Genomic DNA, 57063 nt, shown 5'->3' on the forward strand with positions numbered 1-57063 from the left:
TCAGCTGGTAGGCCTGATAGGCGCTGGAATCTACTGGCTCCGAGGCGCCATCCGGCAGTGCCAGACGAAGGCCCGCAGCCGGGACGGCGATAATGCCGAGCGCGACGACGGCCGTGACGAGGGTGAGGACGGGGTGCCGGGTGACGAAACCGCCCCAGCCCTTGCCGCTCTTAGCCGTCTCCGCAGCGGCGCCGTCCGTCGCGACGTGTTTTCCATGCTTGGCCGTGGTCTTGGCCCAGGCACGTTTGGAGATCAGCCTGGGACCAATCAGGCCCAGCAGTGCCGGCGTGAGGGTCAAGGCGACGATGACCGCAACGGCGACGGTGGCCGCGGCTGCGACACCCATCACGCCCAGGAACGGCAGCCCGGAGACGGTCAAAGCGGAGAGCGCAATGACAACCGTCAGCCCGGCAAACAGCACAGCGTTGCCGGAGGTGCCGGTGGCCCTGGCCACCGACTCCTCAAGAGCCATTCCGGCCAGCAGTTGCTGCCGGTGCCGGTTAACAATGAAGAGCGAATAATCAATTCCCACGGCCAAGCCGAGCATCAGTGCCAGGATCGGCGAGATTGAGGACATCTCGACCACGCCGCTGAGGGCGAATCCGCCGCCCACTCCGACGGCGACCCCGATTACGGCCATGATGAGCGGCAGACCGGCGGCGACCATGGTGCCCAGCATGAGGATCAGCACAGCAGCGGCCACGGCGATGCCAATGACTTCGGCGGTGCCGAAGATTTCTGAGACGTCCTGAGTGATTTCCTTGCTCGGATACACCTGCACACCGGACTCCGCGGCCTGCTGCACCGCAGCCTGGAGTTGGGTGCGGACCTCGGGGGTGAGGCCGTCGATAGCGCCGGTGAACTGGATCCGGGCGATTGCGGCCTGGCCGTTTGCGGAGACAAATCGGATGGCCTGGGCAGCAGCGGCCTGCTGCTTGCTCAGCTCGAGGGCGCTGCGCTGCTGCGCGATTTCGGCCACGCCGTCGTCGTACGTTTTTTTGTTCTGGTCGTAGCTGGCCTGCCCCGCTGCCAGCTGCTGCCGGCCCGCGTCGATCCTGGCCTGCGCGGCAGCCAGCTGGGACTGCTGGGCGGCGGTGCTGGCGCCGCCCGATGATGCCGTGGCTGCCTTCTGCTGGTCCAGCTGCTGCTGGCTCGCGTCCAGATTCTTCGCCGCCGACGCCAGCTGGGCCGCAGCAGCGTCAAGCTGCGGTTTGCCGGCATCGAGCTTGGCTTGGGCATCGGTGAGCTTCGTTTCACCGTCGGCAATCTGGCCACTGGTGCTGTCGAGGGTGGCCTGCGTGCTGAAGGGATCCGTGACGCTGCGGACGTCCGGGACCGTCGCAGCCTTCTTCAGCGCGGCGCTGATGGCGTCCTTCTGAACCTGCGTGAAGGGAGTTCCATCGGAAGTGGCGAAGACAACGCTGCCGCTGCCGCCGGAGGACTGGGGCAGATCAGCCTTGAGCTTGTCGGCCACCTGTTGAGTTTCGGTGCCGGGAATCTTGAAGCTGTTGGACGTCTGACCGTGGAAAAGCAACGCTGAACCGCCCACCAGTACCACGATCAGGGCCCAGGCGGCTATCACCCACCAGTGGCGTCGGGCAGAAAATTTGCCGAGGCGGTAGAGCAGCAAAGCCATGATTTTTCCGTTTCTTAATGGGGGGTGAATTTTTCAGCTGCGGTTGATGTTGGCTGCACTGAAACAGGACTTAGCTGTGGAAGCCGTCCCGCAGGTGGCCGATAGCGCTGACGAGAAGCTCACGAAGCCGTGCGAGCGAAGCGGGGCTGATGTCCTCGCCGTGGCGGCGGAACCAAACCTCGACAGCCGCGCGCCCGCAGGCAATCACCGACTGGACGAGGGCGTGCAGGTACAGTTCGCCATTGACATCCATGCCGCTGCTGCCCTCGCCTTCACGTACGGCCAGGCGGCTTCCAATCGTGGCGATGATCTGGCTGCTGCAGTTATCCCATGCCTCAAGCTGGAAGCGTGAGAGCTGGGCATCGCCTTGGGTGAGGGCAAAAGTTTCCGCCAGGGTGGCCAGATCCGACGGGGCAACGGCGGTCAGCGCGTGCTGCGCGGATTCAAGTAACGGCTCGTCCTGCGGGCGCAGAAGGAGTTGCTCAATCACCGTGTCCAGATATTTCTGCGTGAAACTGGCGATGGCCGCTTCCGGGCTGGAGAAGTAATTGAAGAACGTCCGCCGCGAAACGCCTGCCGCGTTGGCAACGTCGTCGGCGGTGAAACCGTTCATTCCGTTGGCCCGCAGCAGCTCCAGCGCCGCCGCCGCGATGGCTTCCCGCGTCGCGGCCTTGTTCAGCTCGCGCCGCGACACAGTGATGGAGTCGCCGGCAGTTGTTGTCATAGTCCTACGATAAGGCTCATGTTGCACTCGGTGCAACTTGTGCAGTCAGTGCAGTTGCTGGGAGCGCAAAAAGTGCGGCCGGTGTCAGCCGGCGTCAAAGGCGCAACGCAGGCCGTCCCGCCGGTCGGGGACCGGCGGGACGGGTATTGCGGGACGGGCATTGCGGGACGGGCATTGCGGGACAAACGGCGGCACGGGCTTCGCCGTCGTCGGCCCTTCTATATCTATACGCGGGTGAGTTCCCCTTCGCGGACACTCGTCGCGTCGGCTGCGTCCGCCGCACCGGCAACGTCCGCGGCATCCTCCGCAGGGGTGTCATCGGCAAACGGATCGCCGTTGCGCGGAGCATTGTAGAGGGCCAGATCCAGGATGCCCTGACGCTTGGCCACAATGGTCGGCACCAGCGCCTGGCCCGCAACGTTGACCGCGGTGCGGCCCATGTCCATGATCGGATCGATCGCCAAGAGCAAACCGACGCCGGCCAGTGGCAGGCCAAGGGTGGACAGCGTCAGCGTGAGCATAACGACGGCGCCGGTGGTTCCGGCCGTTGCGGCCGAACCCAGAACGGAGACCAAAACGATCAGCAGGTACTGGGTCACATCAAGATTGATTCCGAAGAACTGAGCTACGAAGATGGCGGCAACTGCCGGGTAGATGGCCGCACAACCGTCCATCTTGGTGGTGGCACCGAGCGGGACGGCGAAGGATGCGTAGCCGCGGGGTACGCCCAGGTTGCGCTCCGTGACGCGCTGGGTGAGTGGCAGCGTGCCGATCGAAGACCGGGAGACAAAGCCGAGCTGAACAGCGGGCCAGACGCCGGAGAAGTAGGCCCTGACGGACAAACCGTGGCTCCGGATCAGAATCGGGTAGACCACGAACAGCACCAGCATCAGCCCGGCATAGATTGCCACGGTGAATTTTCCCAGCGAGCCGATGGTGTCCCAGCCGTAGCTGGAGACGGCGTGGCCGATCAGGCCGACGGTGCCAATCGGGGCGACACGAATGACCCACCAGAGCAACTTCTGGATGACGGCGAGGGCGGAAGCGTTGAGTTTCAGGAACGGGTCCGCAGCCTTGCCGACCTTCAAAGCGGCTACTCCTACGACGATGGCGATCACTAGGATCTGCAGAACGTTGAAGCTCACCGCAGTGGTGACCGCGCCCCCCTGTGCCACGGTTGAGTTTGCACCCAGGCCGAGGAAATTCTTGGGGAAGAGCCCGGTCAGGAAGGCCCACCAGTCACCGGTCTTGCCGGTGTAGCTGGCCGGGGCGGTCTTGTCCGTGCCGGCACCGGGCTGGAACAGTAGGCCCAGGCCGATGCCGATGCTCACCGCAATCAGAGCGGTGATGGCGAACCAGAGCAGCGTGTTCCAGGCTAATCTGGCCGCGTTGGCGACCTGGCTAAGATTCGCAATAGAGCTGACGACGGCGGTGAAAATGAGCGGAACGACGGCAGCCTGCAGCAGCGAGACGTAGCTGCTGCCGATGGTGGTCAGCGTCGTGTCCAGTCCATTGGGGGCGGCCTTGGGACCGGTGCCGATGGATTTGGCGATCAAACCCAGGACCAGGCCGACGATGAGCGCGGCAACGATCTGGACGCCAAAGGACGTAGCCCATTTGGGCAATTTACGGCCGGGCTTGCGGATGGTGGGGTTCTGGGCGGTTGAAGTCACTCCCATACGCTATGGCCAAGTTACTACCACATTCCAGTCCAGGTTGCGAATTGTGACGTTTCGGATTTATTCCCGAAGCTGTCCATACTGCCGGACAAATTTCAGCCCAGGAGTGCGGCCTTGAGTGTGTCCAGCCCAACGGAGCCGAGGTTAAGGGCGCGGGTGTGGAAGGCCTTCAGGTCGAAGTCCGCTCCGTCCAGCAGCCGGCGTTCGTCGCGGATCTGCTCCCACAGCCGCTGGCCGATTTTGTAGGACGGCGCCTGACCGGGCCAGCCGAGATACCGATTGAACTCGAAGTCCAGCTGTCCGGTGCTGATATCCAGGTTCTTGTGCAGGAAGTCATAGCCGGATTCGGGCGTCCATCTTCCCGTGCCCCAACGGGCGGGAATCTCCAGCTCCAGGTGGACACCGATATCGAACACGACCCTGGCTGCCCGCATCCGCTGGCCATCCAGCATCCCCATCTTGTCGCCCGGGTCAGAGAGGTAACCCAGCTGCTCCATCAACCGTTCGGCGTAAAGCGCCCAGCCTTCGCCGTGTCCGGAGACCCAGCAGGCGTTGCGCCGCCACTTGTTCAACAGCCCGCTCTGATACGTTGCGGTCGCCACCTGCAGATGGTGTCCGGGCACGCCCTCGTGATAGACCGTTGTGGTCTCCGCCCATGTGGTGAATGAATCCTCACCGGCGGGCACGGACCACCACATCCGTCCCGGACGGGAGAAGTCCTCGCTGGGGCCGGTGTAGTAAATGCCGCCTTCCTGCGTTGGGGCGATCCGGCATTCGAGGGTGCGCATAATGTCCGGGATCTCGAAGTGCACGCCGGCAAGTTCCGTGACAGCCTTGTCCGCTAGCTCCTGCATCCAACTCTGCAGTGCAGCAGTGCCCTGCAGCGTGCGGGCGGGGTCCTCGTTGAGCAGTTTCTTGGCCTCGGCGATGCCTGCACCGGGCTTGATTTGCTCTGCTACCTGCTCCTGCTCGGCAATGATACGGTCCAGTTCTTCCACGCCCCAGGCGTACGTTTCGTCCAGGTCGACGGCGGAACCAAGGAAGGCGCGGGAGGCCAGCGCGTAGCGGGCGCGGCCGACGGCGTCCTTCTCCGGTGCCGCCGGCAGCAGCTCCTCGCGCAGGAAACGGCTCAGCACGCCATACGCTCCGCGGGCTGCCTGTGCTGCTTCCTGCAGTCCTGCCATCGTCGACGGCGGCAGTGCGGTGCCGCCGTGGTTCTGTGTGTCCTGATTGTCCTGTGCTTCCTGATTATTCAGGCGGGCAGCGGCGGCCATGGCAGCGAAAAAACCGTCCTCGGCCGCATGCCGGTCGGCCTGCCCGATCACATTTTTCACCTGTCGACGGGCCGCAATAAGACCGCGCTCCCAGCCGGCCCGCAGGGATTGGATGTAGCCGTCGATTGCGGCGGGAACGTTCATCATGCGGCCCGCGATGTGTTCCCAGTGCTCCACCGTGGCGGTCGGCATCAGATCGAAAATAGCCCGGATATTTTGCGCCGGACAGGCGATGTTGTTCAGGTCCGCAAGATTCCAACCGGTGGCGTGCAGCTGTAGGTCCAGGCCCAGCCGCTCGCGCATTGCGTGCAGCGTGGTGGCATCCACGGCGTCCTCCGGCTCCAGCGCACTTAGCTGTTCCAGCGCCTGCTCAGCAGCGGCGGCGAAAGCGTCGTGGCCGGCAGGGGAGTAGTCGCGGTATTCCCTCTCATGGCCCGGAAGCCCCAGCTCGGTGGCGAAGCCGGGATCCAATTCCAGTAGCCGCTGCGTGTAGGCGTCCGCCACGGCATCGATGGCCGTGGACTTCCGGGAGGGTTTCAACGCGTTGATAGTCATCCAACCGAGCCTACCGGGGAAGGAACGCCCGTGGTAGACCGGACTTATGAATATGATGCGAGGACTTCTCAGTGGTGCCGCGGCCGGAGCTGCAGGCACTACGGCGCTGAATGCCGTCACCTATCTGGATATGGTCCTGCGAGCCCGGCCCACTAGCGAAACGCCTGAAAAGACGGTGGAAAAGCTCACCGAAGTAGCCCACCTTCAGATCCCGGGCGATGACGGCGAGAGAAAGAACCGGGTGGCAGGCCTCGGCCCCATTACGGGTCTGACTGTCGGAGTCGGAGTTGGTATGGTGTTGGGCGGTGCCCGAGCCGCAGGTCTGTGTCCCGGTACCGCCATGAGCACATTACTGGGTGCCGGTGGCGCGATGGCAGGTTCCGACGTCCCGATGGCCGCGCTGGGGATCACTGATCCACGGTCCTGGTCCGTGGTCGGCTGGATGAGCGACATAGTCCCGCATCTCGCCTACGGAGTGGTGACCGCGGCACTGCTCCATCAGCTGCTGCCCAAATCCACCCGCGCCCGCTCCATCCCCGGCTAGGTCTGTGCGATCCGGATACTGCAAAGGGTTACCCGAACCCGAATGCGGATCTGTCGAAATGTCAGTCCCTGCGAAAACTTGGTTGCAGCGCATGCACTGCAACCACTGCATGCAGTGCAGGCAAGTCTGGAATCGGATGTAGCTCTCCGTAGGGGACCGTGGCCCGCGCACTTCCCAGCATATTTTTGGCCCTGCGGCGCCGGGGTTCCGGTAACTTAGCCGCGGCTGCGGCGCCAGGCTCCGGGTCCGGGCTTCGGGGCGAGGTTGAGGGCGGTGCGGCGCGCCCAATGCCGCTGTGGAGGCCGTGCCGGAGCATCGTCGTTGGCCGTTTGGAGAGCGAGCACAACGGCGGTCAGGGCTGCGAGCTCCTCGGCCGTCGGGCTTCCCTTAACGACGCGCAGAAAATCGGCCGGGGTGCTGGTGGTACTCACAGTGGGATGTTTCCGTGTTTTTTCGCCGGCAGGCTGGCGCGTTTGTCGCGCAGGGCACGGAGGCCGCGGATCAGGGCGATGCGGGTGTCCGACGGGGCAATCACCGCATCCACATAACCTAATTGCGCGGCTTGATAAGGATTGAGCAGCTCCTCCTCATACTGGCGGACCACATCCTGGCGCTTTTGCTCCACGTCGCCGCCCTCGGCGGCCACCGCGGCCAGTTCGCGGCGATACAGAATATTGACCGCACCCTGGGCACCCATCACGCCGATCTGCGCAGTTGGCCACGCGAGGTTCAGGTCTGCGCCGAGCTTTTTGGAGCCCATCACAATGTAGGCTCCGCCGTAAGCCTTGCGGGTGATGACCGTCAGCTTGGGCACGGTGGCCTCGGCATAGGCGTACAGCAGTTTGGCCCCGCGGCGGATAATGCCCTGGAACTCCTGATCTTTGCCCGGCAGGAAGCCCGGCACATCCACGAGGGTGATGATCGGGATATTGAACGCGTCGCAATGCCGGACAAAGCGCGCGCCCTTCTCCGAGGCATTGATATCCAGGGTGCCGGCGAACTGCATCGGCTGGTTGGCCACGATGCCAACAGTATGTCCCTCTATGCGGCCGTAACCGATGATGATGTTCGGTGCGTACAGGGCCTGCATCTCCAGGAAGTGGCCGTCGTCGACAATCTGCTCGATTACCGCACGCATGTCGTAGGGCTGATTCGCTGAATCCGGAACCAGCGCATCGAGGGTCAGGTCGCCGTCGTCGACCTCCAGTTCCTGCTCGTGCTCCGTTACCGGCCCCTCGGCCAAATTGTTGGAGGGCAGGAAATCCAGCAATTCACGGACAAATTCAACGGCATCGGGCTCATCCGTTGCCAGGTAAGTGGAGGTGCCGGTGGTGGTGTTGTGCTGGCGGGCGCCTCCGAGGGTCTCCATGTCCACGTCCTCGCCGGTCACGGTCCTGATCACGTCGGGACCGGTGATGAACATGTGGCTGGTTTTATCCACCATGACCACGTAATCCGTCAGTGCGGGCGAGTACGCGGCACCTCCCGCGGATGGACCCATGATCAGGGAAATCTGCGGGACCACGCCCGAGGCATGCACGTTGTTGCGGAAAATGTCCGCAAACATGGCCAAGGAGGCTACGCCCTCCTGGATGCGTGCGCCGCCGCCGTCCAGGATACCGACAACGGGGCAGCCATTGCGCAGCGCGAACTCCTGCACCTTGACGATTTTTTCGCCGTTAACCTGGCTGAGCGAACCGCCATAAACGGTGAAGTCCTGGCTGTAGACCGCGACCGGACGACCGTCTACCGTGCCGTAACCCGATACCAGACCATCGCCCAGGGGTTTCTTTTTCTCCATGCCGAAGGCCGTGGACCGGTGCGTTGCCAGGGCGTCGAACTCGGTGAAGGAGCCCGGATCGAGAAGCATGTCGATGCGCTCGCGGGCGGTGTGCTTGCCGCGGGCGTGCTGCTTTTCGACGGCGGCAGGACCGGAAGGCTGCTCGGCCGCGGTCAACCGGTCACGGAAATCCGCGATCTTACCGGCGGTTGTGGTCAGATCGTGGCTCATATGCGCTCCGGCTCGGTTGGCTGGTGGAATGGCGTTAAGTAGGAAACGCACAAAACAGGGGACGTCCTCACCAGTCTAATGAGGGGACGGGCAGGTATCTGTGTAGCAAACCTACAATTTCGCCGCAGTGCTCTAGCGGTGCAGGGCTAATGATCCGGAGCCAGCCCTCTCATAGCGTGCCGCACTATTGACCGGAACTGCGTTTCGAGTGGGAAGACAGTGCGCGACCTCGGGTCTAGGCTGGGCGCATGAGGACGGTATCTGGGTCAGAGGCAGGGGTGAGGCGGTCATTGACGGGACGAACGCTGCTGATTTCCGGCGGCAGCCGCGGCATCGGCCTGGCCATCGCTTTGCGCGCGGCCCAGGACGGAGCCAACGTTGTGCTGCTGGCCAAGACAGGGGAGCCGCGCCCGTCCCTGGAAGGGACAGTCTTTACCGCTGCCGAACAGATCCGTGCCGCCGGTGGCCATGCGCTTGCCATGGTGGGCGATGTGCGCAGTGACGATGACGTAGCCAACGCCGTTGCTGCCGCCGATACAACGTTTGGCGGCATCGACGTCGTCGTCAATAATGCTTCAGCCATCGACCTGTCCACAACTGACCAACTGTCGATGAAGCGCTATGACCTAATGGCGGATATCAACGTGCGCGGGGCATTTATGCTCGCAAAGTTTTCTCTTCCGTCGCTGCGCAGATCAGCCAATCCGCACATTCTGACGCTCTCTCCGCCGCTGAATCTGGCTCCGCGTTGGGCCGGGGCGCATTTGGGCTACACGATGGCTAAATACGCCATGAGCCTGATCACACTCGGGCTGGCGGAGGAGCTGAAGGAGGACGGGATTGCGGTGAATTCGCTGTGGCCGTGCACGCTCATTAATACAGCTGCGGTTCGAAACATGCCCGACGGCGAACGGTTGGCGGAAGGGGCGCGGCGACCGGATATTGTGGCCGACGCCGCGCATGCTGTTTTGACTCGATCCAGCCGCGAAACCACGGGGAATTTCTTCACCGATGAGCAGGTGCTCGCGGAGGAGGGGATCACGGACTTCACCGCCTACAATTCCGGTGCTCCGGGCAGCCCACCGGTGCCGGATATCTTTCTCTGAACCGTCATCTCCCGCTCAGACGGTGAGGCCGCCGGTGGAGGGGGAGATCATCACGGTTTCGTCGATGCTGGCGAGCCGATCGAGCAGGTCGCGAACGCAGTGGTGTTCGCGGCGTTCCGGGCTTCTGGGCGCATGAGGTGAGCGGCTTGCAGGGCCAGGACGCAGGTGAAGGTGTGGATGCGGATATTGTGTTCGGTCCAGTGGTTCATCGGTGAAAACGACACGACGTGGGTCCTTGAGCTGGCGGAATCCGAATTCGGCATCGGATTGGGATCGGTAGGGCGCTACTACCTCGGCGATGGGCCAGTCCTCGTGGATGGTGCGTGCGGCCGCGGTGCGGCGGGTCTTCCCGCGGGTCAGCCAGAAGCTGCTGTCACGGTGACCGCCGCCCGACTGCTGTGTCGGAAATCAGCAGCCCCCGGCTTTTCTAACCGGCGCGGGGACAGGCTTTTTTGATACTGGGAGCTAGCCAATGGGACTGGAATCAAGCAGGGCCTAACCAGTGTTCGAGCGGTCGGAACAGTGGATGTCTCCGCTACGCCTGAAGGTGGCGCATAGCCTCTGGTCGGTACCGGGTCATACGGAGAAGCGATTAATCGAGAGAATTCTCGGCCATTCTCCGAGACTATCTGCGTCCCAAGAATCGCCAGCATGGTCTTTACCAAAGGACGTTAACTTGTATAAGGAGAGAAGGAGTACAAGATGGCGAAGACACCGATGAATGTGTGGATCGACAGGGACCTGGATAGTCGTCTCGATGCCCCCGCGAAGAGAACCGGGCGCACAAAGAGCTTCTACGCGGTTGAGGCGATAAAGGAATTCCTCCAAGCGCAGGAGGACTATTTCCTGGCGAAGGACTCCCGCGCGGAGTTCTGCAACTCTGGCGAAGCCGCAATCGACATGGAAGACGTTGATTGGGACAGCCTCGATCGATGACATACCGGATCCGTTTCACGCCCAAGGCAAGCAAACAGGTCGGCCGCCTCGACAAACCGATTGCCCGCCGCATATGCCGATCCACTGCGAACGCATCACCTGGATGACGCAGGCGATTCGGCGTCTCTTAACCGATGCCATGGAAGAGAACATCTGCCGTCGACAACTGCGGCACCGGGAAATCACAGAACGCCGCCGCCAACCGCTGAACTTCACCGCAGATCCTTGGCCGGGCCGGCATCCCCGCGTCGAAAGCGGGCAGCTGAAAATTAAGCCATCACAAATGCTGACTGGACCGGCGGTTGTGCCGATAGGAACAGTGGCGTGATCCTGCAAGGGTGAGGCCACGTGCGGATGCCATGCACATGACATCCGTTCCTTCATAGCCGTTTGGACGCCTTCACCAAGGCTGCGAACCGCACGGCTTCCCCAAAACGATTTGGTTTGGTCTCATGAGAAAACTTGCACTCAGGGCTTCCCTTATGCCCACCACCGTCGCGCTCGCCATTGCCCTGGTCTCCTTTTCCGCCGGAGCCGGAACCGCTGTAGAGCTGCCTCCCGTTTCCGAGACTGCGCCGGTGCTACCTGTCACGCCCCAGCCGTCACCGGGTCTGGCACCACCTGCCGGAGCGATCCCGCCGCCGGAAAATGTTGCTGTGCCGCCCTTGCCTGCGTCAGCGACATCATCATCGAAAGCCTCGTACGCACGCAAGGTCTTCGATCTGATGAACGTACAACGACGGGCGGCCGGCGTGCCATCGCTGCGCTGGAATCAGAGCGTCGCCAACGTGTCACAGGCCTGGGCCGATCACCTTGGCCAAGCCACCAAGAGCGCCTCCTTCGATTGGGGGCGCATCCACAGAACGGACGGCGGAGGTTCCCTGATTCCGTCCGGGGCCACTTGGTATGGCGAGATCATCGCCTTCAACTTCACGGAGGCTAACATCGTAAATTGGTGGATGGGCTCACCGCCCCACAAGGCGGCCATGCTGGACTGGAGAGAGACTGATACCGGTGTTGGGGTGGTGGTGCCCACCAGCGGGCCGTACCAAGGCTGGCACTTGGTTGTCGCCAACCTCGCAGGCTATCCGGCCTCCGCAGCGCCCGTGGCCAAGCCTGCCCCACCAGTGTCACCGTTCAGTGACTTGGTGGCTGGTCAGCCGTTCCTCAAAGAGATGAACTGGATGGCCAGCAGGAAAATTTCAACCGGTTACTCTGCGGCGAACGGGACCAAAAGCTACCATCCGCTGGAACAGGTGAATCGTGATGCGATGGCTGCCTTCATGTACCGGTTGGCGGGTTCTCCCTCCTATACGCCGCCAAAGACCTCCCCCTTCACGGATGTCAAACGGGGGCAGCAGTTCTACAAGGAAATCTGCTGGCTGGCCAGCAAAAAGATCACTACCGGCTATCCCGGTGCACGTGGAACGAAAGCATATCGTCCGCTCCAACCCATCGGCCGTGATGCGATGGCCGCTTTCATGTACCGGTTGTCAGGGTCCCCTTCGTACATGCCGCCGAGGACCTCACCGTTCGCCGATGTTAAGAGTACTCAGCAGTATTACAAGGAGATTTCCTGGCTGGCTGCGAAAGGTATTTCGACCGGCTGGGACGAAGCACACGGGAGGAAGAATTACCGCTCCCTGCAGCAGATCAACCGGGATGCGATGGCGGCTTTCATGTACCGCTGGGCCAATTAGCCGGGGAAGCGGGGAAACCGGGCCGCATATATTGATCGAATATGACGAGTTACTCCTAATGGCAGGATTCCCCCTTGCCCCGTTTTACCGAAAAATCGTATTCACTCAGTCCTGACGGGAAGACGCGCTCCCGCCGGGCCTGGCCGAAAGGCCCCCGGATCCCTAACAAAGTGGGGCCCGTCCTGCCTTCTGTTTCTCGACGTCTGCCCAGCAGTACAGCGCCATACAGCGGGTGTAGGCCGAGGCATAGAGTGGAGAGATGGATGACATCGGGTGGACCTTGTCAGAAACGGTGCTGAAAATCCCGGGGGCCAGCCCGAAGGCATCGGCGGGAACAGGAGGGAAAGCCCGCCGGGGAGCGGGAGCGGGAGCCGTAATGGCCAGCATTGCGCTCGCTGTCAGCGCCTGTACCGGGTCGTTTTCCGGTCCTGAGCCCTCCGCAGACCCAACATCCGGCTCAGTATCTCCCGGCGCCGCGACGTCCAGCACATTGGCGGAGCCGAATGCGACCGGCGCCGAGCCGGAATTTTCGCCCTACGGACAACCTGTAATCTCCGGGAAGGGCATGGGCAAGGGAAGCTTTGAACTACCGGTGCCGCTGAAGGCGGGTCAGAGGGTTGCTGTCACGGCTTCCTGTATTGGCAGCGGAATGGTACATATCAGCAGCGACGCCGGGACGGTGGACAGCGCTGCCAGCTGCACCAACCCCGGCGGCTTTTTGGCCGAAATCGGGGTGAAGGATCCCGGAGCCGATCAGAAGATATCCATGGACGCTGGCCCCGGTAACCAGTTCTGGCTCAAGGTTTTTGTTATGGACGCTCCAAGCATGGCGCCAGTGGAGGCGGGGGCAGCAGCCAGCCCGGAGACGGTGGAGTGGGCTAAGTCGGCTATCAAACCGGAAGGCATCGAGATCGCCCGGTTCGTGGACACGGGATCGGGTACGATCGCCAAGGTAATTCAAGTGCAACCGGGAATCTACAAGTGGACCGTCGCGTGCCGTGGCGGGGGCCATCTGCAGCTGACGTTCCCCGGCGACGATGACAAACCAGCGCAGGGGATGGCCTGTACGGACGGCGGAGTGGCCAGCAAAGTCGTCGACGTTCAAGCCGCTTCAACGGTAAAGATGACTGCGGAGCTGAGCCAGCGTGGCGACCTGATGTCGGTCCTGACACGTCAGCCATAGGAGAAAAGAAGACGTGTGCTCAGGAAATCTCATCAGAACGACGGACTAATAGCGTCGGGCCAAGTCCTGCGTCTGAGTCCTTTGGTGGTAAACGCAAATATCCAGGTCTTCGATGGCGGCCCTGTTCCGACACCTTTGGAGAATGTCAACTCAGGGGCCCACACCACCGAAGTCAGTGCTGCTGTGCCAAAATCGAGGATTGGCGCACGGTCTTCGCAGCCGAGTTTCAGGGTAGGCCTGCGACGGATGGACCCATGCTCACCTCCTATGCAGCGCTGTGGGCCGGTACCGCCATAACGGCGGACAGGTATGGCGCGGTGACGCTTTCTTTGCTGGCGAGCAGTTCCGGCGGAGTGGTTGTGGCAATGACCCGGCCACCCTTGTCGCCACCGCCCGGACCGAGCTCGATTACCCAATCGGATGCTGCGACAACGTCCATATTGTGTTCAACGGTAATGACAGTATTGCCCGCGGCCGTGAGTCTGCCAAACACGGCGATGAGGTCACGGACATTTGCCGGGTGCAGGCCACCAGTCGGTTCATCGAGGACAAATATGGTGCCGGTCTTCCCCGGCCGCTGAAGTTCAGTGGCAAGTTTGACGCGCTGTGCTTCGCCGCCGGAAAGTTCGGTGGCGGGCTGTCCCAGGCGCAGATAGGCCAGCCCGACGTCGGCCAGAGCGTTCAGCGAGCGGGCCACGGCTGGCGAGTCGGAAAAAAATCCTTGGGCTTGGGCTACGGTCATGTCCAGCACTTCGGCGATGTTCGCGCCGTGGTAAAGGACTTCCAGGGTCTGCGGGTTGTAGCGTGAGCCGTGGCAGGTTGGACAGGGCGAGTAATCGTCGGGCATGAAGATCAGTTCCACGCTGATGAATCCTTCGCCGCGGCAGGTGGGGCAGCGTCCGGCGTCAACATTAAAAGAGAATCGGCTGGCGGTGAAGCCCCTGGCTGCCGCGTCCGGTGTCTGGGCGAAGAGATTCCGGACGCCGTCGAAAAGTCCGGTGTAGGTGGCGGGGTTGGAGCGCGGCGAACGGCCGATTGGCTTCTGATCGATGGAAATGACACGGGTCTCCCCGTTGCCGGACCCAGCAGAGCTAAGTTCAACAGAGTTAATCAGCTCGTTGAGCAGGGATGTCTTGCCGGAGCCGGAGACGCCGGTAATGGCCGTCATCACCCCCAGTGGTATGCGGACTGTAATGTCCTGCAGATTATTGCGGGTCAAGGGTCCGAACGTCCGCCACGACGACGGCGTCCGAACCGTGTGAGCGGGGGTGCCGCCGGACGGAAACATGAATGCCGCGGTCGCCGATCCTTCTACCTGCTCGAGGCCGGCAGGTGGTCCGCTGTAAAGGACCGTGCCGCCGGCGCTTCCGGCGTCGGGGCCGACATCGACGATCCAGTCCGCCCGCCGTGCTATCCGAAGGTCATGCTCGACGGCGAACAATGAGTTTCCGGCGCCGATGAGTTCGCGCAGCGAGGCATAGAGGGCAGCGGCATCTGCCGGGTGCAGGCCCGAAGAGGGTTCGTCGAGCACGTAGAGGACTCCGAAGAGTCCCGAACGCAGCGCGCCGGCGAGCCGGATCCGCTGCAGTTCCCCCGGAGAGAGGTCCACGCTTGAGCGGCTCATCGACAAGTATCCCAAGCCGAGCCGGATGATGGCCTCCACGCGGCTGCCGAGGTCCTTTACCAGCGACCGGGCAGCGGACGAAGCAGGCGCACCATGCCTGTCCGAGCCGAGGGCCTGGGCCGTTAAGCCAACGTTCAGCACCTCGCTCAGGCTGGACAGCGGCATCGCCGCCAGCTCTGATATGTCGAAGCCGCCAAAGGTCACCGCCAAAGCCTGCGGATGCAGCCGTTTACCGTGGCAGGTGGGGCAGGGACCGGTGATCATATACGGCTCCAGCCGGGCGCGCTGGGATGCGGCTTCGGTCTTGGCATAGGTGCGGAGCAAATACTTTTCCGCGGACTGCCAGGTCCCGTTGTAGGGCCGCTTATTGCCGCCTTCCCGGGCATGGACCACGACCGTTGGCTCGTCGTCGCCGAACAGGATCTGCCGGCGGTCCTTGGCCGGAAGCTTGCGCCACGGAACGTGGATGTCGTAACCAAGCTCGTCCGCGATTCTGCGGTAGTTCACGCCCTGCCAGCCTCTATTCGCCCAGGCCGCAATGGCGCCGTCGTCAATTGACAGTGACGGGTCCGGGACCAACAGCTGCTCCGTGGTGCTCCGGACCACGCCGCTGCCATGGCAGGTGGGGCACGCGCCGGCAACGGTGTTGGGTGAGAAGGCGGCCGCCGGCAGGTGCTCGGCGCCGTCGGGATATGTCCCGGCGCGGCTGAACAGCAGTCGGAGTACGTCCGACGTCGAGCTGATCGTGCCAAGGGAAGACCGCGAACTTGCGGCTCCGCGGGCTTGTTTGAGCGCAACGGCCGGTGGCAACCCGTCCAGTAGCTCCACCTCCGGCACACCGGCCTGATCGATCAGGCGGCGCGCGTACGGGGCCACTGACTCGAAATAGCGCCGCTGCGCCTCGGCGAAAATGGTGCCGAAGGCCAGCGAAGATTTGCCCGAGCCGGAGACGCCGGTGAAGACGACGAATGAGTCGCGGGGGATGTCCACGTTTACGCTGCGCAAATTGTGTTCGCTGGCGCCACGTACCCGGACCCAGCCGGAGGAACCGGCGGGGAGGGCCGCTGGGGTATCTATTTGATCAATGGGTGCCATGCCTTCCACCGTAACAACCGGCCCCGACAGGCAGCCAGCTGGACCGCGTTTGCGCCTGCGGAATTATTGTTTCCTCTGTGCTCCCGCAGGGCGATGTCAGCGGCGCCCGATAAGATCGCAGGTATGACTTCGGTGCCTGTTCCCCTGAACCTGCAGCGGCTGCGCCGTGCGTTGATGCCCCCTGCAGGGAGTTATGGCCGGGTGGATCTGAAAACTTCAACCGGTTCCACGAATTCGGATCTGCTGGCGGTCGCAGCCGTGGAGAGCGGGTCCGCGGAAGGAAAGTGGTGGCCTGACCTAAGCGCTCTGACGGCCGAGGAGCAGTTTGCCGGGAGGGGGCGGTTGGATCGAACGTGGGTTTCCCAAGCCGGCAGTTCAATTATTGTCAGCGTGCTGCTCCGGCCGGAAAACGCCGGAAAGCCGTTGCCGATGACGTCCTATCCATGGCTGTCATTGCTGGCGGCGATTGCGCTGATCGAAGCGGTGGGGGATGAGACCGGGGTCAAAGCGGAACTGAAGTGGCCCAACGACGTTCTGATCAACGGGCGCAAGCTGGCCGGAATTCTGGCCCAGCTCGCGCCGCCATCGGCATCGGCACGCCTTCCGGAAGCTACGGGGGTTCCGGGGGTTCCGGGGGCCGCCGCAGGCCCGGTTGTCACCGCAGGCCCGGTTGTCATTGTGGGAACGGGCGTCAACGTATCTCAAAAACCGGCTGAACTTCCGGTGGAGACTGCTACTTCACTTGCCATCGAGCGTTCGCCCATGCTGGATCGGAATGTTTTACTGCCGGCCTACCTGGCTCGTTTTGCCGCCCTTTACCTCGCCTTTTGCGCTGCGGACGGAGACGCCCGCCGTCCGTTGGCGGACGGAGATAGTCTCATCAAGCGGGCGACGGCGCAGATGGTCACCTTGGGAACGCAGGTCCGTGCTGACTTCCCCGGGAATAGGAGTGTTTTCGGGCTGGCCGCAGGGCTGGATGCCACGGGTTCGCTGCTGCTGACCGATGCTTTGGGAGCCACGCACACGGTATCGGCCGGCGATGTGGTGCATTTGCGGCCCCACAACGCCGGCAGCGCTCGTGATTCCGGCGGCACTGGGGACGCTGTGGGGACTGGAAATTCCACAAAGTTGCCCGGTTCAGGTGTTTCCAGCCGTTATGCGTAGCTGGCTGGCGCCGGGGGAACAGGTGATTGTGCAGAGCAGGCCGCAGGCCCGTGCGCTGAGCGGGGCCGCTGTGGCCTTCATCCTTATCCCCGCAGCCGTCGGGTTCGCCCTGGCGTGGCTGAGCCATGGCGGGTTGGCGCGGCTGACAAGCCACCCGGGGCCCTGGCAACAGCCGCTGGCGATTGCCGTCGTCGTCCTCGGCATCGCCGCTCTTGTCTTGTATCCGCTGCGCCGGTTTCTGCGGTGGGTCCGAACGCTGTATACGTTGACCAGCCGTCGAATAGTGGTCCGACGCGGCTGGTTGCAGCGGGAGCGGCAGGACATTGCGCTTGCTTCGATCCGTAATCTGGGCACACGGCAATCGGCGCTGCAACGGATATTGCGCTCCGGGAATATAACCTTGGACATGGGGTACGACGGTGCAGCCGCTATCCCGGATATCCCCGAGGTGGCCCGATTCCGGGATTTGGTGCTGGACGCTATTAATGACTTACCGCACACGGCGCTGGCGGGACCAGAGGATGACTGGAACTATGCGCAGGATACTTGATCGAGACGGACGGGAGGAACTGGACCATGGAGGACGCAAGCGCAATGCCGGACGTTGATGAACCACGGGCGCCGGCAAATCCTGCAGCCCTCGGGACTTCGGCGGCGGCCGACGCTCGTGATGCCGCCGCGGACGCGGATGGGCTTGTTGAGACCGACGATCTTGTTCAGACTCCGGATGCAGCCGAGGCCGCGGATCCCGGCCCGGAACGCAGTGCGCTGCAGGCGCTGGAGGCGCGACTGCTCGGCGGGGAGCGCAAATTCCGTCGTCGGGATGTGGCCCACGGCGCGGGCGTGTCACTGCTTTCTGCGCGAAAACTCTGGCGTGCCATGGGCTTTCCAAATATAGGGGACGACGACGTCGCATTCAGTGAGCGCGATCGGGACGCCCTGACCACCGTCATTGATGTGGTGCGCGCAGGGCTCCTGACCGAAGAGGCGGCTATTTCGGTCACCCGGGCCATTGGCCAGATGACGGACCGAATGGTGGTGTGGCAGATCGAGGCACTGGTGGAGGATATTGCCGAGGAGCGTGGGGTCAGCGATGCCCAAGCGCGGCGGGTGCTGGTGTCCGAATTGCCGGATCTGATAGACCCGATGGAAAAAATGCTCCTCTATTCCTGGCGCCGTCAGCTTAATGCGGGCGTGCAGCGCCTTGCCGTCCGGGCCCAAGCCGGTCTGGATTCGAGTGCCGAAGGCCGGCATGGGGCCGAGGACGACGCGCCGCTGCCGCTGGCGCGTGCCGTCGGTTTCGCCGATCTGGTCAGTTACACCAGCCTGTCGCGGCGAATGAATGAAAAGACACTCGCCAAACTGGTTCAGCGCTTCGAAAACAAATGTGCGGAAATCATTTCCGTGGGCGGCGGGCGATTGGTCAAGACCATCGGTGACGAAGTCCTTTTCAACTGTGAAACGCCGGTGGCCGGAGCGGAAATTTCCTTGGCCCTGGCGGAAGCAATGGCAGCGGACGATTTTCTGCCGGAAGCCCGCGTGTCCATGGTGTGGGGCCGTGTTCTCTCCCGTCTGGGCGATATCTACGGACCGACGGTGAATCTGGCTGCCCGGCTGACGGCTCTGGCGGAGCCCGGCACCGTGCTGATCGATTCCACTACCGCTGCTGCGCTGAACTCGGATGAGCGCTTTGTGCTGATACCTCAGGAAGTTCAAGAGGTCCGTGGTTTCGGAGCCATTCACCCGGTTATCCTGGCCCGAGGTCAGGGAATGGGACTCGTCGTCGACTAATGCGACCCTGACCCGGTATTTCACAGTGCCGGGAGTCCGAGCTGATCCGGCTGCGACCGGCGGCCATTGGGATTAGCGGCAATGTTCTACCCGTCCAAGGTATTAAGGCCACAGCCGGCAGCGGCGGCGCCAGCTGGAGCTGGGCCAATCCGGACGCCCGCGACAGCGATGCCTACCTTTGGGCCTCGGTGGGTAAGGTGCATGCCAGCCAGTTCGAGGCGATCAGGACGGCAACGGATAATTCGACGGGGCGCGGTTTTTAGCGCGCGGTGTGCCCGAAATTTCGTAGAGTGTTAACAGTGCGCTCTGCTGCAGAGATCCGGAGCACCCACCGAACGGCCGTATGCCCGTGAAAGAACAGGACGAAAACTTACCTCATGGCCCCTCAGCGCAAATTCGTCAATGCCTTCGTGGTCCATCAACGGAGCAGTAGAATCCCGGACAGTGCGCCCTTGGCTGGGCCTCCGGCAGACAGCGCCATTACCGTGCCCGCCTTCGTCCGGACGCCTCTCACGCGGCGGCATCCAGTACTGCCTGCACACAGCTCAACGGTGAATTTCGGTTTCCGGCATTTTGTCGGTGGAGGCGCATGAGCGGTCGCGACGGGGTTGGAGCCATCCGCCTCACCGTTGGCCACTGCACGGACATTGGGCTGCGGCGGCAGGTAAACGAAGATTCCTTCCTGGCCCGTAACCGGCTCTTCGCCGTCGCCGACGGAATGGGCGGACACGAGGCTGGCGACGTTGCGAGCCGCCTTTGCATCGAGGCACTGGCCGACCATCCGGGGCTGACTTCAAATGCGGAAAAGATTACGGCGTTGGATCTGCAAACGGCCTTGGAGCTGGCAGATACCAGCATCCGAGCGGAAACGGGAGGCCGGGCCGGTACCACCGTATCCGGCGTCGTGCTGGTAGAGGAGTCCGGGCAACCGTACTGGTTGTTCTTCAACGTGGGGGATTCCCGCTCCTACCGGCTGAGTGCAAATGGGCTGGAGCAGGTGAGTGTTGACCACTCCGAGGTGCAGGAACTGGTGGACCTGGGAGAGATCACTGCCGAGCAGGCGCTGGTTCACCCGCGGCGCCATATCGTGACACGAGCGCTGGGAGCTGGAACGCAGAACACGGCCGACTTCTGGCTTACCCCGGTGGAAGTACCTGAGCGGATCCTCATCTGTTCCGACGGACTCACCGGTGAAGTGAGGGATGAGCAGATCCAGTCAATCCTGCAGGCGAGTCCCGATCCCCAACAGGGCTGCGAAGAGTTGGTTCAGGCCGCGCTACGCTCCGGTGGCCGGGACAATATTACCGTCATCGTCCTGGACGCAGCGCGACGGACAGCAGCGGACCGGCTTCCGGACGCGGAGCAGCCGAACGATCAGGACGGGTTGGGCTAGACGTTGCCGCGGTCCGCCGCGGCCAATCCTGAAGGCCATTGGCCTTGGGTCAGGCGAGGATAGAGAATCCACCTGATTGTTCAGCCCCGTTCGTTCTTGGCTTGTCCGTTCAGCCCTGTTTGTTCTTGGCTTGTTCGTTCTTAGCCAGTGCGATCCGGTAGGGGATGCGTCCTCCTGCCAACACCATAGCCGCTTGGCGTGGTGAGAGTCGGTGGCGCAGGATGATGCTGCGGCCACCGAGTGTGGCTTCCACCTCCGGGCCGTGTTCCAGAGCTTCGCGAAGGCCCGAAAAGCCTACGGTATCCCCTTGGCTGATGGCTTCATAGTCCTCCGGGCTCGTGAATTCCAGGGCGAGCACGCCGAAATTCGCTAAATTCTGCCAGTGAATCCGGGCAAAGGACTTTGCGATCACCACCCGCAGCCCCAGATAGCGCGGGGCAATGACGGCATGTTCACGGGAGGAACCCTGGCCGTAGTTTTCCCCGGCGATTACCAGATGGCTCGGCCCGGCGTCTCTGGCCCGGTCGGGGTAGCTGTCATCGAGCTGGGAAAAGGCAAATTCGGCTATTTTGGGTATGTTGCTGCGGAATGGCAAAACGCGGGCACCAGCCGGCAGGATCTCATCCGTAGAGACGTTATCTCCCATTTTTAGTACCACCGGCATCTCCAGGTCATCTGGCAGTGGATCAAAACTGGGGAGGGATGAAATGTTCGAGCCCTTCACCAGTTTCACCTTGGCCGCTTCCGCAGGCGGCAACGGTGGCAGCAGCATGGCCGTGTTTATGCTTCCGGTCTTGGGCAGCATCGGCCGTACATAGTCAAAGCCAAGCTCCCGGGGGTCGGTAATGACCCCGGTGAGGGCGGCTGCGGCTGCCGTTTCGGGCGAACAGAGCCAGACGGCGTCCTCTTTGGTACCGGACCGGCCCGGGAAATTCCGGGGGACCGTGCGCAGGCTATTGCGGCCGGTTGCCGGAGCCTGGCCCATTCCGATACAGCCCATGCACCCGGACTGGTGGATCCGGGCACCGGAGGAGATCAGCTCAAAGAGCCAGCCGCCCCGGGTCAAATCCTCCAGAATTTCCCGTGAGGTGGGGTTAATGTCCACCGAGACCTGCGGACTGCTCTGGCGCCCGCGCAGTGTCTCGGCGACCACCGCGAAGTCCCGCAGACCGGGGTTGGCGGAGGAGCCTACCACCACCTGGTAAACCTCTTCGCCGGCCACCTCCCGCACAGGAACCACATTTCCCGGCGACGACGGCTTGGCTATCAGCGGTTCCAGGCGGGACAAATCAATGCTGTCCTCGACATCATACGTCGCGCCCTTATCGGCAAGGATCTCACGGAAATCCTCGACACGGCCCACCGATTTCAGATACTCCAGCACCGCACCGTCACTGGGAAAGATGCTGGTGGTGGCGCCCAGTTCAGCGCCCATGTTGGCAATGACGTGGCGGTCCATAGCCGTCAGTGATGCCAGTCCCGGTCCGTGGTATTCCACGATGCGCCCGACACCACCGTTCACATCGTGGCGGCGCAGCATTTCCAAAATGATGTCCTTGGCCGAGACCCAGTCCGGCAGCTCACCGGTCAGTTCAATGCCCCAGATCTGCGGCATCTGGATATAGAGCGGATCCCCGGCCATTGCCATCGCCACCTCCAGACCGCCCACACCAATGGCCAGCATGCCGATGGCTCCGGCTGCGCAGGTGTGCGAGTCCGAACCAACCATCGTGGCGCCCGGGCGGCCAAACCGTGCCTGATGCACCGGATGCGAGACGCCGTTGCCGGGCTTGGAGAACCACAGACCAAACCGCTGTGCGGCGGACTGAAGGAACAGGTGGTCCTCGGGGTTCTTTTCATCGGTCTGCAGGAGGTTGTGATCCACATACTGCACAGAGAGCTCGGTCTTGACCTGATCCAGTTCCAGAGCCTCCAGCTCCAGCATCACCATGGTGCCGGTGGCGTCCTGGGTCAGGGTCTGGTCGATGCGAAGGGCGATTTCCGTACCGACGGTCATTTTCCCGTCCAGAAGGTGCTCGCTAATAAGCTTTTGCGCAACATTTTGTGCGCCGTCTTTGCTTGCTGTCGGTGTCACGGCCTGCTCCGTTTCCTCGGTATGTGTACCTGTGCCCGTCCTTGAGACCATGCTAGGCCTGATTCCCGGTCCCTGCCCAGCACCGCATCCAACCCGGTTTCCTGTCAGACTTGGACCATGCCTGACGTCACACTGACCCTTCCACGCGGCACTGCCATACTCCGGCGCGCCACCGCCGCAGATCTTCCGGTGGTTATCGAACTGCTCGCGGATGATCCCATCAGCAGGGCCCGCGACGATGCCGGTGATTCCGGCGAGTTGCCCGCGTTGGAGAATGCCTTTGCCGCCATTGATTCTGACCCCGCCCAACAGCTTCTCGTCGTCGCCGGACCATCCGCAGACATCGTCGCCACGATGCAGCTGACCGTTATTCCGGGGCTGGCCCGCGCCGGCGCCTCCCGCCTGCAGATTGAGGGCGTTCGCGTACGGACCGATATGCGGGGCCAAGGGATCGGCGGGGCGATGATCCGTTGGGCCGTCGACGCAGCTCCTGCCCTCGGAGCCGGGCTGGTCCAGCTGACGTCGGATGCCGTGCGGGTCGATGCCCACCGCTTTTACGAACGGCTCGGATTCACCGCTTCGCACATTGGCTTTAAGCACTCCGTGGCAACAGATTTCTGAGATTCGTCCAGTGCACTGGAGGCCGTCGCCAGAGGCCGCAGTAGGCGGTCTCTTCGGAGCCTGAATGTCAGTCCCGCGATTTAGCGTTATGACTTTCAGAGGCGTACATGGACCTGCTGTCCCGTTGCGCGAACCGGCGCAGACCTCGACGAAACTATTCCACGAGGTGTCGCTGCGATGAGGCAAGATGGAACTGTGAGCCAAGCGGGCCCGGTCAAGGCAGGCCCGGTCAGCTGCATCCCCAGCACAGAGGTCGGGTAGAGCGCTGCACGGGATCACGAAATGAGATGAGGGAATGAATCATGACACAACAACTGCAGGGCCGGTCAGCCCTCGTGACGGGGGCCGCCAGCGGTATAGGGGAGGCAATCGCCAGAGCATTTGCCGCAGAAGGAGCACGCGTGATTGTTGCGGACCTCAACGGCAACGCCGCGGCAGAGGTAGCGTCGGATATCGGCGGCGAGGCGTGGATCATTGACCTCACCGACCGGGCGGCGGTTATGCAACGACGGCTCGACGTCGACATCGTGGTGAACAATGCCGGCTTCCAGCACGTGCGTGAAATTCAGGACTTCGATCCGGACACGTTTCACAGGATGCTCGGGCTCATGGTTGAGGCGCCGTTCCTGCTGGTCCGCTCGGCGCTGCCGGCCATGTACGAACGAGGTTTCGGCCGGATCATCAATGTTTCAAGCGTTCACGGACTCCGGGCATCCGCGTTCAAAAGCGCCTATGTGACCGCTAAGCACGCCCTGGAAGGGCTTTCCAAGACGATCGCCTTGGAAGGCGCTGAGCATGGCGTCACCAGCAACTGCATCAACCCCGGATATGTGAACACGCCGCTGGTGCAGAAGCAGCTTGCGGACCAAGCGCAAGTCCACAACATCCCGGTGTCTGAGGTAGTTCAGACGGTCTTACTGGAACACAATCCGATCAAACGGATGGTCGAGCCCGCCGATGTCGCTTCGCTCGCTCTCTGGCTGGCCGGACCCCATGCTTCGATGGTGACCGGTGCCTCCTACTCCATGGACGGCGGATGGACGGCGCGGTGATAAACCCTTAACCGCCTTTTCGGCTGCGCCGGCTTTTGTTATCCGTCCGCCCCTTCCAGGTGCGCAACCAGTTGCATGTACTCTTCCAAAGGATGCAGTTGGCCGGGCAGGGGTTCCTGAGCGTACGTCACTGCGACGGACTGAGATGGTGCTGTTTCCAGCAACCGGGCGCGTGGACCGGCCAGCGTAAGGGCGCGGTCCCCACCTGCGGCGAAGGATTCGAGCTCGGCCGAGCTGAGCGGATCGGTAGTTTCGGCGAGCAGCTCGAGACTTTCATGTACGCCGGTGGCTGTCCGCTCAACGGTGAGGGTGGCGATCGTGGGGACGTTCGTTCCGGGGCGGGCATTGCCGACGACGACGAGGGCGGCCGGCGCGGGGGCGCCGGCATAACAATATCCGGTGACCGCTGCGACGTCCCAAGGTTCGCTGACGGGCTCGTGTACGCCCCAGCCCGCGGGGGAGCTGCCGGTCAGTTCGCGGAAAACCTGCTCCGCGAGGTCGCCGATCCTGGCGGTCACGCTGGCCGGATGGAGGGTACTGGCGCGAACGTGGATCATACCGCCAGCCGCTGGCAACCGGACCGGGAAAGCAGTTCGCTCAGCGGCAGGGTCAGCGCCGCATTACTAGGCGTAAGCACAATGACCTTCTTTCCGGCCTGCTGTGCTGCGGCCCAGGCGCGGACAATCCAGCCGGACCGGTACACCACTGGTTTGTCTGCAAATACGACGGCGGTGGAGGCCGTGCTGAAGTCAAAGATGCCGTTGAGGTCAAAGGCAGAGTCGGTCACGGTCGGTTACTTCCGGCTAGTGCTTGAACGGGCGGCAGGACGGCACCGGCGCAATTGCCGGCGATCGCATGAGCCAGCTCTTCGACCAGCATGTCCGGTTGGGAACCCGCACTTTTCTCCGAGGTGGGGGCGTCGCTGGATCTCAGCACATGCAGCTCCAGCCACCAGAGGCTGCTGACCATGTCATCAGCTCCGGTAGCAGTGGCGGTACCGCCAGCCAGAACCGCCGGAAGTATGGTGTCCGGTACGGTGGAGATCGTCGCGCCGGGCAGCAGCCGGCCAATCTCGCTCGGGACCCGGACGAGGCGTGGGAGTTCGACGGCCAGCTGAACGTCGCCGTCGTCGTACTGCAGAAGCTCCAGGACCATCCCGCCGGCCGCCTCACGCACGTAGTGCTCCGGCATGGTGGCCAGCAGGCAACGCAGAATCAGGTCCCGGTCCGGCTGGTCGGCGCAAAGGACGGTCGAGTCCTGGCTCATATTTTTTCCTTGGCTGTGCGGGCGTTGGCGGCGACGGAGTCGGTGGTGAGGGACGCGACGTACCGGGCGCGGGTGTTGGCGTCGTGAGGTGGCGGTAGGTGAGCTGCAGGATATTTTTGAGCTGAATGCCACGTGCCGGCGGAATAGGCATTCTTTCCGGATTACCGCCGTCGCGCATGAAAGCGATCAGCGGCTCTTCCGTTTGTTTTATACCGGTCACAACGCGGACATCGCAGAGTCGTTGGGATTGAACAAGAGCGACGCCGGTGTGTACTGGACGGTCGTCCCGGAAGCCGAGACTAACGACGTCGAGCTCATCCAGAACCGGCTGAAAACACTTCAACCCGGAAAATAGGGCTTTCGACAGCCCCATCCCAGGCGGCGCAGGGGCGTGCCGATGATCCGTCGCCGCCGTTACCTCTTGGGGGAAGTTGCAGGGCCCGGGCGTGTATACGGCCCCGGGGGACGGCCCGTGTCGGTGCCGTAGGGCAAGATAGAACCGTGAGTAAAGCCAAGGATATTGACGCGGCCATTTCCGGCTCTGCCGGTCGGGTAATTCCACCCGAGTCGCTGCGCGAGGAGTATGAGGCACTGGCAGATAAGGTGCGGGCGTACCGCTTTGCCTATTACAACGACGACGCCCCGCTGGTTTCGGACGCGGAGTTCGACGCGCTGTATCGACGGCTCGAGGAAATCGAAGCGCTGCATCCCGAGCTGGTCACTAATGACTCGCCCACCCAGGAGGTGGGCGGCGACGTTTCCGCCGCCTTCGCCGCCGTCGAACATCTGGCCAGGATGTACAGTCTGGAAGACGTCTTTTCGGTTGAGGAGCTGCAGGCGTGGTTGCGGCGCGCGGAAGGTTCCGTCGTCAAACTGGGCGCACAGGCGCCGCTGAAGTGGCTGACCGAGCTGAAGATTGACGGGCTGGCGGTGAACCTCTTATACCGGGACGGGAGGCTGATTCGCGCCGCGACCCGCGGGGACGGCACGACGGGTGAGGACATTACACATAATGTGGCGACGATCAAGGACATTCCGCAGCAGCTCAAGGGCGCGAACCTGCCGGCGGAGGTGGAGATCCGCGGGGAGATATTTATTGCGTCCAAAAATTTCACCGCGCTGAACGAGACGATGGTGGCCGCAGGAAAAGCACCGTTTATGAACCCGCGGAATGCGGCTGCGGGCTCGCTGCGGCAGAAGGATCCCGCGGAAACGGCCAAGCGTCCGCTGAGTATGTACGTGCATGGGATTGGCGCGCGTTCGGGCCTGGACGCGCCGAGCCAGTCCGAGAGCTACGAGCTGCTGAAATCCTGGGGGCTGCCGATTAGCCCATATTTCAAGGTATTGGACGGCGAGGGCGAGGTGCTGGAATTTATTGCGCACTTCGGTGAGCACCGCCATGATTTGGTCCACGAAATCGACGGCATCGTAGTCAAGGTGGATGATTTTGCTACGCAGCGCGCCCTGGGTTACACCTCGCGGGTGCCGCGCTGGTCCGTGGCCTATAAGTACCCGCCGGAAGAGGTCAATACCAAGCTGCTGGACATCGCCGTCAACGTTGGCCGCACCGGACGTGTCACGCCGTATGGGGTGATGGAGCCGGTGCTGGTGGCGGGATCTACGGTCACGATGGCGACGCTGCACAATCAGGACGTGGTGAAGGCCAAGGGTGTGCTGATCGGAGATACCGTTGTGCTGCGCAAAGCGGGGGATGTGATTCCGGAAATTGTAGGGCCCGTCGTGGCGCTCCGCGACGGTTCCGAGCGCGCATTTGTGATGCCCACGCATTGCCCGTCCTGCGGTACGGCCCTGGCCCCGGCCAAGGAAGGCGACGTCGATTTGCGCTGCCCCAACGCGAAGTCCTGCCCGGCGCAGTTGACCGGCCGGGTGGCGCATCTGGCCGGCCGTGGGGCTTTCGATATCGAGGCCTTGGGGGATGAGGCGGCGCTGGCACTGACCAATCCGGCCGCCCCCGAAACCCCGCCGCTGACCACCGAGGCAGATATTTTCTCCCTCACTGCCCTGGATCTGTCCGCGGTGATGGTCCGGCGCGAGAAGAAATCCAAGGGGGTGCCGACGGGTGAAAGCGAGCTGGTGCCCTACTTCTATACAAAGGCGACCGGGAAGAAGCCGTCGGTGCCGGCGGCAAACACTCACAAGCTGTTCCGCGAAATGACGAAGGCGAAGAGTCAGCCGCTGTGGCGGGTTTTGGTGGCACTGTCCATCCGGCATGTGGGGCCGCGGGCCGCGCGTGCGCTGGCCACTGCCTTTGGCTCGATGCCGGCCATCCGGGCAGCGAGTGTTGAGGAGCTGGCGCAGGTGGACGGAGTCGGGCCCATTATTGCCCAGGCGCTGGTCGAGTGGTTCGCGGTGGACTGGCAGCGGGAGATCGTGGACAAGTGGGCGGACGCGGGGGTTCGGATGGCCGATGACGTGGACGAATCGATGCCGCGAAACTTGGCGGGATTGACCATTGTGGTCACCGGTTCGTTGGCTGGTTTTAGCAGGGACGAGGCCAAGGAGGCCATCATTACGCGAGGCGGGAAAGCGTCCGGCTCAGTCTCGAAGAACACCAGCTACGTGGTGGCGGGGGAGAATGCGGGCACCAAGCTGGATAAGGCAGAGCAACTGGGGCTGCCGGTGCTGGATGAGGATGGTTTTGTGAAACTACTGGCGGAGGGAAGCGCATGAGCTCGATATCGGACGTACCGGCACCAGGTGGTGTGGCATCGGGTGATGCGGCAGGGGCTGGTGCTGCGCCGGATGTTGCGCAGGCTGAGCTGTTGGAAGAGCTGCTGGCTGTTGCGCAAAATGCGGCAGCCGCCGGCGCCGCGGTGCTCGCCGGCCGTGACCCCCAGTCCTTTGACGCCACGGCCAAGACCTCCGACGGGGACTGGGTCACTGCATTTGATCTGGCAGCTGAGCGGGCAGTCCGGGAGGCCATTTCCGGTGCCCGTCCGGATGACACCATTACCGGTGAGGAACTGGCACCGGCCGTTTCCGCCAGCGCCACCGGCTATCGCTGGTCCGTGGACCCGTTGGATGGAACCATGAATTTCATTCGCAACATTGCCTACTACTGCACGTCGGTGGCGGTTGCCGGGCCCGACGGCGGCTGGCTGGCCGGCGTCGTCGTCGCCCCAGCGCTGGGCAGAACCTATTACGCGACCCGCGGAGGCGGCGCATGGTTGGTGGACCGCGGCGCTGACGGGCGGAGGAGGGAGCGGCGCCTCGATGGGCCGACGACGCCGCGTAACGGCACATTGCTGGCGACTTCGCTGACCTACGATCCGCAGATCCAAGGGCGGCTGGGCGCGGAGCTGGCCGGGCGGATGCAGGGCTTCAACGACTTCCGCCGGCTAGGGTCCGCGGCGCTGGAACTGTGCGCCATAGCAGAGGGCGGGCTGGACGCGTACTTTGAATACGGCTTGTACGAACACGACTTTGCCGCCGGTGCTTTGATTGCCGAGGAAGCCGGTGCCTGGGTGCGGCGTCCGCAGCTGAGCCCGGCGCTGAACGGGCTGCCGACGCCGGCGGAGGCCCTGGCGAACTGGACGGGTGCTTCCATCCCGGGGCTGGCCGGAAAATATACGCCATGACCGTCCCCTGGCAACAGCTCGTGGCCGCGCTGGGTAACGATCGGCTGCGTCGGGTTTATGGAGGGTGGGTGCTCGCAGACGTGGATGCCCTGGACGTGCCGGATGCCCCGGATGCCCCGGACGTGCCGGATGCCCCGGACGCGGCCGATGCCCCGGACGCGGCCGATGCGGCGGATGTACCGGTTGCCACAGACGCATCGGCCGACCTCGGACCCGGCGTTGGATCCGGGCCTGGGCTTGATTCAGGTTCTGGGCTTGATTCAGGTTCTGGGCTTGATTCAGGTTCTGGGTTTGATTTAGGCACGGTGTTTGATCTAGGCACGGTGGCGGAGCGTACCAAGCTCGCCAGGGCAGGCCTGCTCACGGAGGTTGACGGTCGCCTTCGGGTTGCACGGGATGTCTTCAATGACGTCCTCGCGGCGGCCGGTAAAAGCCGGCCGACCGGCGTCGACCGGTTCTTTGCGCAAGGCATGCTGACCGGGATTCCCCGCAACGCTGCCGATCGCGATGAAGTGCTGGCCCATCTGGTCATCCGGCTCTTTGGCACCGAGGACGTCCTCAGCGAGCCGGAGGTTAACCGGCTGCTGTCCACCGTTACCGCCGATGTTCCCACCCTGCGGCGCGCCCTGGTCGATTTTGCCTTCCTCCGACGCGACCGGGACGGCAGCCTATACTGGCGCACGGCATAGCCGGCAAGACCTCACGCCGGTACGGCCGCGGCTAAGATCCGCCGCGGCCAAGGATCAACTGTGCCGAAGATGATTGAACCTTCCCCTGCTGCAGGAACCGCGTCGCTTTAGGGCAGAATGGACGGGCGGTATTCTCCGCAGTTTTTCACGTCCCGACAGGAACACCACACAAACCATGAGCAGCGCGATTATCATCCGCCCCGTCACCGAATCCGACTACGACGCTGTCGCCCGGATCACCAGGGATTCCTATCTTGCAGCCGGCTACTTCGACGATGCCGAACACCCCTACATGCAGCGGATCCAGCAGGTCGCGGTCCGGGCTGCAGCCGCCCCCATTTGGGTTGCCGAGCGCGACGGTGGGATCGTCGGATCCGTGACCTTGGCCGTGGCGGGGGATGAGTTTGCCGATATTGCCCTGCCTGACGAGTTGGAATTCCGCATGCTCGTGGTGGATCCCGAGGTCCAACGCGGTGGCATCGGCCGTGCCTTGGTGGAGGCGATCATCGCGCACGCCCGGACGCTGGATGGCATCTGCGCCGTCGGCCTGACCACGGGGCAGGATTGGCACGGGGCGCATGCACTGTACGAATCGACCGGCTTCCACCGTGTGCCGGAGCGGGACTGGCTGGTTCCCCAGTCCCGGATCAAGCTGCTGGTGTATCGCCTGGACCTCTGAACGCCGCAGACGTTTCCGCCTGGCACCGCCTGGGACTTGGGAGGGCTGCTAGCTTCCCAGCCGCTTCAAAGCCGCTCCGGCCTGGCGGCGTACATCGATATCGGCGTCCTTCAGCAGCGCGTTGATATCCGGGATGTGCCCGGTATCGCCAACTTCCGCCAGCGCGCGGGCACCGGCGGCGCGTACCCGGGGAACGTCGTCGCCCATCAGCCGCACCAGCTCATCCGCGACCGGAAGCTTGCGGAACGCGGCGACCTTGGCGCACATTTCCCGCACCCGCCACGCCTGATTACCCAGTCCGGTCCGGATCGGTTTGGCCGCCGAATCGTCCCAGGTGTACATGAAGACCCGCGCTCCCCACAGCTCCGGCCAATACAGCGCCGGCGCGCCATTGATGATGCCCTCCGCGTGCGCCCCGCCGGCGAACAGCAGGAATTCCTTCGTCTCGTCCTCGCCGGCGAGGAGCGCGAGCGCCCGTTTGACGACGTTGTGCTGTCCGTAAAGGGCGACGGCGGCCGCGATGCGGTCTGCGGGTGAGGCGTCAAGAGGTATTGGCGTTTCGTCGGTAGGCATACCCACTAATCTACGCGGTTTGAGGATCGGGTGGCTCTGCGCCGCAGCGGCTAGGCCCGGTAACCGGAGGCCTGTTGAACCGCTTCCGGTCCGTCAAAGCGGTGTCCCTGCGGGTTTGACGGCATGAGCACCATGACCAAAAGCGCTATTGCTCCCAGAAAGGGGACGAGCCCGAGGAGAATGAACCACGCGCTGAAATTTCCGTCATGCAGACGCCGGGACAGCAGTGCCAGTCCCGGAATGAGCGTGGCAAGCCCCCAGAGTCCAATGATGGCCGCGACAACACCAAATCCCGGACCTGGAACGGACGTGCCGTCGGCGGCGACAGTGGCTCCGGCTCCGCCCGCGATGACAAGCATTGTCAACGCTAAATCTATTATGCCGATGTGAAGCTAATTCGATTTCAACCCGTCGTTTGACACACCAATTGACCCACCTTTGCCGCCGGGTTTTCATCCAGCGCCATTTTTATGTAACGCCGTCAGGACCAATCCGGGGAGGGCCGCCGTGGAGAATTTTCCGTTTCGAGTCAAAGACGCCCTCGACCGGTAAACCGCGTTGTCGCTTCCCTCGTTGACGCTGCTGAGATCCCCCCGACCGGCCCGCGGCCGCGCAGTAGACTGGACGGGAAACAACAACTTCTGTAGGGGAGATCCATGGCTGCGATTAACCGTGACGACGTGGCGCATTTGGCGCAACTGGCACACATCGAGATGAGTGCTGACGAACTGGACCGGATGGCTGGCGAATTGGCCGTCATCGTCGATTCGGTGAAATCCGTCAGCGAGGTTGCCGGTGCGGACATACCCGCAACGTCACACCCGATTCCGCTGACCAACGTGCTGCGCGAGGACGTCGTTGGCCATGTGCTGACCGCCGGGCAGGCGCTCTCCGGCGCCCCCGACGCGCAGGGCGGTCGTTTCCGTGTGCCCGCGATTCTGGAAGAGGACTAATGACGGACCTGATTAAGCACTCCGCAGCGGCACTGGCGGCCAAGCTCGCTGCCAAGGAAGTCTCCGCCGTTGAAGTGACACAGGCGCACCTGGACCGGATTGCCGCCGTCGACGGTGACGCCGAACATGGTGTGCATGCGTTCCTGCATGTGAACACCGAACAGGCCCTCGCGGTCGCAGCCGAGGTGGACGGTAGGCGCGCCCGTGGCGGCAGTGATGCAGCGGACCTGCACGAATTGGCCGGTGTGCCGATTGCCGTCAAGGATCTGATTGTCACGATCGGCCAGCCAACGACGGCTGGGTCAAAGATTCTGCAGGGCTGGCACAGTCCCTACGACGCTACGGTGGTCAAAAAGCTGCGTGCGGCACGGATGCCGATTTTGGGCAAAACCAACCTTGATGAGTTCGCAATGGGTTCCTCTACCGAGCATTCTGCATATGGCCCCACGCGCAACCCCTGGGATCTGGACCGGATCCCCGGTGGTTCCGGCGGTGGCTCGGCTGCCGCCGTCGCCGCCTTTGAAGCACCACTGGCACTCGGGACGGACACCGGCGGTTCCATCCGCCAGCCCGGTGCGGTCACCGGGACCGTTGGCGTGAAGCCCACTTATGGAGGAGTGTCCCGCTATGGCGCTATTGCGATGGCTTCCTCGCTGGACCAGATTGGCCCCGTTTCCCGGACCGTGCTGGATTCGGCGCTGCTGCACGAACTGATCGGCGGCCACGACCCGTACGACTCGACCTCGCTGACGGATCCGTCCACCGGTCTGGTGGCGGCCGCGCGGATTGGCAATGTCAAGGGTCTGCGGATCGGCGTGGTGCAGGAGCTTGGCGGCGAGGGCTACCAGGCCGGCGTGCTGGCGCGGTTCAATGAGTCCCTGGACCTGCTCCGCGATGCCGGGGCGCAGATCGTTGAGGTCTCCTGTCCCAACTTTGTTTACGCGCTGGGCGCTTACTACCTGATCATGCCGTCGGAGGCATCGTCGAACCTCGCGAAGTTCGACGGCGTCCGGTTCGGGTTGCGCACGCTGCCCGCCGATGGAGCCATGACGATCGAGCGCGTGATGGCTTCCACTCGCGCGGCCGGTTTTGGTGACGAGGTCAAGCGACGGATCATCCTGGGAACGTACGCTCTCAGCGCCGGTTATTACGATGCGTACTATGGCTCGGCGCAGAAGGTTCGTACGCTGATTCAGCGCGATTTCGACGCCGCCTTCGCGCACGCCGACGTGTTGATTTCGCCGACTGCACCAACCACCGCTTTCAAGCTCGGCGAGAAGCTGGACAATCCGCTGGCGATGTATCTCAATGACGTGGCCACCATCCCGGCGAACATGGCCGGCGTCCCCGGTTTGTCACTGCCGGGTGGGCTTGCTGATGAGGACGGGCTGCCCATAGGCATCCAGCTGCTGGCTCCGGCCCGCGAGGATGCCCGGTTGTACCGCGTGGGTGCCGTGCTCGAAGAATTGTTGGAAGAACGCTGGGGCGGCCCGATCCTGAATATGGCGCCAGAACTGGTTGCGACGCAGATCATGGAGGCAAAATAATGACCGATGCAACCCTGAGCTTCGACGTAGCGATGGAGAAGTTTGACCCGGTCCTGGGCTTCGAGGTGCACGTTGAGCTGAACACCGCCACCAAAATGTTCTCTTCCGCGCCGAACGTCTTTGGTGACGAGCCGAACACCAATGTCAACGAGGTGGACCTGGGCCTGCCCGGCGTACTTCCGGTGGTGAACAAGAAGGCCGTGGAGTCCTCGATCAAAATCGGTCTGGCACTTAACTGCAGAATCGCCGAATCCTGCACCTTCGCCCGTAAGCACTACTTCTACCCGGACACTCCGAAGAACTTTCAGACCTCCCAGTACGATGATCCAATTGCGTACGACGGCTTTCTGGACGTGGAGCTCTCCGACGGCAGCATCTTCCGGGTCGAGATTGAGCGGGCGCATATGGAGGAAGACGCCGGGAAGCTCACCCACATGGGTGGCGCTACCGGACGCATCCAGGGCGCCGACTTCTCGCTCGTGGACTACAACCGTGCCGGCGTCCCGCTGGTGGAAATCGTCACGAAACCGATCCAAGGGGCCGGGTCCCGGGCGCCCGAACTGGCCAAGGCCTACGTCGCCGCGGTGCGGGAAATCGTGAAGAACCTGGGCGTTTCGGACGCGAAGATGGAGCGCGGCAACGTCCGCTGCGACGCCAACGTTTCGCTGCGGCCGTATGGGCAGGAAAAGTTCGGTACCCGGTCGGAGACGAAGAATGTAAACTCGCTGCGCGCGGTGGAAAACGCCGTCCGCTTCGAAATCCAGCGGCACGCGGCCGTGCTGGATTCCGGCAACACAATCGTGCAGGAAACCCGGCACTGGCACGAGGACACCAAGTCCACCACCAGCGGTCGACCCAAATCCGATGCGGATGACTACCGCTACTTTCCGGAGCCGGATCTGCTGCCGATTTTGGCCACCCCGGAATGGGTGGAGTCGCTCCGGGCGGAGCTGCCCGAGCCGCCTGCGGCGCGCCGCAAACGCCTGCAGGCGGACTGGGGCTACACGGATCTGGAATTCCGCGATGTGGTCAATGCCGGCGTGCTGGATGAAATTGAGGAAACCGTCGCCGCGGGAGCCTCCGCCGCCGTTGCCCGCAAGTGGTGGATGGGCGAGATCGCGCGCCGCGCCAAGCTGGCCGACGTCGATCCGGTGGCGCTCGGCGTGACGCCGGCCGTCGTCGTCGAACTTGACGCACTGATCCGCTCCGGCGCCATCAATGACAAGCTGGCCCGCGAGGTCCTGGACGGCGTGCTGGCCGGCGAGGGAACACCCGCGGATGTGGTTCAGTCCCGTGGTCTGGCCGTGGTGTCCGACGACGGCGTGCTGCAGAGCGCCATCGACACGGCTCTGGCCGCGCAGCCGGAGGTGGCGGACAAGATCCGCGCCGGCAAGATCCAGGCCGTGGGCGCGATTGTCGGCGGGGTCATGAAGGTCACCAAGGGGCAGGCCGACGCGGGCCGGGTTCGCGAACTGATCCTCAAGACCCTCGGCGTCGAAGGCTAGCACCCAACTAAGTAGCAGCACCTGCACGTAAAACGCGATTTGGCTGCAGGTGCTGCGACTTAGTTTGAGACGATAGGTACATGACATCCACGGCACTCACGAAAGGGCGCAGCTGGAAGATCCGTGCCCGTGTGCAGTCCGAGGGGGATAATCACGTGCAGGAGGATGCCTGCGGATTTGCCGGAGCGGACGCCTGGATAATCGACGGGGCCACATCGCTGCTGCAGCCGCTGGGTCTTCCTGCCGCGTCGGATCCTTCCTGGCTGGCGCAGACGCTGTCGGCGGCCCTGGCCGAGGCGGCATGCGCCAAAGCTCTCGGCGCTGCGGGGTCCGAGGAGGGCGTCGCGACCCGGGAGCTGCTTGCCCGCGGGCTGGTCACGGTGGACCGTACCGGCCAGCTGCTGGTTGGCCAGGAGCGCGTGCGGTTTCCCAGCGCTGCGGTTTCCGTAGCGCACTTGGACGACGACGGCGTCGAGCTGCTGAGCTTGGCAGACTGCCACGTCGTGGTGGAGCTGGCAGACGGTGGCGTTGAGCACGTGATCGGTGAGCTGGCCGATGTCCGCGTGCAGCCGGCATCGGAGCCGGCGCGGGGGGCACAAGACCCCACTGAGCGCCGCCGGCTGCTGCTGGCCGATCGCGAGCGGCGAAACACCGCTGGGGGACTGTGGGTTGCCCGGCGTGAGCCGGAGGCCGCAGCCCACGCGTTCGTGGCCCGGTTTGGTCCGCCCGCGCTGCTGGTGATGGCGAGCGACGGAGCCTGGCGCGCCGTCGACCTCGGATTGGTTGCCGGCCCGGAAGAATTCCTGCGCAGCGTGAGGGACCCTGTCGCGGCGCTGGAACTGATGCACCGGCTCCGGTCCCATCAGCGTGATATCGGCGAGGCCGCCGACGATGCGACCGTCCTGGTGCTGGAACCAGGCAGACGCGCCCAAATGTGACGGAAGCTGCTTAGTACTTGCACTAAGACTCAAAGGCGTGCATGCTCCGTGGCGCAGTAAAGGTGGGGTTCGGTCCAATGCGGTCAGCCCGGCTGTTTAGAACTTGCTTTGGATCTGACGGCCTACTTTAATGCACACTATGGCAGTCTTGGTGGCATTGGCAGCATTTGTCTCCACACTTGCGGGTGGGTTGATCGCCGCCCGGGCGCATGACAAACTGCACCTGATCCTTGGCGCTGCTGCCGGCATCATGCTCGGAGTGGTGACCTTTGACCTGCTTCCCGAAGCGCTAGCCCAGTCCAGCCAGCAGGTGTTCGGAGTTCCGGCTGTCCTGCTGACGGCGATGGCCGGTTTTCTGTCAATCCATATTGTGGAGCGTTCCCTGGCCATTCACCGTGGGCACGAGGACGAGTTTGGTGGCCACAGCCACGGCAGCAGCCACCGCGGTGCTGAATCCATCGGCCTGCTCGCCGGCGGTGCACTGATTGCGCACAGTCTGCTCGACGGGATTGGCATTGGTGTCGGTTTCCAAGCTGGATCTTCGGTCGGGATCACGGTGGCGATTGCGGTAATTGCCCATGATTTCGCTGATGGTTTCAACACCTTCACCATCGTTTCGCTCTACGGCAACGCCCGGCGCCGCGCTCTGACCCTGCTTTTCGCCGATGCGCTTACACCGGTGGCCGGAGCAGTGCTGGGCTCGCTGATCCGGGTACCCGAAGAAGTGATTGGACTCTATCTGGGCTACTTTGCAGGGTTCCTGCTGTACCTGGCGACCGCCGATATCCTCCCCGAAGCGCATGCGAGACACCCGTCCCGCATGACCTTGGTCTGCACCGTTGCCGGGGTGGCCTTTATCTGGCTGGTGGTGGGGCTAAGCCACTAGCGGATTTCATCTCCATGTCAGACCTATGCCAGCGCGCCCATCGGGTCCCAGGCAGGCAGGACGATCGGCTCGGTTGCCAGGGCCCGGAGCAGCTCGGGGTTGAGCCGCTTCTTGTCGACCACGACCTCGAAGACGTACTCGTCGAACCAGCTGTCAGCCATGGTGTAAAAACCCTTGTCGCCGTTCTCGTCTCCCCAACTGTTCTCCACGCGCCAGCGGCGCGTGCCGCCGTCGAGCACATCCACTCCCGTCAGCAGCATGGCGTGGGTCATGGCCGACTCGCCGAACCGGACGCGGGATTCCTTGTCCAGGGAGATGTCGGCGGCATAGAGAGCGGCATAGTCGTAGAGCCGGGCATCCCAAATACCATCCTTGCGGACCATCTGCTTGCCCACATCGCAGCCAAACCAGACCGGTTCGCCGTCCACAATGGCATCCCGGGCGAGTTTCTTGGCGAGCGAAATATCCACGTTCAGGTACAGTACGGGATCTGCTCCGACCACGTTGCCCAGGTGCTCAACGGTCAGGGTGCTGCCTTTGGGGTGCTCAGCTCTGGGGTCATCGACCAGGCAGACGTAGTCGTGCAGATCGATGGTGCTGTACTTGGCGAGGAATTCCTGCGGTGTCAGGCTGCCCTCGCGGTGGAAGACTTTTTCGTCGTCGGTGTAGTCCCAGTCCAGTGCGGTTGGCGGGGTACCCAGGTGAAGCGTGAGGATCCGGTGGACATCGGCGATGATCCGCGTCTTCGCCCGGGCCACGGCGTCCCCGTCCGAAGCCGGATTCCGGCGGAGCTGGCGGAGGGCTTGGGCTCCTTGGCGCAGCAGCGAACAGAGCACGGAGTTCATCCGGCTGGTATTGGCCGACGACTCCGTTTCCGGCATAGCCGATTTGGGCACCGCACCGTATTTGCTGAAGATGTTCACCGCCATGTTCCACTGGCCGCCGTCGCCCATGACGGTCTGCAGCAGGAAGGAGACCAACCGGTCATCTTCCGGCCGTTCTGCGGTTTCCAGAATGGACTCCAGAAAGTAGTTGGCCCGCTCCAGCTTGTCGAAATACATGGCGTAGTTCTGCGAGAACTCGAATTCCTTCACGCCGAGCGTCTGCTTCGCCCCGGCACGCAGCAGGTTCAGGGCAGCAAAGAGCCAGCAGCGGCCGGATTTTTGCTGATTGGTGACTTTCCAGGCGTCGATGCGGTGCGACACGGTGGTGGAAAGGGAAGCTGCCAGCCCATGATCGATGGCGAGTTCGTCGACGCTGACCCGGGTGATGGCGTTCTGCGTCCGTTTGAGCACCGGATCCGCCGCGAAGGACGCGTGCAGCGCGTCCACCTGCGCCGCTGTCAGGGAGGCAGTGGACGCGGCCGCGGTTGCCGCGGATGCAGTGGACAAGGAAGCGACGTCAATGTCGGTGGAAGTAGTCACATTTCCCTTTCTAGCCCTATTTTGGGACGCCTGCAAATACACCCCGGGGCCAGCGGGGCGGGGCTCAGCGGGAAACCATTTCCGCCATTGCTTCGTGCAGCGCGTCGATCACCAGCAGGACCGACCTGCGTTTGAGGCTCTCCGGTCTGGCGAGAATATCTATCCGCCGGTGCGTGCTGATGCCGCGCAGGGGGCGCAGCGTCACACCCGGACTCAGCGCCGGGCTCGCCGTGTACCGCGGCAGCAGCCCGAGCACGCTCCCGGTGGCAACCAACGCCGCCACCGTGGAGTAGTCGTTAATCCGGTGCACCACGGTCGGCGGTTTACTGGAAACGGCGCCGACGGCGGCAAGAACGTCCGCCGGTGAGTAGCCGCCGCGGCTTGTCACCCAATCATGGCCGGCGACGTCGTCGGGTGTCAGAGCATCCAACGCGGCAAGCGGGTGCGCGACGGCGAGGGCAACATCCAGAGGTTCCCGCGCCAACTCCATCACGCTGACCCTGCCGGCAGGCCACGGCTTGCTGTGATCCATCCGGTGTGCCAGTACCAGGTCGTAGCGTGCGGCGAGCGCCGGGAAATCCTGTTGCGCCACGTCTTCGTCCGAGAGCTGCACCTTCGGCGAACCGGGGCTTTGCAGGAGCCGGACCAGCGGGGCGAACAGCGCCTGCCCCGCGCTGTGGAAACCACTCACGGTGACGTGTCCGGTGCGGTTGTCCTGGTACGCACCGATGGCCGCCCGTGCATCCGCCATAGCACTGAGCACATCGGCACCGGCGTCGGCCAGCACCCGTCCCGCCTCGGTGAGGACCAGTCTGCGCCCCTGCTTGCGGGTCAGCACGGCGCCGGCGCTCTTCTGCAGTGCGGCCAGTTGTTGGGAAACGGCCGACGGCGTCACAAACAGTGCCTGCGCCACCGCGGTGACGCTGCCGAGCTCGCCGAGTTCCCGGAGCATCCGAAGCTGATGAATTTCCATTCAAGCCAAATTAGCATGTAGGAGAACTACATCTTCGATGGAGTTACTGCTGGTTGTTCTAAAGCATCGGGGGACATCTAATGGGGGAGAAGCGCTGGGAGAGCGTTCTCGTTAAGCGGGAACAGCCATGAAAGCAACGGATCAGATGAGGGCACAGATCAAATGAGGGCACAGATCAAATGAAAGCATCGGTCGAATGAAGGCACTGGTCATATGAAAGCACTGTACAAATCCGGACCGCATGCGGGCTTCGAGCTGGTGGACCGGCCGGAGCCGAGCGTCGGGGCGGACGACGTGAAGATCCGTGTCATGACAACCGGCATCTGCGGCACTGACCTGCACATCGAGTCCTGGGATGCGTGGGCTGCGGAGAACATCAACGCGCCGCTGATTGCCGGGCACGAGTTCTACGGTGAGGTCGTGGAGATCGGAGCCCAGGTGCGGGACGTCAAGGTTGGCGACCGGGTCTCCGGCGAGGGCCATATTGTCTGCGGAATCTGCCGCAACTGCCGTGCCGGGCGCCGTCAGATGTGTATCAATACCGTCTCCGTTGGTGTGCAGCGCGACGGGGCCTTTGCCGAATATGTGGTGATCCCGGAAATTAATGTCTGGGTACACCACGACACGTCCGTCACCCCTGAGCTTGGTGCGATCTTCGATCCATTCGGCAATGCCGTGCATACTGCCCTGAGTTTCCCGCTCGTCGGCGAGGACGTCCTGATCACGGGGGCTGGACCCATCGGACTGATGGCAATCGCCGTCGCCCGTCATGCCGGCGCCCGGAAGATCGCGATTACGGATGTCTCCGCCCCTCGGCTGGACCTGGCCCGCAGCATGGGCGTTGACCTGGCCGTCGACGTTTCCAGCACGCGGGTGAAGGACGCGCAGCGTGAGCTCGGCATGCGGGAAGGCTTCGACATCGGTCTCGAAATGTCCGGCCATCCCACGGCACTGCCGGAAATGATCGACAATATGAACCACGGCGGGCGGATCGCCATGCTGGGCCTGGCCAGCGCGCCCATTGACATCAACTGGGGCAAGGTTGTCACCCATATGCTCACACTCAAGGGCGTCTACGGCCGGGAGATGTTTGAGACCTGGTACGCCATGAGCGCCATGCTGTCCTCCAATCCGGTGCTGCATCGGCACATTTCGGCGGTGGTGACGGACACGCTGCCGGCGGCCCGGTGGGAAGATGGCTTTGCTGCCGCGCGTTCCGGCGCGGGCGGCAAAGTGGTGCTGGACTGGACCGGATTCTAAGGAGCAAGGCTGTATGTATACCGCAATGAAAGACCAACTGGCTGCCGAATTGGACGAAATCCGGGCGGCCGGACTCTTCAAGACTGAACGCAGGATCTCCTCGGCGCAGTCCAGCCACATCCTGGCCGGCCCGCTGGACGGCAGCGGCCAGGGCAAGCCGGTGCTCAACTTCTGCGCCAATAATTACCTGGGTCTGGCGGACCATCCGGAGATTGTTGCCACCGCAAAGTCCGCCATGGATGAACGCGGCTTCGGCATGGCCTCGGTCAGGTTTATCTGCGGCACCCAGGACCTGCATCTGGAACTGGAATCGCGTGTTTCGGCGTTCCTGGGTACAGAGGACACCATCTTGTTCTCCTCCTGTTTCGACGCCAATGGGGGAGTCTTTGAATCCCTCTTCGGGCCCGAGGACGCCGTCATCTCGGACGCGCTGAACCACGCCTCCATCATTGACGGGATCCGGCTCTGCAAGGCCAAGCGCTTCCGCTATGCCAATCAGGATATGGCCGAGCTGGAGGCGGCGCTCGTCGAGGCCGCTGCGCTAAATGACGGCGCCGGCGCCCGCCGCACCGTCATTGTCACCGACGGCGTTTTCTCCATGGACGGCTTCCTGGCCCCGCTGGCCGCCATCTGCGATCTGGCAGACAAATACGGAGCGCTGGTGATGGTTGACGATTCCCACGCCGTCGGCTTCATGGGCGCCACCGGTGCCGGCACGCCCGAACACGCCGGCGTCCCGGACCGGGTGGACATCTACACCGGGACCTTCGGCAAGGCCCTCGGTGGCGCGTCCGGCGGCTACGTCTCCGGGCGGGCGGAAATCGTTGCGATGCTCCGGCAGAAAGCCCGGCCATACCTGTTCTCCAATTCCCTGGCGCCGGCCATTGTTGCCGCCACGCTCAAGGCTCTGGAGCTGGTTCAAACCTCAGCACAACTGCGCAGCACACTGTTCAGCAACGCGGAGCACTTCCGGCGCCGGATGACCGAGGAGGGCTTCGAGCTGCTGCCGGGGGAGCATGCCATAGTTCCGGTGATGTTCGGCGACGCCGTTCTCGCGGCGACCATGGCGGATTCGATGCTGGACCACGGCGTGTACGTTACCGCGTTCAGTTTCCCGGTGGTTCCGCGCGGCGCGGCGCGGATCCGGGTGCAGCTTTCGGCCGCACACAGCTCGGACGACGTCGAAACCTGTGTACGTGCCTTCGTTGCTGCCCGCGCTGAGGCTGGCGGAGCGTAGGGCATGGCAGAATTTGAACGCACTATGCCCCCTTTAAACGCCGACGAGCGGGCCACCTTGGCCGGCTGGCTGGATTTCTACCGCGCGACGCTTATTCGCAAATGCGGGAACCTCGACGACGAACAGTTGCGGCACGCCGCGGTGGAACCGTCGGCGCTTACTTTGCTCGGGTTGATCCAGCACCTGGCAGAGGTGGAGCGGAACTGGTTCCGCCGGGTACTGACGGGCGAGCAGATTCCGCCGATCTACGCCCCGGACGCCGGCACTGACGGGGACGACGGGCACGACGGGCACGACGGCGGGTTCGATCTCACCGGCACCTCGTTCCGGGACGCCGTGGACAGCTGGCAGGCCGAGGTTACGCAGGCCCGCCGGAATTGTGCCGCCCGTGCCCTGGACGCTACAAGCCCTTTCATGGGTGCTGAAGTGACCCTGCGCTGGATCTACCTCCACATGCTTGGCGAGTATGCCCGGCACTGCGGTCACGCCGACCTTATCCGCGAACGCGTCGACGGGTGCACAGGCGTCTGACCGGGATGGCGGGGATGACCACGCCCAGCTCAACTATCACAAAGCGGCCATTAGACTGCTGCAAGGGGATGACGGACGAAAGGTTGCACAGTGACTAAGGTTGCACAGTGAATACTGACGTGCTGATCGTGGGCGGCGGGATAGCCGGGCTGTCTTTGGCCTGGCAGCTGGCGCCGCGTGCCGCCGTCGTTCTGGTTGAGGCGGAGGGAATCCTCGCTTACCACACCTCTTCCCGCTCGGCGCGACAGATGCAGCCCAGTTATGGGCCCGCGGTGATTCAGGAGCTGACCGCGGAAAGCATCGAGGCGGTTCGCTCCATTTCCGCTGAACTGGGGCACTCGATTCTGCTGCCGCGGCCGCTGATTTTCATCGGCAGCCAAGCGGATGTGGCCGCCGGAACGGCAGCGAACGGCCATCTGAGGCCGCTGGGTCATGCGCAGGCGCTGGCCCGGTGCCCTGATTTGCGGCCGGATTCCTTCGAAGCCGCCAGCCTGGACGATTCCGCGATGGAAGTGGACGTCCCGGCGCTGCTGGAATATTACCGGTCGCGGGCGGTCGCTGCCGGAGCGTTGATCATCACCGGAGCCCCTGTCGACACCGTGCAGCGCACCAGCGCGGGGTGGCTGGTTGGAGCCGGGGATGAGGCTGTTGAAGCCCCGATCATGGTCAATGCCGCCGGCGCATGGGCCGATCCGCTGGCGGTGATTGCCGGCGTCGAAATCCAAGGTCTGCGCCCGCACCGACGCACTGCGGCCACCGTCATGACGGAGCATCCCGTCGATCCGCAGGCACCGATGATTGCCGGCGTGGACGACAGTTTCTACTACCGGCCGCAGGGCAGCGGTCTGCTGATCTCGCCGTGTGAATCCGTCCCGAGCGTGGCGGAGGACGCCCGGCCGGTGGAAGCTGACGTCTACCGCGCCATCGAGCGGATCAGTACCGTTACGTCACTGGGTATCACTTCGGTGGAGCGGAGTTGGACGGGCCTGCGCACCGTTGCGGCTGACGGCCTGCCGGTAGTCGGGTTCGATCCCGAGGCGCCAGGATTCTTCTGGCTGGCGGGACAGGGTGGTTACGGCATCCAGACTTCCGCGGCCATGGCCAAGCTTGCCGCAGGGATGATTCTCGCCCCGGAAAGTCCGCTGAGTGCGGTGGCGCGGGCGCTGGCACCGGACCGCAGCTGACCTTTTTTGGACGGGTTGCGCGAGATGCGCCGGTTAACCGTGATCCCGACCCGGCGAATGCGCTTGCGCTTCAAGCCATGGCGCGCCGGCAGCAGGGCAGGCCTGCGAATCATCAGTCAAGTGGGGGAGTAGTACGTGAAGGAACGGATAGCGGACAATCGGGATCTTTCCATGTATCAGCCCGGTTGGGAAGAACAGGCGCCGGAGGATATCGAGCAGGACGCCGAGTTGTCCGGAGCCGGCAAGGCCGTTAATGTCGACAACTCCGGCGAGGCGTTAAGTCCGGCAACGCCGGCAGGAGAGTCGAGGCGTCCACGACCGGCGAGACCAGCCAAGCTATCGATACCGTCAGGGCCGTCACATCCATTCCTGCCGCAGAGGACGGACATTTTCCACGATCGGGCGGTTCACTGGCGCTCGCGATGATGGCGGTACTGTTGGTTACTGTCGGTGTTTTTTGCCCGATCTGCTCTTAGCCGGATTGGGGATCGGCGGCGGATTGATTTTCCTTCGCGCAGCGCGATCGGGAGCGAGGACACTGCAGTTTCGGATTGGCCTGCTGCTGCTGGGCCTTTTCCTGGCTGCGAGTGCATTCGTCTGCTTCTTTGCTGTCAGTCTATTCCGGGATGCGTTCGTTTCCACCGACCCAACAGCCTGGCAGTCTGACCAGAGTCTGCCGTGGATTTACCGGCTTCCTTCGCTCGCGCCAAGCATGCTCACGGTGGGGGCAGCCTGCCTCGGCGGCTTTGCCGTCCTGCAGATCCGCGGGCTAACGGCACAGCCCACGCAGAACGCGTGCCCTATGGAAGCTGCGGCTGGTCCTACAGTGATCGAGTTGAACGGTCCGGTCGGCAGCGGCCGAGGCGGCAGCAATAACAAGCACGACAGCGTCACTATCTTTCCGGTCGATGCAGACGGAGCGCCAGTGGCCTGGAAGGCGGAGGACATCGTCCCAGGGCCGGATGGATCTTCGGCGCCGTGGGCTATTGGCGGCATTATGGTTCTGATCGGCTGGGACTATTGCTGGCTCCCATGCTGTTCTCGGATTCCATGGTTCCCCGGATTCAGCATTTGGGGAGTCTTTCGTTCAGCGGGGCACCTTGGCCGGGGGTGCTCTCGACAGCGGCGCTATCCTGCCTACTGTCGGGTTTTGCGGTAATAGCCGGATTCCTTCTCCACGACAGCACGCGCAGCAGTCATTGACTATCGTCACGTTTGCCTCAGTCGGACATTAGGGGAACGACCCTCGCTGCAATCCGGGCACGGCGTTTCAATTGGCGGCGCTGGATACCAGAATACCGAGGCCCAGCCCGCCGATGATGGTGTTGCTGGCACGGTCCAGCCACAGCTCCACCCTAGGTTTGCGCAGTAATCCCATGGCTTTGGCAGCGGCAAAGGCCACCAGGGACAGATATGCGCCGCCGATCAGGGCCTCCACCCCGCCCAGCACCAGTGCGGTCAGCAGAGTGTTGCCGCCGTGGGGAATGAACTGGGGAACCAGAGCGAGGTAAAACAATCCGACCTTAGGGTTCAATAGGGTGGAGAGAGCCCCGGCACCAAAACCCGCTAGATTGCCTTTCCAGCTGGATTGCCGCCCCCGCCCCTGGCTCCGTCCAGCTGCCTGCAATTCGGGGGACCCGGCGGCTCGACCGGCTGCCTGGCCGTCCTGCTGCCCGGATAACTGCCCCGGCAACGGCACCGACTTTGCGGCGGCCTCTGCGGTCTTGGCAGCCATCCGGGCGCGTTCGCGGCGACCGCGCAGGAAAGCGGACACTCCGAGATAGAGCAGGTATACGCCGCCGGCAATCTTCAGCCAGCGAAACAGCTCGGCTGATTGTTCCAGCAGAGCGGCCAGTCCGACCCCGACCAGCAGGGCCCAAACTATCCCCGCGACGGAACAACCTGCCGCCGTCGCCAGTCCTGCCCCGACGCGGCGCAGCGAGGTCCGCAATACCAAAAAGGTATCCGGTCCGGGCGTCAGGGCCAGCAGGAGGCACAAACCGGCAAAGGCCAGCAGGGAAGCGAAAGTCATACTTCTATCTTCCTCGCAGCTTCCCGTAATTAACAAAGCCCTGGCGCAACATTTTGTCCAGACACGCTCATGTTGCGTCGGCTAATGCTGACCTCGGAACGTCCGGGATCCCGGACTCTACGGCGCCCGGTGACAATAATCTGCACTAGCACCGGCCGTAGGGTTGACTCATGAGCCTTGTGATTACGAATATCGGCGAGCTGATGACCCAGGACCTGCGCAACGGGGCGGATGCCGCAGTCCTTCGGGACGCCGCCGTCGTGCTGGAAGGGGAACGGGTCAGCTGGCTGGGGCCGGCCGCCTCCGCACCGGCGGCCGACGAGTCCTTCGACGCGGGTGGCCGCGCGCTGTTGCCCGGCTGGGTGGACTCGCATACACACCTGATTTTTGCAGGCGACCGGACCGCGGAATTTGAAGCTCGGATGGCAGGACAGAGCTACAGCGCCGGGGGCATCGCCGTCACTATGGAGGCTACGCGCAGTACAGGGGACTTCGACCTGACCCGGCTGGCGATGGGCCGGGTGGCGGAGGCCGTTTCCCAGGGCACCACCTACATAGAGACTAAAACGGGGTACGGGCTGGATGTGGAGAACGAGGCCCGCAGCGCCCGGATCGCCTCCACCGTGGTGGATGAGGTGACGTATTTGGGCGCCCATTTGGTGCCGGCGGGTGCGGATCCGGACGAATACACGGACCTGGTGTGCGGCCCCATGCTGGACGCCGTCCGGCCGTACGTGCGCTGGGCGGATGTTTTCTGTGAACGTGGCGCTTTCTCCGAGGAGCAGTCCCGCCGTGTGCTCACCTCCTGCCGGGACGCCGGGCTCGGGTTGCGGGTGCACGGTAACCAGCTGGGCACTGGTGCCGGCGTGCGGCTGGCCACCGAATTCGGCGCCGCCAGCGTGGACCACGTGAACTACCTGGACGACGACGACGTCGCCTCCCTTGCCGAGAGCTGGTCCGGCTGGGATGCGGTAACCGGGCACGGCGCCCGCGGCACGGTGGCGACGGCACTGCCCGCGTGCGACCTGTCCACCCGCCAGCCGCTGGCACCGGGGCGGCAGCTGCTCGATGCCGGCGTGCAGCTGGCGCTCGCCTCCAACTGCAACCCCGGAACGTCGTACACCAGCTCGATGGCATTCTGTGTGACAACGGCGGTGCTGCAGATGGGGCTCAGCGTTCACGAAGCCGTGCGCGCTGCCACGTACGGAGGTGCGCTCGCACTTGGACGGGAAAGCGGAATGGATGCCGACGGCGTCCGGGCGGTGGGCTCGATCGCCGTCGGGCATAGGGCGGATCTGCATTTGCTGAACGCCCCCGCAGCAACGCATCTGGCCTACCGTCCCGGGATTCCGCTGACCGCGGCCGTCTGGCGCGCCGGCGTCCGGCAGAGCCATTCTGTCTGAGGGACCGCGGACGGGGCGGTGAACGCGCCAGCGCCGGTCAAACCTGCGCAGAGTTCAGCGCCGGGCGTGCGCATAATTGATCCTGCGCAGAGCCAGCGGCCAAGTCTGCGCAGGTATGACGGTTTCTAGCGCCAGTCAGGCTAACCGAGATTGATCATGATCGAATATGAGGGATAACGATCAAGTATAAGCATTTGGTGCTAAGCTGTGGGCAGAATGGCAGCTTGCCTGCCCATCGGACCCAAGGAGATCTCACCAGATGACTGACACCACTTCGACAGCCTCTGTTTCCAACGTCCCTGGCGCCGCTGGTCCCGCAGATGCTGGTCCCGCAGATGCTGGTCCCGCAAATGCCAACGGCGGCCCACATATGGACGAAGAACTGAGCAGCCAGCCCCGCGTGTGGGCGCGTGCCATTGCGCAGGCACTTGCAGACGGTGAGGAAGGGAGGCTATTGCCCGCCGACGGCGATCGGGTCGCCGTGATCGGCTGCGGTACCTCCTGGTTCATGGCGCAGAGCTACGCATCGGCACGCGAGACTGCGGGCAAGGGCGTGACGGACTCATTCGCCGCCTCCGAAGCGTTTTTGGGTGCGGACAGGGAGTATGACGCCGTCGTTGCCATCACACGCTCCGGTACGACGTCGGAGGTGCTGGAAATCCTGCAGCGGCTCAAAGGCAAAGTACGGACCGTAGCGCTGGTGGGGGATCTGGACTCGCCGATTATGTCGCTGGCGGACGCCGTCGTCGAACTTCCCTATGCCGATGAGAAATCCGTAGTACAGACCCGTTTCGCCACCACTGCCCTGACCTATCTGCTCACCAGCCTGGGCATGGACCTGAGCGCGGCTGTTGAGGATGCCAAAACCGCACTCTCCGCGCCCGTGGAGCAGGAGCTGATCGATGCCGAACAGTTCACCTTCCTGGGCCGCGGCTGGACCGTCGGGCTGGCGCATGAGGCAGGCCTGAAAATGCGTGAGGCCGTGCAGAGCTGGACCGAGAGCTATCCGGCGATGGAATACCGGCACGGCCCGATCGCCATCGCCGCACCGAACCGCGTGACCTGGATGTTCGGCGAGCTGCCGGCGGGGCTGGGCGGCGACGTCGCCAAGACCGGTGCAATACTGGTCAACTCCGGCATGCACCCGCTGGCTGACCTGGCCCGCGTACACCGTGTGACACTGGAGCGCGCCCGTGCCCGCGGCCTGGATCCGGATGCACCCCGCAATCTCTCGCGCTCGGTGATTCTCAACGCTGCGCAGTAAATGACGGTTGACTGACTCAATGCCAACTGACTCAATGCCGACTAACCCGATGCCAACTGACTCAATGAACACCCGGGCAACGCAGGCCGGCGCCCTGCCGGCGGTCCTTGCCTTTGACGTGGGCGGCACGGACATGAAGTCGGGAATCCTGACTGGACCCATTGAGCCCGGTGACACCGTGGTCCGTGATCTGCAGCGGTTCCCGACGCCGCAGTGTCTGGAGCCGCAGTGTCTGGAGCCGGCGGCCGGCACCAGGTCTGCGGCGGGCACCGGGCCAGCGGGTGATCGGTCAATGCACGACGGCGCCGTGCCGGGGTACACCGCAGGTCGGGGAGATGCGATCGTGCAGCGGATCGTGGAGCTCACGGAGCACTACGGGCGCAGCCATCCCGAACCTGCACCGGTCGCGGTGGGCGTCACTGTCCCGGGGCTAGTGGACGAGGCGGCAGGGGTGGGACTGCTCTCGGCGAACCTGGGCTGGCGGAACTACCCTTTCGTCGAGCGGCTTGAGTCCCGGCTGGGCCTACCGGTGGCATTTGGACACGACGTCAGCATGGCGGGGGAGGCTGAATTCCGAATCGGCGCGGCGCGCGGCCAGTCGGACGTCGTCGTACTGGTGATTGGAACCGGGATTGCCGGCGCCGTGTTCAGCGACGGGCGGCGCCTGAGAGGCGGCGGCTTTGCCGGGGAGCTGGGTCATGCGATGGTCCCCGCGGCTGACAGGACCCTGCAGATCCTCGAATCCATCGGCTCGGCCGGCGGAATTTCCCGACGGTACGAACAATTCAGCGGAACGCCGGTGAATGGCGCGCGCGATGTGCTGGAGCGCGCCGGAGCCGGGGACGTCCTGGCCGCCGGGGTCTGGGCCGATGCCGTCGCCGCGCTGGCGTTCAGCATCGCCCAATGCGTGTCCATCCTGGGAACCGAAACCGTGGTCCTCGGCGGTGGACTGGCGGAATCCGGGGAGGCCCTGCTGGTGCCGCTGGCCGAACGGGTGGACTCTCTCCTGACGTTCCATCGCCGCCCGCACTTGGTGGCCGCGGAACTCGGACAGAATTCCGGATTGATCGGCTCGGCGCTGAAGGCCCGTGACCTGCTGACGCAACGACGGGGGCCGCTGTGAGCGACTCGGCAGCACCTGCCGGCTTAGCACCTGCCGGCTTAGCATCTGCCGGCCCACCATCTGCCGGCCCAGCATCTGCCGGCCCAACATCTGCCGGAAGACCATCTGCCGGAACACCGGGAGTCATCGTCACCGTCACGCCGAATCCCGCGGTGGACCTGACCTACACGGTGGCCGGCGTGCATCCGGGCGGTTCACACCGCGTGTCGGCTCCGCTCTCGCGCGCCGGGGGAAAGGGTATCAATGTCTCCCGGGTCGCGCACCAGCTGGGTTTTGTGACGCTGGCCATCGCCACCGCCGGGGGCAGCACCGGAGCCGAGTTCGCCCGGGAACTGGGCCGCAGCGGAGTCCCGCACCGGCTGATTCCGGTCGCCTCCGCGACGCGGCGGACCATCGCCTTGGTGGACACGGTCGCGGGGAATACGAGTATCTTCAACGAAGCAGGCCCCGAGCTCACCGCCGGAGACTGGCAGCGGCTCGCTGCCGCCGTCGCCGAAAGCCTCGGGACCGCGGGCGTGCTGGTGGGCTCGGGGAGCCTGCCGGATAAGGCCCCGGCGGATTTCTACCCGACCATTGTGGCGTTGGCTCAGCAGGCGGGCGTGCCGGCGGTGATTGACACGTCCGGGCCCGGTCTGCTGGCGGCCGCGAGGGCCGGGGCGGACCTGCTCAAACCCAATAATGAGGAACTCGTTGCGGCCCTCGGCGAGAGCGATCTGGTCTGCGCTGCGCGGAAACTGGTGGGAATGGGGGCACGGATGGTGCTGGTCAGCGCCGGAGCCGACGGCATGCTGGCCTTTGACGCCCGAAGCCCGGATCGGTACCTGAGCGCCCGCCTGCCGGAAGCGCTGCAGGGAAACCCGACCGGGGCCGGGGACGCGGCCGTGAGCGCCGCCGCCGTCGCGCTGGCCTCCGGCATCAGCGATACCGAAGAAATCCTGCGGCGCGCCACGGCCTGGAGCGCGGCCGCGGTGCTGGTGCCCGGGGCGGGCGAAATTTCCCCGCAGTATCAGGACTTAGCCGCCCGGCTGATCGTCAGCGGACACACCACCAACAACGCAAGGACACCATGGGACTGACCCCGGCACGGAAATTATTGGAAGCGGCCGCGGCCGCCGGGACCGGGCAGGGTGCGTTCAACGTTATCCATTTGGAGACCGTTGAGGGCCTGGTCGCGGGAGCGGAGCGGGCCGGGCTGCCGCTGATTCTGCAGATCTCGGAAAACTGTGCCAAATACCATGGCGGTCTTGAACCGCTGGCACTGGCCACGCTCGCGGCCGCCCGCGCTGCGTCCGTTCCGGTTGCGGTGCACCTGGATCACGCCGAGGATGAGCAGCTGGCCTATCAGGCGGTGGAGCTGGGTTTCGGATCCATTATGTACGACGGCGGCGGCCTTGAGTACGCTCAAAACGTCGCGGTGACGCGGCGCGTCACCGACTACGCACATGCCCGCGGCGTGTACGTCGAGGCCGAGTTGGGGAAGGTGGGCGGCAAGGACGGAGCTCATGCGCCCGGCGTGCTGACCGACCCGGACGAGGCTGCGGCGTTCGTGGCCGCCACGGGCGTGGATGCGCTCGCCGTCGCCGTCGGCTCTTCGCATGCCATGACGCAGCGCAGCGCAGCGCTGGATCTGGGCCGGATTACGGTGCTCAAGGCGGCTCTGCAGGTGCCGCTGGTATTGCACGGTTCCTCCGGGGTTCCGGACGATGCGATCGTGGCAGGGATCGCCGCAGGGATGACCAAGATCAATGTCTCAACACACCTGAACGGGTTCTTCACCCGCGCCGTGCGCGGGTATCTCGCGGCCAATCCCGCCGACGTCGACTCGCGGAAGTACCTGCGCGCCGGTCGGGACGCACTGATTCCGGAGGTGGCGCGGCTGCTGCGTTTGTTCGCTGATGTGCCACCGGCCGGGGCTGAGCCGGAGTCCGGTCCGGTTCGGATGTCCGGGCAGTCCGGCGAATGAACCGGACCGAGCGGCTGAACGCGATCCTGGATTTATTGGCCAATTCCGGACAGATCGAGGTGGAAAAAATTGTCACACGCCTCGGTGTTTCACCGGCCACTGCACGACGGGACCTCGACTCGCTGGCCAACGAGCGGCTGCTCACCCGCACCCGCGGTGGGGCCGTCCAGGGCTCTGTCGCCTACGACCTGCCCGGGCGTTACAACCGCGACGACAACGGGGAGCAAAAGCAGCAGATCGCCCGCGCCGCCAGCGCCCTGGTGCCCAAAGGTGCCGTGATCGGGCTCTGTGGGGGAACCACCAGCACGGCGCTGGCGCAGATCCTCTCCACCCGGACGGACCTGATGGAACACTCCATCAGACCCACATTGACTGTGGTGACCAACGCGATCAATATTGCAGCGCAGCTCGTGGTCCGGCCGAACTTCAAAATCATGGTCACCGGCGGGATCGTCAATCCGCGGTCCTATGAATTGGTGGGCCCGTATACGGACATCATCCTGCAAAAGGTGGCGCTGGATTTTGCGTTCATCGGTGTCGACGGCATTGATCCGGAGGTCGGCCCCACCATTGACGATGAGGGCGAGGCGACGGTCAACTCCCTGATGGCGCGGCGGGCATCCGAGGCCTACATGCTGGCGGACTCGTCCAAGATCGGCAAGCGGGCCTTTGCCACCATGGAGGGCTATCACTTCCACAAGCTCATTACTGATCCGGGAATCACCGCCGATGAGCTGGCGGCCTTCGAACGGAACAAGATCGAAGTAATCGTGGCTCCCGCCAGCTGCGCTGTGGACAGAAACGGTCAGCACAATAGCGGCAAAATAGACGTATGAACTCGTCAACTGGAACTACGCGTCTGGGGCTGCGCGTCGAAGTATGGATTGTGCTGGGACTTTCGTTAGGTCAGTCAGCCGTTTACTCCGTCGTACAGCTGCTGGACAAGCTGTCCCGTGCGCCGCTGGCCCAGGGGACGTCTACGCTGAATACGGCCCAAAGCTCCCGGGAGTACTTCGACCTGACATATCAGCTGCTGAGTATTGTCTTCGCGCTGGTTCCGGTGGCCCTGGTGCTGTACCTGCTTTGGCAGCCCGGACAATCCGCCTTCCAAAAGCTCGGATTTACGCTTCGGCGCCCCGGCCGGGATTTTTTTTGGGGTCTGGGGCTGGCGGCCTTGATCGGCATTCCATCCCTGGGACTTTATGCCGTCGGGCGGGCGCTGGGCATTACCACGGAGATAATCCCCAGTGCGCTCAATACCTATTGGTGGACGGTGCCGGTACTGGTGCTGTCGGCCGTCCGGCATGCCATCGTTGAAGAGGTCATCGTCGTCGGATTCCTGCTGGAACGCTTTGGCAGGTTCGGCTGGTCAGCGATGGCAGCGGTTTTGACCAGCTCGCTGCTGCGCGGCAGCTACCACCTGTACCAAGGGTTCGGCCCGTTCGTGGGAAATTTCGTGATGGGTTTGATCTTCTGCTGGGTCTACCGGCGCTTTGGCCGGCTTACGCCGCTGGTGATTGCGCACGCGCTGCTGGATATTGCAGCCTTCGTCGGGGGTCCGGCGCTCGGCTTTGGCTGAGAGACCGACGTAGCTACCGGGCTAACAGGAGACGCAGCTAAATAGTGACCAGTCCGTTCGCGGTCTCGAACGTAACGCTCATGATGCCCGGCGTGCCGCGCGGTGCGATCCATTCCACGGCAACGTCATCCAGCGGCTTCTCCACGGGCTCGCCGAGCCACTGCGTGACCCGTTCGGCGCTGCCGGCAATGGTCAGCTTCGTCAGCCTGACGTTCGTCGGGTTGGCCAGCGATGGGTGCAGGGCCGGATCGCCTTCCCACTTGAGCATGTAGGGAACCTGGGGATCGGCGATGAGTCCCTTAATGCCGATCTGCTGCCAGATGAGTTCCTGCCCGTCCGGGAACTTCCGATTGCCGGGAACGGCGCTGCGGCCGAGGCGTTCTTCGAAGGGGGAGAGGTCATCCACCGCGACACACCAGCCCATCCAACCGCCGCCTGCGGCCGAGCGTGCGCGCACGGCCTGTCCGAAGGGAGCCTTGTCCGATGCCGGGTGTTCCAGCACCTCCACAACCTCCAAATAATGATGATCCGTCAGCGGAAAAATGATGTTGCGGGTCCCGAACCGGGGATGAACTCCACCCCGTACACGTTCAATACCCAGGGCATCGGAAATACGGGCAGCGGTGGCGGCCAAACCATCTGATTCACAGGCGTAAGAAACATGATCCATGCGCATGCCGTTCATCTTGGCACTTTGTGAGGAGCGTCTCGAGTTAGGTGCGGCTTACCAAGATGGGACCTCCGGTGCGGGTTCCATGCGGCGGACCACAGTCAGCACGGGGAACGTCACATTAGCGTCATCTTATTGCCACCATCGGCACGGTCGCCCACACTGGTGTGAGGTCATGAGTGCCAGCGACAAGCCCCGGCTCGCTGGCCGGCAACCCTCCACTGCGGTGGGGTGCCCCGGGTGAAGACCAGGCCTTAACCACACGGTTAAGTGCAAGCGCAGGTCACAGAACCATCCTGGCTCGGCAGAGCGGGCACTTCCCTCAACTGCCCCCGGATGTATTTGGTGACCCGGTTACGAGGAGCCTCCATGAGCAATGCATGGTCATTTGAAACCCGCCAGATCCACGTCGGCCAGGAACCCGATGCCACCACCGGTGCCCGGGCGCTGCCGATTTACCAGACCACGTCCTTCGTCTTTCCGAGCACGGAAAGTGCGGCCAACCGGTTCGCGCTGACGGAGCTCTCCCCGATCTACACCCGGATCGGCAACCCCACCCAGGATGCCGTCGAGCAGCGCATCGCCAGCCTGGAAGGTGGAGCCGGTGCACTCCTGCTCTCCTCCGGACAGGCCGCCTCCACCTTTGCCGTGCTCAATATTGCCCAGGCGGGAGACCACATAGTCTCCAGCCCCAACCTCTACGGCGGGACGTTCAATCTCTTTGCGCACACCCTGAAGAAGTTCGGCATCAAGGTGACCTTCGTTGCGGACCCGGACAATCTCCAGCAGTGGCGGGACGCCGTCCGGCCGAACACCAAGCTCTTCTTCGGCGAGGTCGTGTCCAACCCGCGCCAGGATGTACTGGACATCGAGGGCATCAGCGCCGCCGCCCACGAGGCAGGCGTGCCGCTGATCGTGGACAACACTCTCTCCACGCCGTACCTGATCCGGCCGCTCGAGTGGGGTGCCGACGTCGTCGTTCATTCGGCCACGAAGTACCTGGGTGGCCACGGTACCGCTATTGCGGGCGTGATTGTCGACGGCGGCACGTTCGACTACACGACGGAGCCGGAGCGGTTCCCGGGCTTCAATACCCCGGATCCCAGCTACAACGGCCTTGTCTACGGGCGCGACCTGGGCGCGGACGGAGCGCTGGGGGCGAACCTTTCCTACATTCTCAAGGCCCGGGTGCAGCTGCTGCGCGATCTGGGATCCGCCGTCGCGCCGTTCAATTCGTTCCTGATTGCCCAGGGTCTGGAAACGCTGAGCCTGCGTGTGGAGCGTCACGTGGAAAATGCCGTCAAGGTGGCCACTTGGCTGGAGGCCAACGAGAACGTGGAATCCGTCGCCTATGCCGGCCTGCCGTCGAGCCCGTGGTTTGAACGCGGCCGCAAGTACGGACCCAAGGGCACCGGCGCCGTTATCGCCTTCAATATCAAGGGCGGCCTGGAAGCCGGGAAACGCTTTGTGGACGGTCTTGAACTGCATTCGCACGTGGCAAATCTGGGCGACGTCCGCTCGCTGGTGATCCATCCGGCGTCCACAACGCATGCACAACTTACGCCGGAGCAGCAGCGCGCGGCCGGAGTGGAACCGGGCCTGGTGCGGTTGTCCGTCGGACTGGAAAACATTACCGACATTCTCGCGGACCTTCAGGCCGGCTTCCGGGCGGCGAAAACGGCGTGAGCGCCCCCACTGTGCCCGGGATGCCGTTCGACACCCCGGGCACAACATCTGCGCCAGCCACCGCGCCGCGCTTGCGGTCCGACGGCGGGCTGGAGGCCGACGGCAGGATTCAGTACGCGCGGATCGGTGAGCTCGACCTGGAGGCCGGTGGACGCTTGCCTGACGTCACGCTCGCCTATGAAACCTGGGGGACACTGAACAGCGATGCCTCCAATGCCGTCCTGATCGCGCACGCGCTCACCGGCAGCACGCACGTTTCGCGCGGGGATTCCGCCGACGCCGGCTGGTGGGAAGGGCTAGTGGGCCCGGGCCGGGCGATCGATACTGACAGGTACTTCGTGGTCTGCGCGAATATGCTCGGTGGCTGTTATGGCAGCACCGGCCCATCCAGCATCGCACCGGACGGGCGGCCCTGGGGGTCTCGATTCCCGTTTGTCACCCTTCGTGATTCCGTCCAGGCGGAGGCGCGGCTCGCGGACCAACTGGGCATCACCGCCTGGTTTGCGGCCGTCGGTGGGTCGATGGGCGGGGCCCGTGCGCTGGAGTGGGCAGTAACGCTGCCCGAACGGGTCCGCCGGTGCGCCGTCGTCGCCGCCTGTGCAGCCAGCACGGCAGAGCAGATTGCGTATGCGCAGGCCCAGGTGCTCGCCATCCGGCTGGACCAGGACTTCGCAGGCGGCGATTATTACGACGGCGCCGCGCCGGTTGCCGGACTCGGCCTGGCACGCCGGATTGCCCACATCACCTACCGGTCCGAGCCGGAAATGTCAGCACGTTTTGGACGCAGGGCGCAACCGGGGGAGGCACCGGTCAGTCAGCGGCGGATCCGCAACATCGCCGGCTCGTCCGCGGGAGAGCGGTACCAGGTGGAAGGCTATCTGGACCATCAGGCGCAAAAACTCGCCGGACGCTTCGATGCCAATAGTTATATTGTGATCACTGAAGCCTTGATGAGCCACGACGTTGGCCGGGACAGGGGTCCGCTGCGCGAAGCATTGGCGGCCGCTGCCGGCGTCGAATTTCTGGTCGCAGCGGTAGCGAGCGACAGGTTGTACTTCCCCGTCCAGTCGGATGAACTGGCCGCGGCGCTGCCCGGAGACGTTGCCGTGCACACCATCGAGTCCGGGATCGGCCACGACGGTTTCCTCACTGAGACCAACGCCGTCGGGGAGCTGCTGCGCGGAACCTTCTTCGCTGACTCATCGTTTGCGGAGCACCTGCCCTTTTGAGGCTCGTAGGGGACATGTGCTGCTCAATCGGGAACGGGTCAGCCGACGCTGGCCGGGTCAGCGGGTCTCAACCGCGCAGAATGTCCGCACGGGCGGACGATTATTCAGCGTCGGAAATGGTACCTCGTCTGCATGGTCATCGGATCGTACCAGGCCTTCTTCGCCCGGCGATTTCAAACCAGAGGGGGTAAGTAACTAGGACGGACTGAAATGTAACGCGGGATTCGGATCAGGCACGGCAGGTTCCTTATCTCTGGGTATCGCTCGTATTATTCCGCGGCCCCGGGAGGCATCCCGGGGCCAAAGATCGGGCCCGCCGTCGGCCGTTTCGCACTGACCCCGTCGCCGGAGGACTGATGGCGTACCCGTCGGAGCACCCAGGGGACAAAGAATTCGCGTGCCCAGACCAGGTCCTCCGACCGGGCCGTGCGCCAGTTCCGCACCGCAAGCGGCTTAGGGAACTGGGCCTGAAGGGTATGCGGTACGTTCAGCGCCTCCAAAGCCATCAACGTGATGGTGTGGTGCCCCAGCGGCGAGAAATGCAGCCTGTCCCCGGCCCACATTTGTGGATCCGTCAGCTGCCGCAGCGACCACATATCCGCGATGATGGCTTCGTGGCGTGCGGCGATGGTGCGCAGGTTTTCGTTGAAGATGGCAACTCTCCCGCGGACCAGGCCCAGCACCGGG

At 63.7% G+C, this 57063-nt stretch carries 52 protein-coding genes, 1 pseudogene and 1 riboswitch (2 of these 54 only partly in view); of the genes and pseudogenes, 34 read left to right on the forward strand and 19 right to left on the reverse strand.

Translation table 11 applies throughout. The annotated features are described in order from the left end of the window. From IV500_RS02900 to IV500_RS02915, 4 genes are all read right to left on the reverse strand, one after another. A protein-coding gene (locus tag IV500_RS02900; protein ID WP_196395320.1) for an MMPL family transporter crosses the window boundary here: on the reverse strand, positions 1–1636 show its 5' portion. 1052 nt of this gene lie to the left of the window's left edge; the window shows 1636 of its 2688 coding nt (coding positions 1–1636); it begins with the start codon at positions 1634–1636; its stop codon lies off the left edge, out of view. Between the two features lie 70 nt (positions 1637–1706). After that, complete coding sequence (locus IV500_RS02905) at positions 1707–2360, reverse strand: TetR/AcrR family transcriptional regulator (protein ID WP_196395321.1); 654 nt, start codon at positions 2358–2360, stop codon at positions 1707–1709. 224 nt (positions 2361–2584) lie between these two features. Further along, a complete protein-coding gene (locus IV500_RS02910) occupies positions 2585–4033 on the reverse strand; it encodes a dicarboxylate/amino acid:cation symporter (RefSeq protein ID WP_312875806.1) in 1449 nt (482 codons plus the stop codon). Between the two features lie 101 nt (positions 4034–4134). Next, complete coding sequence (locus IV500_RS02915; protein ID WP_196395323.1) at positions 4135–5868, reverse strand: DUF885 domain-containing protein; 1734 nt, start codon at positions 5866–5868, stop codon at positions 4135–4137. 46 nt (positions 5869–5914) lie between these two features. Between IV500_RS02915 and IV500_RS02920 the strand changes: the two genes are divergently transcribed. Then, positions 5915–6412, forward strand: a complete 498-nt coding sequence (locus IV500_RS02920; RefSeq protein ID WP_196395324.1) for a hypothetical protein — start codon at positions 5915–5917, stop codon at positions 6410–6412. Positions 6413–6627: 215 nt separating this feature from the next. Here IV500_RS02920 and IV500_RS02925 read toward each other — a convergent pair whose 3' ends face one another. Further along, the gene (locus IV500_RS02925; protein ID WP_196395325.1) at positions 6628–6843 is read right to left on the reverse strand and encodes an acyl-CoA carboxylase subunit epsilon; all 216 of its coding nucleotides are present in this window, start codon (positions 6841–6843) and stop codon (positions 6628–6630) included. Beyond that, a complete protein-coding gene (locus IV500_RS02930) occupies positions 6840–8423 on the reverse strand; it encodes an acyl-CoA carboxylase subunit beta (RefSeq protein ID WP_196395326.1) in 1584 nt (527 codons plus the stop codon). The genes IV500_RS02925 and IV500_RS02930 overlap by 4 nt, the downstream gene beginning before the upstream one ends. 248 nt (positions 8424–8671) lie before the next feature. On the opposite strand from IV500_RS02930, the gene IV500_RS02935 reads away from it, so the two are divergent. After that, the gene (locus tag IV500_RS02935; RefSeq protein ID WP_196395327.1) at positions 8672–9529 is read left to right on the forward strand and encodes an SDR family oxidoreductase; all 858 of its coding nucleotides are present in this window, start codon (positions 8672–8674) and stop codon (positions 9527–9529) included. Positions 9530–9556: 27 nt separating this feature from the next. On the opposite strand, the pseudogene IV500_RS22430 reads toward IV500_RS02935, so the two are convergent. After that, a pseudogene (locus IV500_RS22430) lies at positions 9557–9850 on the reverse strand (IS1634 family transposase); the annotation flags it as partial. A gap of 381 nt (positions 9851–10231) precedes the next feature. On the opposite strand from IV500_RS22430, the gene relB reads away from it, so the two are divergent. The 3 genes from relB to IV500_RS02955 all read left to right on the forward strand — a co-directional run bounded on the left by relB (position 10232) and on the right by IV500_RS02955 (position 13348). Next, entirely contained in the window at positions 10232–10465 is a 234-nt protein-coding gene (relB, locus tag IV500_RS02945) for a type II toxin-antitoxin system RelB family antitoxin (protein WP_196395329.1), read from the forward strand. A gap of 482 nt (positions 10466–10947) precedes the next feature. Beyond that, on the forward strand, positions 10948–12165 hold the full coding sequence (locus IV500_RS21280; protein WP_230854392.1) for a CAP and S-layer homology domain-containing protein: 1218 nt from the start codon (positions 10948–10950) through the stop codon (positions 12163–12165). A gap of 259 nt (positions 12166–12424) precedes the next feature. After that, positions 12425–13348 (forward strand): hypothetical protein, encoded by a 924-nt coding sequence (locus IV500_RS02955; protein ID WP_196395330.1) that lies wholly within the window; start codon positions 12425–12427, stop codon positions 13346–13348. A gap of 265 nt (positions 13349–13613) precedes the next feature. Here the strand turns inward: IV500_RS02955 and IV500_RS02960 are convergent, their stop codons facing one another. Next, complete coding sequence (locus tag IV500_RS02960; protein ID WP_196395331.1) at positions 13614–16067, reverse strand: excinuclease ABC subunit UvrA; 2454 nt, start codon at positions 16065–16067, stop codon at positions 13614–13616. A 123-nt stretch (positions 16068–16190) separates the two neighbouring features. On the opposite strand from IV500_RS02960, the gene IV500_RS02965 reads away from it, so the two are divergent. The 4 genes from IV500_RS02965 to IV500_RS02980 all read left to right on the forward strand — a co-directional run bounded on the left by IV500_RS02965 (position 16191) and on the right by IV500_RS02980 (position 20415). Next, positions 16191–17231 carry a biotin--[acetyl-CoA-carboxylase] ligase gene (locus tag IV500_RS02965; RefSeq protein ID WP_196395332.1) on the forward strand — a complete coding sequence of 347 codons (1041 nt, stop codon included), beginning with the start codon at positions 16191–16193 and terminating at the stop codon, positions 17229–17231. Beyond that, complete coding sequence (locus tag IV500_RS02970) at positions 17224–17781, forward strand: PH domain-containing protein (protein WP_196395333.1); 558 nt, start codon at positions 17224–17226, stop codon at positions 17779–17781. The genes IV500_RS02965 and IV500_RS02970 overlap by 8 nt, the downstream gene beginning before the upstream one ends. Before the next feature lie 26 nt (positions 17782–17807). Beyond that, positions 17808–19022, forward strand: coding sequence for an adenylate/guanylate cyclase domain-containing protein (locus IV500_RS02975; RefSeq protein ID WP_230854393.1), 1215 nt, complete (start codon positions 17808–17810; stop codon positions 19020–19022). A 589-nt stretch (positions 19023–19611) separates the two neighbouring features. Continuing rightward, positions 19612–20415 (forward strand): PP2C family protein-serine/threonine phosphatase, encoded by an 804-nt coding sequence (locus IV500_RS02980; protein WP_196395334.1) that lies wholly within the window; start codon positions 19612–19614, stop codon positions 20413–20415. A gap of 109 nt (positions 20416–20524) precedes the next feature. Here IV500_RS02980 and IV500_RS02985 read toward each other — a convergent pair whose 3' ends face one another. Next, positions 20525–22510 carry an aconitate hydratase gene (locus IV500_RS02985; protein WP_312875807.1) on the reverse strand — a complete coding sequence of 662 codons (1986 nt, stop codon included), beginning with the start codon at positions 22508–22510 and terminating at the stop codon, positions 20525–20527. 117 nt (positions 22511–22627) lie between these two features. Between IV500_RS02985 and IV500_RS02990 the strand changes: the two genes are divergently transcribed. Both IV500_RS02990 and IV500_RS02995 read left to right on the forward strand, forming a co-directional pair. Beyond that, positions 22628–23131 carry a GNAT family N-acetyltransferase gene (locus IV500_RS02990; protein WP_196395336.1) on the forward strand — a complete coding sequence of 168 codons (504 nt, stop codon included), beginning with the start codon at positions 22628–22630 and terminating at the stop codon, positions 23129–23131. A gap of 302 nt (positions 23132–23433) precedes the next feature. Continuing rightward, complete coding sequence (locus IV500_RS02995) at positions 23434–24183, forward strand: 3-hydroxybutyrate dehydrogenase (protein ID WP_196395337.1); 750 nt, start codon at positions 23434–23436, stop codon at positions 24181–24183. A 38-nt stretch (positions 24184–24221) separates the two neighbouring features. Here IV500_RS02995 and IV500_RS03000 read toward each other — a convergent pair whose 3' ends face one another. Genes IV500_RS03000 through IV500_RS03010 form a run of 3 tightly spaced genes read right to left on the reverse strand, consistent with a single transcriptional unit; the run spans position 24222 to position 25449 of the window. Further along, positions 24222–24740 (reverse strand): DUF6177 family protein, encoded by a 519-nt coding sequence (locus IV500_RS03000; RefSeq protein WP_196395338.1) that lies wholly within the window; start codon positions 24738–24740, stop codon positions 24222–24224. Next, positions 24737–24970, reverse strand: a complete 234-nt coding sequence (locus IV500_RS22470) for a DUF6177 family protein (protein WP_196395339.1) — start codon at positions 24968–24970, stop codon at positions 24737–24739. The genes IV500_RS03000 and IV500_RS22470 overlap by 4 nt, the downstream gene beginning before the upstream one ends. After that, positions 24967–25449 (reverse strand): hypothetical protein, encoded by a 483-nt coding sequence (locus tag IV500_RS03010; RefSeq protein ID WP_196395340.1) that lies wholly within the window; start codon positions 25447–25449, stop codon positions 24967–24969. Before IV500_RS03010 ends, IV500_RS22470 begins: the two co-directional genes overlap by 4 nt. Before the next feature lie 88 nt (positions 25450–25537). On the opposite strand from IV500_RS03010, the gene IV500_RS03015 reads away from it, so the two are divergent. The 5 genes from IV500_RS03015 to IV500_RS03035 all read left to right on the forward strand — a co-directional run bounded on the left by IV500_RS03015 (position 25538) and on the right by IV500_RS03035 (position 30416). Further along, a complete protein-coding gene (locus tag IV500_RS03015) occupies positions 25538–25804 on the forward strand; it encodes a hypothetical protein (protein WP_196395341.1) in 267 nt (88 codons plus the stop codon). Between the two features lie 146 nt (positions 25805–25950). Next, positions 25951–28140 carry an NAD-dependent DNA ligase LigA gene (gene ligA / locus IV500_RS03020; protein WP_196395342.1) on the forward strand — a complete coding sequence of 730 codons (2190 nt, stop codon included), beginning with the start codon at positions 25951–25953 and terminating at the stop codon, positions 28138–28140. Continuing rightward, on the forward strand, positions 28137–29048 hold the full coding sequence (locus tag IV500_RS03025) for an inositol monophosphatase family protein (protein ID WP_196395343.1): 912 nt from the start codon (positions 28137–28139) through the stop codon (positions 29046–29048). Before ligA ends, IV500_RS03025 begins: the two co-directional genes overlap by 4 nt. Further along, positions 29045–29737, forward strand: coding sequence for a DUF2087 domain-containing protein (locus IV500_RS21285; protein ID WP_230854394.1), 693 nt, complete (start codon positions 29045–29047; stop codon positions 29735–29737). Before IV500_RS03025 ends, IV500_RS21285 begins: the two co-directional genes overlap by 4 nt. A 175-nt stretch (positions 29738–29912) precedes the next feature. After that, a complete protein-coding gene (locus IV500_RS03035) occupies positions 29913–30416 on the forward strand; it encodes a GNAT family N-acetyltransferase (protein ID WP_196395344.1) in 504 nt (167 codons plus the stop codon). A gap of 48 nt (positions 30417–30464) precedes the next feature. Here IV500_RS03035 and IV500_RS03040 read toward each other — a convergent pair whose 3' ends face one another. Both IV500_RS03040 and IV500_RS03045 read right to left on the reverse strand, forming a co-directional pair. Continuing rightward, positions 30465–30989, reverse strand: coding sequence for a HEAT repeat domain-containing protein (locus IV500_RS03040; RefSeq protein WP_196395345.1), 525 nt, complete (start codon positions 30987–30989; stop codon positions 30465–30467). A 50-nt stretch (positions 30990–31039) separates the two neighbouring features. Continuing rightward, entirely contained in the window at positions 31040–31348 is a 309-nt protein-coding gene (locus tag IV500_RS03045; protein WP_196395399.1) for a DUF805 domain-containing protein, read from the reverse strand. Between the two features lie 297 nt (positions 31349–31645). On the opposite strand from IV500_RS03045, the gene gatC reads away from it, so the two are divergent. The 5 genes from gatC (at position 31646) to IV500_RS03070 (ending at position 36818) form a co-directional block, all read left to right on the forward strand. Next, a complete protein-coding gene (gene gatC / locus IV500_RS03050) occupies positions 31646–31942 on the forward strand; it encodes an Asp-tRNA(Asn)/Glu-tRNA(Gln) amidotransferase subunit GatC (protein WP_196395346.1) in 297 nt (98 codons plus the stop codon). Next, positions 31942–33489: an Asp-tRNA(Asn)/Glu-tRNA(Gln) amidotransferase subunit GatA gene (gatA, locus tag IV500_RS03055; protein ID WP_196395347.1), complete on the forward strand. Its 1548-nt coding sequence runs from the start codon at positions 31942–31944 to the stop codon at positions 33487–33489. The genes gatC and gatA overlap by 1 nt, the downstream gene beginning before the upstream one ends. Further along, positions 33486–34994, forward strand: a complete 1509-nt coding sequence (gatB, locus tag IV500_RS03060; protein ID WP_196395400.1) for an Asp-tRNA(Asn)/Glu-tRNA(Gln) amidotransferase subunit GatB — start codon at positions 33486–33488, stop codon at positions 34992–34994. Before gatA ends, gatB begins: the two co-directional genes overlap by 4 nt. Positions 34995–35074: 80 nt before the next feature. Then, positions 35075–35932, forward strand: coding sequence for a hypothetical protein (locus tag IV500_RS03065; protein WP_196395348.1), 858 nt, complete (start codon positions 35075–35077; stop codon positions 35930–35932). A 139-nt stretch (positions 35933–36071) separates the two neighbouring features. Next, on the forward strand, positions 36072–36818 hold the full coding sequence (locus IV500_RS03070; protein ID WP_196395349.1) for a ZIP family metal transporter: 747 nt from the start codon (positions 36072–36074) through the stop codon (positions 36816–36818). Positions 36819–36841: 23 nt separating this feature from the next. Here IV500_RS03070 and IV500_RS03075 read toward each other — a convergent pair whose 3' ends face one another. Both IV500_RS03075 and IV500_RS03080 read right to left on the reverse strand, forming a co-directional pair. After that, complete coding sequence (locus IV500_RS03075) at positions 36842–38242, reverse strand: C1 family peptidase (protein ID WP_312875808.1); 1401 nt, start codon at positions 38240–38242, stop codon at positions 36842–36844. Positions 38243–38306: 64 nt separating this feature from the next. Next, positions 38307–39215 (reverse strand): LysR family transcriptional regulator, encoded by a 909-nt coding sequence (locus tag IV500_RS03080; RefSeq protein WP_196395350.1) that lies wholly within the window; start codon positions 39213–39215, stop codon positions 38307–38309. Between the two features lie 213 nt (positions 39216–39428). On the opposite strand from IV500_RS03080, the gene tdh reads away from it, so the two are divergent. The 4 genes from tdh to IV500_RS03100 all read left to right on the forward strand — a co-directional run bounded on the left by tdh (position 39429) and on the right by IV500_RS03100 (position 43427). Then, positions 39429–40475 carry an L-threonine 3-dehydrogenase gene (tdh, locus tag IV500_RS03085; protein ID WP_196395351.1) on the forward strand — a complete coding sequence of 349 codons (1047 nt, stop codon included), beginning with the start codon at positions 39429–39431 and terminating at the stop codon, positions 40473–40475. Between the two features lie 13 nt (positions 40476–40488). Next, positions 40489–41712, forward strand: a complete 1224-nt coding sequence (locus tag IV500_RS03090; RefSeq protein WP_196395352.1) for a glycine C-acetyltransferase — start codon at positions 40489–40491, stop codon at positions 41710–41712. Between the two features lie 3 nt (positions 41713–41715). Beyond that, a complete protein-coding gene (locus IV500_RS03095; RefSeq protein ID WP_196395353.1) occupies positions 41716–42243 on the forward strand; it encodes a DinB family protein in 528 nt (175 codons plus the stop codon). Positions 42244–42350: 107 nt separating this feature from the next. Beyond that, positions 42351–43427, forward strand: a complete 1077-nt coding sequence (locus IV500_RS03100) for an NAD(P)/FAD-dependent oxidoreductase (RefSeq protein WP_196395354.1) — start codon at positions 42351–42353, stop codon at positions 43425–43427. A gap of 1270 nt (positions 43428–44697) precedes the next feature. Here the strand turns inward: IV500_RS03100 and IV500_RS03105 are convergent. Then, on the reverse strand, positions 44698–45459 hold the full coding sequence (locus tag IV500_RS03105) for a LysE family translocator (RefSeq protein ID WP_196395355.1): 762 nt from the start codon (positions 45457–45459) through the stop codon (positions 44698–44700). A gap of 170 nt (positions 45460–45629) precedes the next feature. On the opposite strand from IV500_RS03105, the gene IV500_RS03110 reads away from it, so the two are divergent. From IV500_RS03110 to IV500_RS03140, 7 genes are all read left to right on the forward strand, one after another. After that, positions 45630–46862 (forward strand): amidohydrolase family protein, encoded by a 1233-nt coding sequence (locus IV500_RS03110; RefSeq protein WP_196395356.1) that lies wholly within the window; start codon positions 45630–45632, stop codon positions 46860–46862. Positions 46863–47232: 370 nt separating this feature from the next. Next, positions 47233–48126, forward strand: a complete 894-nt coding sequence (locus IV500_RS03115; protein ID WP_196395402.1) for an SIS domain-containing protein — start codon at positions 47233–47235, stop codon at positions 48124–48126. Between the two features lie 19 nt (positions 48127–48145). After that, entirely contained in the window at positions 48146–49249 is a 1104-nt protein-coding gene (locus IV500_RS03120; RefSeq protein WP_230854396.1) for an ROK family protein, read from the forward strand. 125 nt (positions 49250–49374) lie between these two features. Then, on the forward strand, positions 49375–50325 hold the full coding sequence (locus tag IV500_RS03125) for a 1-phosphofructokinase family hexose kinase (protein WP_196395404.1): 951 nt from the start codon (positions 49375–49377) through the stop codon (positions 50323–50325). Next, on the forward strand, positions 50316–51212 hold the full coding sequence (locus tag IV500_RS03130; RefSeq protein ID WP_196395357.1) for a class II fructose-bisphosphate aldolase: 897 nt from the start codon (positions 50316–50318) through the stop codon (positions 51210–51212). Before IV500_RS03125 ends, IV500_RS03130 begins: the two co-directional genes overlap by 10 nt. Then, positions 51209–52048: a DeoR/GlpR family DNA-binding transcription regulator gene (locus tag IV500_RS03135; RefSeq protein WP_196395358.1), complete on the forward strand. Its 840-nt coding sequence runs from the start codon at positions 51209–51211 to the stop codon at positions 52046–52048. The genes IV500_RS03130 and IV500_RS03135 overlap by 4 nt, the downstream gene beginning before the upstream one ends. Continuing rightward, positions 52045–52791 (forward strand): CPBP family intramembrane glutamic endopeptidase, encoded by a 747-nt coding sequence (locus tag IV500_RS03140; protein WP_196395359.1) that lies wholly within the window; start codon positions 52045–52047, stop codon positions 52789–52791. Before IV500_RS03135 ends, IV500_RS03140 begins: the two co-directional genes overlap by 4 nt. A gap of 37 nt (positions 52792–52828) precedes the next feature. Here the strand turns inward: IV500_RS03140 and IV500_RS03145 are convergent, their stop codons facing one another. After that, a complete protein-coding gene (locus tag IV500_RS03145) occupies positions 52829–53467 on the reverse strand; it encodes a VOC family protein (protein WP_196395405.1) in 639 nt (212 codons plus the stop codon). A 165-nt stretch (positions 53468–53632) separates the two neighbouring features. Then, positions 53633–53746, forward strand: a riboswitch (SAM riboswitch). 84 nt (positions 53747–53830) lie between these two features. Between IV500_RS03145 and IV500_RS03150 the strand changes: the two genes are divergently transcribed. Both IV500_RS03150 and metX read left to right on the forward strand, forming a co-directional pair. Next, a complete protein-coding gene (locus tag IV500_RS03150; RefSeq protein ID WP_196395360.1) occupies positions 53831–55147 on the forward strand; it encodes a bifunctional o-acetylhomoserine/o-acetylserine sulfhydrylase in 1317 nt (438 codons plus the stop codon). A gap of 20 nt (positions 55148–55167) precedes the next feature. Continuing rightward, positions 55168–56376: a homoserine O-acetyltransferase MetX gene (metX, locus tag IV500_RS03155; RefSeq protein WP_196395406.1), complete on the forward strand. Its 1209-nt coding sequence runs from the start codon at positions 55168–55170 to the stop codon at positions 56374–56376. 269 nt (positions 56377–56645) lie between these two features. On the opposite strand, the gene IV500_RS03160 is transcribed toward metX, so the two are convergent. After that, positions 56646–57063 carry the final stretch of an SGNH/GDSL hydrolase family protein gene (locus IV500_RS03160; protein ID WP_196395361.1) on the reverse strand. Its footprint extends 425 nt past the window's final position, so 418 of the gene's 843 nt are visible here — the last part of the coding sequence; its start codon lies off the right edge, out of view — the gene reads right to left on this strand; it ends in the stop codon at positions 56646–56648.

Source organism: Arthrobacter terrae (assembly GCF_015708085.1).
Taxonomy (GTDB): Bacteria; Actinomycetota; Actinomycetes; order Actinomycetales; family Micrococcaceae; genus Arthrobacter_M; species Arthrobacter_M terrae.

Bases quoted from the DNA above. Each gene is read 5' to 3' on its own strand.
- IV500_RS03025 (WP_196395343.1), top strand. From the start codon at position 28,137: ATGAGCTCGATATCGGACGTACCGGCACCAGGTGGTGTGGCATCGGGT.
- IV500_RS02975 (WP_230854393.1), top strand. From the start codon at position 17,808: ATGGAGGACGCAAGCGCAATGCCGGACGTTGATGAACCACGGGCGCCG.
- IV500_RS02980 (WP_196395334.1), top strand. From the start codon at position 19,612: ATGAGCGGTCGCGACGGGGTTGGAGCCATCCGCCTCACCGTTGGCCAC.
- IV500_RS02935 (WP_196395327.1), top strand. From the start codon at position 8,672: ATGAGGACGGTATCTGGGTCAGAGGCAGGGGTGAGGCGGTCATTGACG.
- IV500_RS03000 (WP_196395338.1), bottom strand. From the start codon at position 24,740: ATGATCCACGTTCGCGCCAGTACCCTCCATCCGGCCAGCGTGACCGCC.
- IV500_RS02995 (WP_196395337.1), top strand. From the start codon at position 23,434: ATGACACAACAACTGCAGGGCCGGTCAGCCCTCGTGACGGGGGCCGCC.
- IV500_RS03070 (WP_196395349.1), top strand. From the start codon at position 36,072: ATGGCAGTCTTGGTGGCATTGGCAGCATTTGTCTCCACACTTGCGGGT.
- IV500_RS03140 (WP_196395359.1), top strand. From the start codon at position 52,045: ATGAACTCGTCAACTGGAACTACGCGTCTGGGGCTGCGCGTCGAAGTA.
- IV500_RS03035 (WP_196395344.1), top strand. From the start codon at position 29,913: ATGAGCAGCGCGATTATCATCCGCCCCGTCACCGAATCCGACTACGAC.
- IV500_RS02930 (WP_196395326.1), bottom strand. From the start codon at position 8,423: ATGAGCCACGATCTGACCACAACCGCCGGTAAGATCGCGGATTTCCGT.
- IV500_RS02915 (WP_196395323.1), bottom strand. From the start codon at position 5,868: ATGACTATCAACGCGTTGAAACCCTCCCGGAAGTCCACGGCCATCGAT.
- IV500_RS02920 (WP_196395324.1), top strand. From the start codon at position 5,915: ATGAATATGATGCGAGGACTTCTCAGTGGTGCCGCGGCCGGAGCTGCA.
- IV500_RS03090 (WP_196395352.1), top strand. From the start codon at position 40,489: ATGTATACCGCAATGAAAGACCAACTGGCTGCCGAATTGGACGAAATC.
- relB (WP_196395329.1), top strand. From the start codon at position 10,232: ATGGCGAAGACACCGATGAATGTGTGGATCGACAGGGACCTGGATAGT.
- IV500_RS03065 (WP_196395348.1), top strand. From the start codon at position 35,075: ATGACATCCACGGCACTCACGAAAGGGCGCAGCTGGAAGATCCGTGCC.
- IV500_RS03040 (WP_196395345.1), bottom strand. From the start codon at position 30,989: ATGCCTACCGACGAAACGCCAATACCTCTTGACGCCTCACCCGCAGAC.
- IV500_RS02965 (WP_196395332.1), top strand. From the start codon at position 16,191: ATGACTTCGGTGCCTGTTCCCCTGAACCTGCAGCGGCTGCGCCGTGCG.
- IV500_RS21280 (WP_230854392.1), top strand. From the start codon at position 10,948: ATGCCCACCACCGTCGCGCTCGCCATTGCCCTGGTCTCCTTTTCCGCC.
- IV500_RS03130 (WP_196395357.1), top strand. From the start codon at position 50,316: ATGGGACTGACCCCGGCACGGAAATTATTGGAAGCGGCCGCGGCCGCC.
- metX (WP_196395406.1), top strand. From the start codon at position 55,168: ATGCCGTTCGACACCCCGGGCACAACATCTGCGCCAGCCACCGCGCCG.
- IV500_RS03010 (WP_196395340.1), bottom strand. From the start codon at position 25,449: ATGAGCCAGGACTCGACCGTCCTTTGCGCCGACCAGCCGGACCGGGAC.
- IV500_RS03135 (WP_196395358.1), top strand. From the start codon at position 51,209: ATGAACCGGACCGAGCGGCTGAACGCGATCCTGGATTTATTGGCCAAT.
- IV500_RS03045 (WP_196395399.1), bottom strand. From the start codon at position 31,348: ATGCTTGTCATCGCGGGCGGAGCCGGAGCCACTGTCGCCGCCGACGGC.
- IV500_RS03080 (WP_196395350.1), bottom strand. From the start codon at position 39,215: ATGGAAATTCATCAGCTTCGGATGCTCCGGGAACTCGGCGAGCTCGGC.
- IV500_RS02905 (WP_196395321.1), bottom strand. From the start codon at position 2,360: ATGACAACAACTGCCGGCGACTCCATCACTGTGTCGCGGCGCGAGCTG.
- IV500_RS03105 (WP_196395355.1), bottom strand. From the start codon at position 45,459: ATGACTTTCGCTTCCCTGCTGGCCTTTGCCGGTTTGTGCCTCCTGCTG.
- IV500_RS03120 (WP_230854396.1), top strand. From the start codon at position 48,146: ATGCCAACTGACTCAATGCCGACTAACCCGATGCCAACTGACTCAATG.
- IV500_RS02960 (WP_196395331.1), bottom strand. From the start codon at position 16,067: ATGGCACCCATTGATCAAATAGATACCCCAGCGGCCCTCCCCGCCGGT.
- IV500_RS03150 (WP_196395360.1), top strand. From the start codon at position 53,831: ATGAGCAATGCATGGTCATTTGAAACCCGCCAGATCCACGTCGGCCAG.
- IV500_RS02970 (WP_196395333.1), top strand. From the start codon at position 17,224: ATGCGTAGCTGGCTGGCGCCGGGGGAACAGGTGATTGTGCAGAGCAGG.
- IV500_RS03095 (WP_196395353.1), top strand. From the start codon at position 41,716: ATGGCAGAATTTGAACGCACTATGCCCCCTTTAAACGCCGACGAGCGG.
- tdh (WP_196395351.1), top strand. From the start codon at position 39,429: ATGAAAGCACTGTACAAATCCGGACCGCATGCGGGCTTCGAGCTGGTG.
- IV500_RS21285 (WP_230854394.1), top strand. From the start codon at position 29,045: ATGACCGTCCCCTGGCAACAGCTCGTGGCCGCGCTGGGTAACGATCGG.
- IV500_RS03145 (WP_196395405.1), bottom strand. From the start codon at position 53,467: ATGCGCATGGATCATGTTTCTTACGCCTGTGAATCAGATGGTTTGGCC.
- IV500_RS03115 (WP_196395402.1), top strand. From the start codon at position 47,233: ATGGACGAAGAACTGAGCAGCCAGCCCCGCGTGTGGGCGCGTGCCATT.
- gatA (WP_196395347.1), top strand. From the start codon at position 31,942: ATGACGGACCTGATTAAGCACTCCGCAGCGGCACTGGCGGCCAAGCTC.
- IV500_RS03110 (WP_196395356.1), top strand. From the start codon at position 45,630: ATGAGCCTTGTGATTACGAATATCGGCGAGCTGATGACCCAGGACCTG.
- gatC (WP_196395346.1), top strand. From the start codon at position 31,646: ATGGCTGCGATTAACCGTGACGACGTGGCGCATTTGGCGCAACTGGCA.
- IV500_RS02955 (WP_196395330.1), top strand. From the start codon at position 12,425: ATGGATGACATCGGGTGGACCTTGTCAGAAACGGTGCTGAAAATCCCG.
- IV500_RS02990 (WP_196395336.1), top strand. From the start codon at position 22,628: ATGCCTGACGTCACACTGACCCTTCCACGCGGCACTGCCATACTCCGG.